Source organism: Parasphingorhabdus sp. (assembly GCF_036964565.1).
Taxonomy (GTDB): domain Bacteria; phylum Pseudomonadota; class Alphaproteobacteria; order Sphingomonadales; family Sphingomonadaceae; genus Parasphingorhabdus.
The window spans coordinates 115344-170066 of the sequence record NZ_JBALTN010000008.1 but is presented as its reverse complement, the minus strand read 5'-3'; the positions used below and the strand labels follow the sequence as shown (position 1 = coordinate 170066).

The 54723-nt window shown below is 59.0% G+C and carries 67 protein-coding genes and 1 pseudogene (2 of these 68 running past the window's edge); 51 read left to right on the top strand and 17 right to left on the bottom strand.

The annotated features are described in order from the left end of the window. Both V7650_RS12995 and V7650_RS12990 read left to right on the top strand, forming a co-directional pair. A protein-coding gene (locus tag V7650_RS12995) for a hypothetical protein (RefSeq protein WP_335656664.1) crosses the window boundary here: on the top strand, window positions 1-348 show its 3' portion. The gene continues 840 nt to the left of window position 1, outside the view; the window shows 348 of its 1188 coding nt (coding positions 841-1188); its start codon lies beyond the left edge, outside the window; it ends in the stop codon at window positions 346-348. A gap of 302 nt (window positions 349-650) precedes the next feature. Continuing rightward, on the top strand, window positions 651-1031 hold the full coding sequence (locus V7650_RS12990) for a DUF4168 domain-containing protein (protein ID WP_335656663.1): 381 nt from the start codon (window positions 651-653) through the stop codon (window positions 1029-1031). 122 nt (window positions 1032-1153) lie between these two features. Here the strand turns inward: V7650_RS12990 and V7650_RS12985 are convergent, their stop codons facing one another. Both V7650_RS12985 and V7650_RS12980 read right to left on the bottom strand, forming a co-directional pair. After that, window positions 1154-1783 (bottom strand): peroxiredoxin, encoded by a 630-nt coding sequence (locus V7650_RS12985; RefSeq protein ID WP_335656662.1) that lies wholly within the window; start codon window positions 1781-1783, stop codon window positions 1154-1156. A 556-nt stretch (window positions 1784-2339) separates the two neighbouring features. After that, window positions 2340-3779, bottom strand: a complete 1440-nt coding sequence (locus tag V7650_RS12980; protein WP_335656661.1) for an amidohydrolase — start codon at window positions 3777-3779, stop codon at window positions 2340-2342. A gap of 199 nt (window positions 3780-3978) precedes the next feature. Here V7650_RS12980 and V7650_RS12975 point away from each other — a divergent pair, with 199 nt between their 5' ends. Continuing rightward, window positions 3979-4245 (top strand): hypothetical protein, encoded by a 267-nt coding sequence (locus V7650_RS12975; RefSeq protein WP_335656660.1) that lies wholly within the window; start codon window positions 3979-3981, stop codon window positions 4243-4245. A gap of 59 nt (window positions 4246-4304) precedes the next feature. Here V7650_RS12975 and mobA read toward each other — a convergent pair whose 3' ends face one another. The 3 genes from mobA to recF form a co-directional block, all read right to left on the bottom strand. Further along, window positions 4305-4889 (bottom strand): molybdenum cofactor guanylyltransferase, encoded by a 585-nt coding sequence (gene mobA / locus V7650_RS12970; RefSeq protein WP_335656659.1) that lies wholly within the window; start codon window positions 4887-4889, stop codon window positions 4305-4307. Window positions 4890-4927: 38 nt separating this feature from the next. Then, window positions 4928-5608: a CHAP domain-containing protein gene (locus V7650_RS12965; protein WP_335656658.1), complete on the bottom strand. Its 681-nt coding sequence runs from the start codon at window positions 5606-5608 to the stop codon at window positions 4928-4930. Between the two features lie 81 nt (window positions 5609-5689). Beyond that, window positions 5690-6763, bottom strand: coding sequence for a DNA replication/repair protein RecF (gene recF / locus V7650_RS12960; RefSeq protein ID WP_335656657.1), 1074 nt, complete (start codon window positions 6761-6763; stop codon window positions 5690-5692). 615 nt (window positions 6764-7378) lie between these two features. Between recF and V7650_RS12955 the strand changes: the two genes are divergently transcribed. From V7650_RS12955 to V7650_RS12930, 6 genes are all read left to right on the top strand, one after another. Next, complete coding sequence (locus V7650_RS12955; protein ID WP_089132939.1) at window positions 7379-7558, top strand: PspC domain-containing protein; 180 nt, start codon at window positions 7379-7381, stop codon at window positions 7556-7558. A gap of 125 nt (window positions 7559-7683) precedes the next feature. Further along, window positions 7684-8637, top strand: a complete 954-nt coding sequence (locus V7650_RS12950) for a cation diffusion facilitator family transporter (protein ID WP_335656656.1) — start codon at window positions 7684-7686, stop codon at window positions 8635-8637. 220 nt (window positions 8638-8857) lie between these two features. Beyond that, window positions 8858-9175 (top strand): pilus assembly protein PilZ, encoded by a 318-nt coding sequence (locus V7650_RS12945; protein ID WP_335656655.1) that lies wholly within the window; start codon window positions 8858-8860, stop codon window positions 9173-9175. 98 nt (window positions 9176-9273) lie between these two features. Next, the gene (locus V7650_RS12940) at window positions 9274-9924 is read left to right on the top strand and encodes a lysophospholipid acyltransferase family protein (RefSeq protein ID WP_335656694.1); all 651 of its coding nucleotides are present in this window, start codon (window positions 9274-9276) and stop codon (window positions 9922-9924) included. A 47-nt stretch (window positions 9925-9971) separates the two neighbouring features. After that, complete coding sequence (locus tag V7650_RS12935) at window positions 9972-10730, top strand: DUF1295 domain-containing protein (protein ID WP_335656654.1); 759 nt, start codon at window positions 9972-9974, stop codon at window positions 10728-10730. Next, a complete protein-coding gene (locus V7650_RS12930; protein WP_335656653.1) occupies window positions 10727-11152 on the top strand; it encodes a VOC family protein in 426 nt (141 codons plus the stop codon). The genes V7650_RS12935 and V7650_RS12930 overlap by 4 nt, the downstream gene beginning before the upstream one ends. 3 nt (window positions 11153-11155) lie before the next feature. On the opposite strand, the gene V7650_RS12925 is transcribed toward V7650_RS12930, so the two are convergent. The 3 genes from V7650_RS12925 to V7650_RS12915 all read right to left on the bottom strand — a co-directional run bounded on the left by V7650_RS12925 (window position 11156) and on the right by V7650_RS12915 (window position 12904). Next, on the bottom strand, window positions 11156-11815 hold the full coding sequence (locus V7650_RS12925) for a DsbA family oxidoreductase (RefSeq protein WP_335656652.1): 660 nt from the start codon (window positions 11813-11815) through the stop codon (window positions 11156-11158). Between the two features lie 20 nt (window positions 11816-11835). Beyond that, entirely contained in the window at window positions 11836-12171 is a 336-nt protein-coding gene (gene clpS / locus V7650_RS12920) for an ATP-dependent Clp protease adapter ClpS (RefSeq protein ID WP_335656651.1), read from the bottom strand. Between the two features lie 220 nt (window positions 12172-12391). Then, window positions 12392-12904 carry a phasin family protein gene (locus tag V7650_RS12915; RefSeq protein WP_335656650.1) on the bottom strand — a complete coding sequence of 171 codons (513 nt, stop codon included), beginning with the start codon at window positions 12902-12904 and terminating at the stop codon, window positions 12392-12394. Between V7650_RS12915 and V7650_RS12910 the strand changes: the two genes are divergently transcribed. The 3 genes from V7650_RS12910 to V7650_RS12900 all read left to right on the top strand — a co-directional run bounded on the left by V7650_RS12910 (window position 12897) and on the right by V7650_RS12900 (window position 15042). Then, window positions 12897-13178: a hypothetical protein gene (locus V7650_RS12910; RefSeq protein WP_335656649.1), complete on the top strand. Its 282-nt coding sequence runs from the start codon at window positions 12897-12899 to the stop codon at window positions 13176-13178. The genes V7650_RS12915 and V7650_RS12910 overlap by 8 nt on opposite strands. A 287-nt stretch (window positions 13179-13465) precedes the next feature. Beyond that, window positions 13466-14515 carry a type III polyketide synthase gene (locus V7650_RS12905; protein ID WP_335656648.1) on the top strand — a complete coding sequence of 350 codons (1050 nt, stop codon included), beginning with the start codon at window positions 13466-13468 and terminating at the stop codon, window positions 14513-14515. After that, window positions 14512-15042 carry an isoprenylcysteine carboxyl methyltransferase family protein gene (locus tag V7650_RS12900; RefSeq protein WP_335656647.1) on the top strand — a complete coding sequence of 177 codons (531 nt, stop codon included), beginning with the start codon at window positions 14512-14514 and terminating at the stop codon, window positions 15040-15042. The genes V7650_RS12905 and V7650_RS12900 overlap by 4 nt, the downstream gene beginning before the upstream one ends. A gap of 98 nt (window positions 15043-15140) precedes the next feature. Here the strand turns inward: V7650_RS12900 and V7650_RS12895 are convergent, their stop codons facing one another. Continuing rightward, complete coding sequence (locus tag V7650_RS12895; RefSeq protein ID WP_335656646.1) at window positions 15141-16319, bottom strand: diguanylate cyclase domain-containing protein; 1179 nt, start codon at window positions 16317-16319, stop codon at window positions 15141-15143. Window positions 16320-16469: 150 nt separating this feature from the next. Beyond that, window positions 16470-18809, bottom strand: a complete 2340-nt coding sequence (locus V7650_RS12890; RefSeq protein ID WP_335656645.1) for a TonB-dependent receptor — start codon at window positions 18807-18809, stop codon at window positions 16470-16472. Between the two features lie 353 nt (window positions 18810-19162). On the opposite strand from V7650_RS12890, the gene V7650_RS12885 reads away from it, so the two are divergent. The 32 genes and pseudogenes from V7650_RS12885 to rimK all read left to right on the top strand — a co-directional run bounded on the left by V7650_RS12885 (window position 19163) and on the right by rimK (window position 40364). After that, window positions 19163-19555, top strand: coding sequence for a host attachment family protein (locus V7650_RS12885; RefSeq protein WP_335656644.1), 393 nt, complete (start codon window positions 19163-19165; stop codon window positions 19553-19555). Window positions 19556-19788: 233 nt separating this feature from the next. Further along, the gene (rpsL, locus tag V7650_RS12880) at window positions 19789-20160 is read left to right on the top strand and encodes a 30S ribosomal protein S12 (protein ID WP_067198316.1); all 372 of its coding nucleotides are present in this window, start codon (window positions 19789-19791) and stop codon (window positions 20158-20160) included. A gap of 22 nt (window positions 20161-20182) precedes the next feature. Beyond that, entirely contained in the window at window positions 20183-20653 is a 471-nt protein-coding gene (gene rpsG, locus V7650_RS12875) for a 30S ribosomal protein S7 (RefSeq protein ID WP_100092391.1), read from the top strand. 185 nt (window positions 20654-20838) lie between these two features. Next, window positions 20839-22932 (top strand): elongation factor G, encoded by a 2094-nt coding sequence (gene fusA / locus V7650_RS12870; RefSeq protein ID WP_335656643.1) that lies wholly within the window; start codon window positions 20839-20841, stop codon window positions 22930-22932. A 152-nt stretch (window positions 22933-23084) separates the two neighbouring features. Next, a complete protein-coding gene (gene tuf / locus V7650_RS12865) occupies window positions 23085-24275 on the top strand; it encodes an elongation factor Tu (RefSeq protein WP_335656642.1) in 1191 nt (396 codons plus the stop codon). A gap of 121 nt (window positions 24276-24396) precedes the next feature. Next, on the top strand, window positions 24397-24708 hold the full coding sequence (gene rpsJ / locus V7650_RS12860; RefSeq protein ID WP_066744965.1) for a 30S ribosomal protein S10: 312 nt from the start codon (window positions 24397-24399) through the stop codon (window positions 24706-24708). A gap of 194 nt (window positions 24709-24902) precedes the next feature. Further along, window positions 24903-25754 (top strand): 50S ribosomal protein L3, encoded by an 852-nt coding sequence (rplC, locus tag V7650_RS12855; RefSeq protein WP_335656641.1) that lies wholly within the window; start codon window positions 24903-24905, stop codon window positions 25752-25754. Between the two features lie 3 nt (window positions 25755-25757). Further along, window positions 25758-26384, top strand: coding sequence for a 50S ribosomal protein L4 (gene rplD, locus V7650_RS12850; RefSeq protein WP_335656640.1), 627 nt, complete (start codon window positions 25758-25760; stop codon window positions 26382-26384). Further along, complete coding sequence (locus V7650_RS12845) at window positions 26377-26685, top strand: 50S ribosomal protein L23 (protein ID WP_067198324.1); 309 nt, start codon at window positions 26377-26379, stop codon at window positions 26683-26685. Before rplD ends, V7650_RS12845 begins: the two co-directional genes overlap by 8 nt. Before the next feature lie 6 nt (window positions 26686-26691). After that, a complete protein-coding gene (gene rplB / locus V7650_RS12840; protein WP_335656639.1) occupies window positions 26692-27528 on the top strand; it encodes a 50S ribosomal protein L2 in 837 nt (278 codons plus the stop codon). A 2-nt stretch (window positions 27529-27530) separates the two neighbouring features. Beyond that, window positions 27531-27806 carry a 30S ribosomal protein S19 gene (rpsS, locus tag V7650_RS12835; RefSeq protein ID WP_335656638.1) on the top strand — a complete coding sequence of 92 codons (276 nt, stop codon included), beginning with the start codon at window positions 27531-27533 and terminating at the stop codon, window positions 27804-27806. After that, window positions 27806-28189 carry a 50S ribosomal protein L22 gene (gene rplV, locus V7650_RS12830; protein WP_100092384.1) on the top strand — a complete coding sequence of 128 codons (384 nt, stop codon included), beginning with the start codon at window positions 27806-27808 and terminating at the stop codon, window positions 28187-28189. Before rpsS ends, rplV begins: the two co-directional genes overlap by 1 nt. Window positions 28190-28191: 2 nt before the next feature. Further along, a complete protein-coding gene (rpsC, locus tag V7650_RS12825; RefSeq protein WP_335656637.1) occupies window positions 28192-28893 on the top strand; it encodes a 30S ribosomal protein S3 in 702 nt (233 codons plus the stop codon). A 24-nt stretch (window positions 28894-28917) separates the two neighbouring features. After that, on the top strand, window positions 28918-29349 hold the full coding sequence (rplP, locus tag V7650_RS12820; RefSeq protein WP_176280101.1) for a 50S ribosomal protein L16: 432 nt from the start codon (window positions 28918-28920) through the stop codon (window positions 29347-29349). Between the two features lie 5 nt (window positions 29350-29354). After that, window positions 29355-29570 (top strand): 50S ribosomal protein L29, encoded by a 216-nt coding sequence (gene rpmC, locus V7650_RS12815; protein WP_335656636.1) that lies wholly within the window; start codon window positions 29355-29357, stop codon window positions 29568-29570. Window positions 29571-29579: 9 nt separating this feature from the next. Continuing rightward, a pseudogene (gene rpsQ / locus V7650_RS12810) lies at window positions 29580-29831 on the top strand (30S ribosomal protein S17); the annotation flags it as partial. 179 nt (window positions 29832-30010) lie between these two features. Then, the gene (gene rplN / locus V7650_RS12805; RefSeq protein ID WP_335656635.1) at window positions 30011-30379 is read left to right on the top strand and encodes a 50S ribosomal protein L14; all 369 of its coding nucleotides are present in this window, start codon (window positions 30011-30013) and stop codon (window positions 30377-30379) included. Window positions 30380-30381: 2 nt separating this feature from the next. Further along, the gene (gene rplX, locus V7650_RS12800; protein ID WP_335656634.1) at window positions 30382-30705 is read left to right on the top strand and encodes a 50S ribosomal protein L24; all 324 of its coding nucleotides are present in this window, start codon (window positions 30382-30384) and stop codon (window positions 30703-30705) included. Beyond that, complete coding sequence (rplE, locus tag V7650_RS12795) at window positions 30698-31285, top strand: 50S ribosomal protein L5 (protein ID WP_335656633.1); 588 nt, start codon at window positions 30698-30700, stop codon at window positions 31283-31285. Before rplX ends, rplE begins: the two co-directional genes overlap by 8 nt. Before the next feature lie 37 nt (window positions 31286-31322). Further along, a complete protein-coding gene (rpsN, locus tag V7650_RS12790) occupies window positions 31323-31628 on the top strand; it encodes a 30S ribosomal protein S14 (RefSeq protein ID WP_067198343.1) in 306 nt (101 codons plus the stop codon). A 12-nt stretch (window positions 31629-31640) separates the two neighbouring features. Then, complete coding sequence (rpsH, locus tag V7650_RS12785; RefSeq protein WP_323801234.1) at window positions 31641-32036, top strand: 30S ribosomal protein S8; 396 nt, start codon at window positions 31641-31643, stop codon at window positions 32034-32036. Window positions 32037-32038: 2 nt separating this feature from the next. Next, the gene (gene rplF / locus V7650_RS12780) at window positions 32039-32572 is read left to right on the top strand and encodes a 50S ribosomal protein L6 (RefSeq protein ID WP_335656632.1); all 534 of its coding nucleotides are present in this window, start codon (window positions 32039-32041) and stop codon (window positions 32570-32572) included. A 3-nt stretch (window positions 32573-32575) separates the two neighbouring features. Next, window positions 32576-32929, top strand: coding sequence for a 50S ribosomal protein L18 (gene rplR, locus V7650_RS12775; protein WP_335656631.1), 354 nt, complete (start codon window positions 32576-32578; stop codon window positions 32927-32929). Window position 32930: 1 nt separating this feature from the next. Then, window positions 32931-33716 carry a 30S ribosomal protein S5 gene (gene rpsE, locus V7650_RS12770; RefSeq protein ID WP_335656630.1) on the top strand — a complete coding sequence of 262 codons (786 nt, stop codon included), beginning with the start codon at window positions 32931-32933 and terminating at the stop codon, window positions 33714-33716. Between the two features lie 5 nt (window positions 33717-33721). Continuing rightward, the gene (gene rpmD, locus V7650_RS12765) at window positions 33722-33901 is read left to right on the top strand and encodes a 50S ribosomal protein L30 (protein ID WP_335656629.1); all 180 of its coding nucleotides are present in this window, start codon (window positions 33722-33724) and stop codon (window positions 33899-33901) included. 45 nt (window positions 33902-33946) lie between these two features. Then, entirely contained in the window at window positions 33947-34501 is a 555-nt protein-coding gene (gene rplO / locus V7650_RS12760) for a 50S ribosomal protein L15 (protein WP_335656628.1), read from the top strand. A 199-nt stretch (window positions 34502-34700) separates the two neighbouring features. Then, a complete protein-coding gene (secY, locus tag V7650_RS12755) occupies window positions 34701-36074 on the top strand; it encodes a preprotein translocase subunit SecY (protein ID WP_335656627.1) in 1374 nt (457 codons plus the stop codon). Window positions 36075-36129: 55 nt separating this feature from the next. Continuing rightward, window positions 36130-36777: an adenylate kinase gene (locus V7650_RS12750; protein WP_335656626.1), complete on the top strand. Its 648-nt coding sequence runs from the start codon at window positions 36130-36132 to the stop codon at window positions 36775-36777. 23 nt (window positions 36778-36800) lie between these two features. Beyond that, entirely contained in the window at window positions 36801-37445 is a 645-nt protein-coding gene (locus V7650_RS12745; protein WP_335656625.1) for a hypothetical protein, read from the top strand. 125 nt (window positions 37446-37570) lie between these two features. After that, the gene (gdhA, locus tag V7650_RS12740) at window positions 37571-38926 is read left to right on the top strand and encodes an NADP-specific glutamate dehydrogenase (protein WP_335656624.1); all 1356 of its coding nucleotides are present in this window, start codon (window positions 37571-37573) and stop codon (window positions 38924-38926) included. Window positions 38927-38975: 49 nt separating this feature from the next. Next, window positions 38976-39455 carry an ATP-dependent zinc protease family protein gene (locus V7650_RS12735; protein WP_335656623.1) on the top strand — a complete coding sequence of 160 codons (480 nt, stop codon included), beginning with the start codon at window positions 38976-38978 and terminating at the stop codon, window positions 39453-39455. Window positions 39456-39458: 3 nt separating this feature from the next. Beyond that, window positions 39459-40364, top strand: a complete 906-nt coding sequence (gene rimK, locus V7650_RS12730) for a 30S ribosomal protein S6--L-glutamate ligase (protein WP_335656622.1) — start codon at window positions 39459-39461, stop codon at window positions 40362-40364. Between the two features lie 30 nt (window positions 40365-40394). Here rimK and V7650_RS12725 read toward each other — a convergent pair whose 3' ends face one another. Together V7650_RS12725 and V7650_RS12720 are read right to left on the bottom strand one after the other, a co-directional pair. Beyond that, window positions 40395-41447, bottom strand: a complete 1053-nt coding sequence (locus tag V7650_RS12725) for a succinylglutamate desuccinylase/aspartoacylase family protein (protein WP_335656621.1) — start codon at window positions 41445-41447, stop codon at window positions 40395-40397. Between the two features lie 143 nt (window positions 41448-41590). After that, a complete protein-coding gene (locus V7650_RS12720) occupies window positions 41591-43222 on the bottom strand; it encodes an FAD-dependent oxidoreductase (protein WP_335656620.1) in 1632 nt (543 codons plus the stop codon). Between the two features lie 356 nt (window positions 43223-43578). On the opposite strand from V7650_RS12720, the gene rpsM reads away from it, so the two are divergent. The 7 genes from rpsM to V7650_RS12685 all read left to right on the top strand — a co-directional run bounded on the left by rpsM (window position 43579) and on the right by V7650_RS12685 (window position 49778). Next, window positions 43579-43947 carry a 30S ribosomal protein S13 gene (gene rpsM / locus V7650_RS12715; protein WP_335656619.1) on the top strand — a complete coding sequence of 123 codons (369 nt, stop codon included), beginning with the start codon at window positions 43579-43581 and terminating at the stop codon, window positions 43945-43947. A 50-nt stretch (window positions 43948-43997) separates the two neighbouring features. Further along, window positions 43998-44387 carry a 30S ribosomal protein S11 gene (rpsK, locus tag V7650_RS12710; protein WP_089132898.1) on the top strand — a complete coding sequence of 130 codons (390 nt, stop codon included), beginning with the start codon at window positions 43998-44000 and terminating at the stop codon, window positions 44385-44387. A 104-nt stretch (window positions 44388-44491) separates the two neighbouring features. After that, window positions 44492-45550: a DNA-directed RNA polymerase subunit alpha gene (locus tag V7650_RS12705; protein ID WP_335656618.1), complete on the top strand. Its 1059-nt coding sequence runs from the start codon at window positions 44492-44494 to the stop codon at window positions 45548-45550. A 121-nt stretch (window positions 45551-45671) separates the two neighbouring features. Then, window positions 45672-46094 carry a 50S ribosomal protein L17 gene (gene rplQ, locus V7650_RS12700; RefSeq protein ID WP_335656617.1) on the top strand — a complete coding sequence of 141 codons (423 nt, stop codon included), beginning with the start codon at window positions 45672-45674 and terminating at the stop codon, window positions 46092-46094. An 85-nt stretch (window positions 46095-46179) separates the two neighbouring features. Then, the gene (locus V7650_RS12695; RefSeq protein ID WP_335656616.1) at window positions 46180-48324 is read left to right on the top strand and encodes a prolyl oligopeptidase family serine peptidase; all 2145 of its coding nucleotides are present in this window, start codon (window positions 46180-46182) and stop codon (window positions 48322-48324) included. Between the two features lie 182 nt (window positions 48325-48506). Continuing rightward, on the top strand, window positions 48507-49031 hold the full coding sequence (locus V7650_RS12690; protein WP_335656615.1) for a hypothetical protein: 525 nt from the start codon (window positions 48507-48509) through the stop codon (window positions 49029-49031). Between the two features lie 120 nt (window positions 49032-49151). Beyond that, on the top strand, window positions 49152-49778 hold the full coding sequence (locus tag V7650_RS12685; protein ID WP_335656614.1) for a hypothetical protein: 627 nt from the start codon (window positions 49152-49154) through the stop codon (window positions 49776-49778). 9 nt (window positions 49779-49787) lie between these two features. Here V7650_RS12685 and V7650_RS12680 read toward each other — a convergent pair whose 3' ends face one another. The 5 genes from V7650_RS12680 to V7650_RS12660 form a co-directional block, all read right to left on the bottom strand. Then, on the bottom strand, window positions 49788-50579 hold the full coding sequence (locus tag V7650_RS12680; RefSeq protein WP_335656613.1) for an SDR family NAD(P)-dependent oxidoreductase: 792 nt from the start codon (window positions 50577-50579) through the stop codon (window positions 49788-49790). Between the two features lies 1 nt (window position 50580). Then, entirely contained in the window at window positions 50581-51642 is a 1062-nt protein-coding gene (locus tag V7650_RS12675) for a phosphotransferase family protein (protein ID WP_335656612.1), read from the bottom strand. A gap of 16 nt (window positions 51643-51658) precedes the next feature. After that, window positions 51659-52744 carry a Zn-dependent alcohol dehydrogenase gene (locus V7650_RS12670; RefSeq protein WP_335656611.1) on the bottom strand — a complete coding sequence of 362 codons (1086 nt, stop codon included), beginning with the start codon at window positions 52742-52744 and terminating at the stop codon, window positions 51659-51661. Between the two features lie 9 nt (window positions 52745-52753). Then, window positions 52754-54055 carry an acyl-CoA dehydrogenase family protein gene (locus tag V7650_RS12665; RefSeq protein WP_335656610.1) on the bottom strand — a complete coding sequence of 434 codons (1302 nt, stop codon included), beginning with the start codon at window positions 54053-54055 and terminating at the stop codon, window positions 52754-52756. Window positions 54056-54170: 115 nt separating this feature from the next. Further along, on the bottom strand, window positions 54171-54723 hold the final stretch of the coding sequence (locus V7650_RS12660) for an MFS transporter (protein WP_335656609.1). 878 nt of this gene lie beyond the right edge of the window; the window shows 553 of its 1431 coding nt (coding positions 879-1431); the start codon falls outside the window, past its right edge; its stop codon occupies window positions 54171-54173.

The window sequence follows — 54723 nt, the reverse complement described above, 5'->3', positions numbered from 1 at the left end:
GCCGAGGCAAAGGCACATCTTACCGACTTTGTTGCAGGGCTGCCGGAGCATGATGCAGCGCGCAGCCGCGCCGACCGCAGCGTGACCATCGGTCAGCGCCGCGTGGCCGCCGCACCGCGACCTTATCTGGCTGAGGCCGATCTCGATCGGCGCAACGGCTATTTCACGGAACATGTGAACGCCATCCCGACGCCGCAAAATCCGTTCCTTACCCGGCAGAAGCGCATCAAGCGCGCTCGCTATCTCGACGGTCAGCTGGCCGAGATGAAGGCACGCCGCGCCCTCAATCCAGCGCGGGTCAGCGTGAAGATGCACGATACCCGGCCTCTGGAACCCGCCTACAGCTGAGGCGCGAAATAAATCTGCGATAACAGGGCGGCCCCGCGCTTCGGGGCCGCCCTTTCTTTTGACAGGTTTACTGCGATAATTCGAACTAAAAGATGCTGCATTATTCAGCAGTACGGATTTTGGTACTGAAGTAACGACATCGTCTTGCTAAAAATATTCTGCATTTGCAGCTTACTTGTAAAAATATGAGCTATTGTACTAGTCCGTCATCAGCAACAGGCTGTCGAATTTTAGCTGAAGTCAACGCGATTTCATGATTGAACCGCTAGGAACCGTTCATATAACATCAGGAGAAGCGAACGATGAAAAGCAGGCATATCTTCATGATCGGCGCAGTGGCGCTGTTTGGCGTGAGCGCCGCGTCGGCCCAGTCCGCACCTAAGGCACCTCCGGCCGCCGAAGCCCCATCTGCGGCACCCGCAGCACCGGATGAGCAAAAAGTGACGATCACCCCTCAGGATATCGACAATTTTGCCAAGGCGGTGATCGCGGTCAACGAGATCCAGAAGGATTCCTCCCTGAACAAGGAGCAGAAAGAGACCGCAATGACGGCGGCGGTCGAGAGCAGGGATCTTGATACGTTCAAGTTCAACACCATTGTCCAGGCGTCCCAAACCAACGCCGAGCTCAAGAAGCGGGTGCAGCTGGCGATCAACCAGAACCAGCAGCAACGGCAGCAATAGCGACCTGTCAGGGCGAACGCCCCGCCATCAAGCAAAAGAAAAGGGTGGCCCCGTTCTAGGGGGCCACCCTTTTTTTGCGGAAACTGACGTTTCAGTTGAACGTTCCGTCAAGGCAATGCGCCTCAACCGACGCTGGTGGTCCGCAGATAGGGACGATGTTCCGTCCATCCTTGCGGGAACAGGCCCTTTGCCTCTTCGTTGCTGATCGATGGCGGAATGATCACGTCCTTGCCGACCTGCCAGTCAGCCGGCGTGGCGATGCGCTTGCGGTCGCTCAGTTGCAGGGCGTCAATCACCCTCAGGATCTCGTCGAAATTCCGGCCGACGCTCATCGGATAGGTCATGGTCAGGCGGATTTTCTTGTTCGGATCGATGATGAACACCGACCGGACAGCCGCAGTCTCGCTTTGGTCCGGATGGATCATGTCGTACATTTTTGCAATTGCCAGATCCGCATCGGCAACGATCGGAAATGTCAGGTTGGTGTTTTGCGTGTCATTGACATCGGCAATCCATTTGCGATGCTCCTCCGCTGTATCGGTAGACAGGCCGAGCGGCTTGGTATTGCGTTCGGCGAACGCGTCGGCCAGCTGTGCGGTGCGACCCATTTCGGTCGTGCAGACGGGCGTGAAATCCGCGGGGTGACTGAAAAAGAATATCCAGCTGTCGCCGGCCCATTCGTGCAGGCTGATTTCCCCGTTCTGGGTATCGACGGTAAAGTCGGGGGCGGTATCTCCGATATGCAGGCTCATGATTGTTCCTTTCTGATTGTCCGGTTGCCCTAGCATATCGATTTGCCTCTGCCCAATTCAATTACGTAATTACACTAAGTGTTAAATTGAATGAGCGCATGGCTCTGTGTTGGGGGCTCGCAGGCGTGACGAATTGCCCTTTCCTACACTCACCCGAATCGCTTATCCTGTTGAACCCCTGCGGCAGCGGGCAGGGCCGGCTCTTTGACATTCGGGATATGGCGGCAACCACCACCGGGCCTTGCCACCCGGCCTCGTCCGAAAGGTCACACTCGGTGCCACTCCGGAGTCCAACAAAGCCCGAAAATCTGCAGGTTTGCGGCTAAAGTCACGGAAATTAAAACCGCGCGTTGCTGTAAAGCACGGCCCGCGCTGCGGTGCCGGTCCGCGCCGCGCCGATATTTTGCCGAGCCGCTTCGTGCCTTCACGTTTCGCGCGGGCACGAAAACTGCGCCGCTCCCGGACAGGCATGATCCTGCGCTCCCGCGCGACAACAGGCTTTCCTACAGCCGGCACCCTGGCATAGACTGCCGCTATGCCAGCGAGTCTTGCCCGTCTATTTGCGGTAATCCAGCGGCGGATCGCGGTCGCCGAGCAGCGACTTATATTTGTAGTCCGGACCCCGCGCCTTGTCGAACTCCGCCTTGGCCTCGGCCCGCAGCTCCGGATTGGTGTACAGCTCGATCGCCGCCAGGGTCAGCGTCTTGGCTGCGACCTGGACGCCCTTGAAGCCGATCGACATGCCGCTGGCCGCCGACGACTGCCAGCTGTGCGCCGATGTGCCGGGTACCCAGGTCGCCGTGCGCAGGCCGACCGTCGGCGTGGCGTAGGACACATCGCCGACGTCGGTCGAGCCATAGCCCAGCGTCACGTCATAGGGCTGCACCTCTTCCTGGCTGCCCAGCTTGTTGGCGGGCTTGTCGAAGCTGGCATAAATGCCCTCGGCAAATTTCTGCTCCTCGGGCGTATAGCTGATGCCGCCGACCTGCCGCAGCTTGGCGTCCATCATCTTCGCCAGCGGCTCGTTGACCAGCAGCGGGTTGTTGCCGTGGATCACTTCCCAGTCGACCTTGGTGCCGGTGCCCAGCGCCGCGCCGCGCGCCGCATCCTCCAGCCGGGCCCAGATCGCGTCGACCTCGGCCGGGTCCGGGTGGCGGACATAATAGAAGACCTCGGCAAAGTCGGGCACGACATTGGGCGCGGTCCCGCCCTCGGTGATCACATAGTGGATCCGCGACTGCTGCGGCACATGCTCGCGCATCATGTTGATCATCATGTTGAACGATTCGACGCCGTCGAGCGCGGAGCGGGCCTTTTCCGGGGCGCCGGCGGCGTGGGCGGAAACACCGCGGAAGCGGAACTTGGCCGAACGGTTGGCCAGCGTGGTGCGGGCGGCGGCGGAATTCTCGTCGTCGGCGTGCCAGTGCAGGGCGATGTCGACATCATCGAACAGCCCGGTGCGGACCATGTAGACCTTGCCGCTGCCGCCTTCTTCCGCCGGCGTGCCATAGAGACGCACCCGTCCGGGAGTACCGGTCTGCTTGAGCCACTTGCTGACCGCAATCGCCGCCTCGACCGAACCGGCACCGAACAGGTTGTGGCCACAGGCATGGGCGGCGGTCTTACCGGCGACCGGCGAGCGGGTCGGCATCGCATCCTGGTTGATCCCGGGCAGCGCATCATATTCCGCAAGGATCGCGATCACCGGGCCACCCTTGCCATATTCGGCCATGAAGGCGGTCGGGATTTCGGCTACTCCCGGCGTTATCGTAAAACCGTTGGCCTTGAGTTCGCTTTGCAGCAGGCCGCTCGATTTTTGCTCCTGGTAGCCGACTTCCGCCCATTCCCACATCTGGCGGGCATTTTTGGCTGCCTTGTCCGACCGGGCGTCGATCAGCGCCGATATTTCGGCCATCGTGCCTTCTTGCTGATTCTGCTGGGCATGGGCGGATGCAGGGAGGGCCGCGAGGGCCAGGGCAAGGGAAAAACGGATCATGGACACCTCTTTGGACTAGCACATTCGCTATATCGTCGCACAGCCGGTGCGCGAGGGCAACCGCCTTGTGCCCCCGCTTTTTGCGCCACATTTCCGGTCAATTGCAAAAAAGCAACTCGCAGGTGCAGCATTTCATATTGCAACCTAATCTCGGCGGCGCATATTCGGGACACAATTCCCCAACCGAATGGAACATATCATGCGAAAACTTTCCTCCCTGATCCTCGCAGCCACCGCGCTGTCCCTCACCGCTCCGGCTGCCAACGCTGCCGACGCCGAACGCAACGAACGGCTCTACGACGCCACCGGTTCGAGCATCGCAAAAGTGAACCGCGTTACCGAAGCTGGCGATGTGCTTGTCATCTACAAGGGCAAGGTCCGGCGGATCGAAGCATCGACCCTGACCGAAAGCGAAGGCAAGCTGATGACCAGCCTGACCAAGTCGGAAATCCGTCGCCTCGACTAGGCCTCAGGCCGCATAACAAGGCAGCGACCAGTCGCTGCGACCAGAACCGGTGCCTGCTGTCAGGCGCCGGTTTTTTTGTGGCTGGCGGCCCGCTCCAGGTCTTCCGGCTGGTTGATGTTGAGGAACAGCGCCGGGTCCTGCCAGCGCACCACCTCCGCTCCGCAGCGCTCGGCCAGCCAGTGCAGCGACGGCGCTCGCTCTCCGGGCTGGTGCGCTTCGCGAATGCCATTGACGGTGTCGCAGAGCCAGTGGCCGAACGTGGGGTGGATGCGCTGCTGGTCTCCGGCGACGGCGCATTGGCCGGTTTCCGTCAGCCGCGCAATCAGTTCGACGGGGGCATGGGGCGCGTCGACCGGCACGGTGACGAAGCCGGTGATGCCGATCTCCTGCAACCGCGCCGCGACCGAGAATATGCCGCCCACCGGCCCGCCCGGCGCCAGCGGGTCATCGGGGATGATCTCCAGCCCGGTATCATAGTCGTCGCGGGCGGAGAGCATGATCTGCTCCGCCGCGCTGGCAAACCGCCCGATCACGATGTCGATCAGTCTCTGCCCGTCGAGCCGGATAGCCGCCTTGTCCGTCCCCATGCGGACCGACTGGCCGCCCGCCAGGATGACCAGGCAGATAGGGGATGAAGTGATCATGCGATGGCTATCCTTTGCAGCATGGCTGCAATCTGGACTCAGCTGCCCACTCTGTCCAGCAATTCCCCGATCAGGTCGGTCGGACCCGCGTCTGCCGGGCGTTCCTCTGAGGCATATTGTGCCAGTTCCGCTTGCAGCCGCCGGTCAAAAAGCGAGCGATTGGGCGGCTTGCGCTCGGGCAGCGGCTTTGCCGATGCCCATTGCCGGCCATCGTTCCGGCCGGAGGGCGCTGGATAGATGAAGCCGTTGACCGGAAAGGCCGTGGTGCCAAGCTCGCCGATCGGGGCGTACCAGATGCGGACGCGGCTCCAGTCATTGCGCTCCGAGACGTCCCGTGCTTCGACCCGGCGCTCGATCTGGCCGCGGCGGCCATTGATCGGCGACCAGTTTGCATGGCTGATCAGGATCGTCCGGCTGTCGATAATATCGCTAACCACGGCAACATGGCCAAGCTGCATCGCACCATGGCTGGGCAGAGACAGCACCGCCCCCTCGACCGGGGTTGAACCGCGTTGATAGACCCCCGCTGCCTGGTCCCACCAGCTGTGGGCATCGCCATAAATGCGGACGCCGCTCAGTTCGCGGGCAAAGGGCACGCACTGCAGATAGTCTTCCGCTTTGACCGGTGCCGGCATGAGGATCGCCTGCAGCACCAGCAGCAGCGGCACGATCGCGTTGCGCAGGGATGTTGCAAGACTGGGAAGCGTGGCTGGATGCATGCCATGGCCGTAGCCTTAGGACCGAAAGGCAAAGCTAATGCACAGGGTTAACGGGCCGGTAACCACGATTCGTGCGGCGCGCTATCGGGCGGTTACCGTGCCTTCGGCAACATGGAAATGCAGCGCATCATTCGGTGTGTCCCGGAACAGCTCCGGTTCGGTGCCGGTCAGCCAGACCTGTCCACCGCGTTCCGCCAGCTTGCCGAACAGCGCGGTCCGTCGCTGCGGATCGAGATGCGCGGCCACTTCGTCGAGCAGCAATATCGGGCGTCGGTCGTGTCGCTCCGCGATCAGGTCCGCATGCGCCAGGATGATCGAGAATAGCAGCGCCTTTTGCTCACCGGTCGAGCATTTGTCGGCGGCCTGCTGCTTGGCGAAATGGAAAACCCTGAGATCGGCGCGATGCGGTCCGCGTGTCGTCCGCCCCGCTGCCCGGTCTCTGGCCCTGGATTGCTGGAGCAGCGCGAATAGCTGCTCTTCCGACTGCACGCGATCGTCGGCCAGCTGCACCACCGGCCGCGCGAAAATCTCGCCGTCGGACTGCTCCAGTCTCTGGTTCAGCGCGGAAATCATTCGGTCCCGGGCACCCGCAACCAGTGCGCCAAAACGCGCCAGTTGCTTGTCGAGCCCGTCCAGCCAGTCCCGTTCTGGAGGTTGCTCCTGGGCGAGCAGGCGGTTGCGTTCACGGCGGACGGCTTCGTATCGCGCGCAGTTTCTGGCATGTGCGGGTTCCAGCGCAGTCACCAGCCGGTCCAGGAAATTGCGCCTGCCTGCGGCGCTTTCCGTGAACAGGCGGTCCATCGCCGGCGTCAGCCACAATATGGATAGCCACTCGGCCAGTTCATTGGTTGGCACCGTGGTTCCGTTAATGCGTGTCTTGCGACGATCGGGCACGTCCACGCTCGTGCCGCTTCCCAGTTGAACCTCCTGCAACTGCGCCGCAACCGCGAAATCCCCGGGGCCGTGCTGGTAGGCGATATCGCCCAGCGGCGCGCGGCGGAGCCCGCGGCCTGGTGCCAGCAGGGATACCGCTTCCAGAATATTCGTCTTGCCCGCACCATTGGCGCCGCTGAATACCATGAAGCCGGGCGCGGCATCGAGGCGCAGCGCGGGATAATTGCGGAAATTGTGCAAGGTGAGTTGGGACAGCGTCATGATCTCGCCGATCCCTAGCTTTCACCATCTGTGAAGAGAAGCGAATTCGCAGTCATCACCCGTTCGACGGCCGCATCACGGAATTCAAAGCCAAGGATTGGTAAATTTCACTACTTTGTAGCTCGCAGGAGGATCGTGAAAATCGGTGATGCTGATTAAGTGTCTGAAAAGAATAGAAATATAAATTTGGCACGGGCTGTGCAATGTAGTGTTCATCTTCGCAATAAAGCGAAAAAATGCTCTCTATCGAAAGGAAATCATCATGTTCTCGAATGTTTCTCACAATCTCTCCGCCATCGCAGCCGCAATTTTCTCCGCCGCGATCTTCGTCGGTGCCAGTGTTGGACCGGCAATCAACGGCGCCGCTTCGGCAGTAGCCTGAACACCCCCAGCCAGTCAGAAAGGAAAAACCATGTCCCGCGCATTTCACCATTCATTCTCCGCCGCTTTTGCAGCGGTTGTTTCTGCCGCCCTGTTTGTCGGCGCCAGCGTCATGCCCGCGATCAGCAACGCATCCTCGATGGTGATCTGATGGCAAACAAGACCAAAACCACTGAATCCGTTTCGGGCAACTGGCCGGAACCACTCTCATCCAACAAAGGAAGCATCCGACCGATGAAAAACAAGCTGAAACTCGACAAAGCGAACGGCAAGCTGATGGGCGTCTGCTCGGGGCTGGCAAACTGGAGCGGTATGGATGCCAATCTGTTGCGGATAATATTCGTTCTCGCGACCATATTCGGCTTCGGTTCCGCGATCATCATTTATCTGGCGATTGGCTTGATCGTCGACTGATCCTGCCATCCCGTGAGTCATTGATGATATAACATACGGAAAATATTACACAAATATATGGACCGCCTGGGCCAATGCGTGTAATTGCTGCACCGAGCAGTCGCATTATAATCGTCGGAGCGCAGATGTCCGCAGGTCATCATCACAGCCACGGTCATTCTGGCCACGGAGGCCATGGCCACCACCACGCGCACAGCCATACGCCCCAAAATTTCAGCCGGGCCTTCGCGATCGGTATTGCACTCAATATCATATATATCATCGTCGAGGTCATTTACGGTCTGCTCGCCGGATCGATGGCGCTGCTGGCCGATGCCGGGCATAATCTGTCCGATGTTCTGGGACTGGCCGTCGCCTGGGTCGGTGCCGAGCTGGCCAAGCGCCCGCCCAGCAAGCGGTTCACATACGGACTGGGAGGCTCCTCGATCCTTGCCGCGCTGCTGAACGGCCTGTTTCTTCTGGTCGCCTGCGGCGCCATTGCATGGGAAGCGATCGGACGTTTCCAGGAGGCGAGCCCCATTGCCACAACCACCGTCATCATCGTCGCCTCGATAGGGATCGTCATCAATTTCGCAACGGCGATGCTTTTTGCGAAAGGCCAGAAGGACGACATCAACATCCGTGGAGCGTTTCTGCACATGATGGCCGATGCCGGTGTTTCGGCGGGCGTCGTCCTGGGTGGAATAGCGATCTATTTCACCGGGTTGAACTGGATTGACCCGCTTCTCAGCCTGATAATCGTGGCCCTGATTTTCTGGAGTACATGGGGATTGCTATCCGAGGCTGTGCGCATGTCGATGGCCGGCGTGCCTCGCAATATCAGCGTCGAAGATGTGGAAGCCTATCTTGTCTCATTGCCTGGTGTGGAGGCGGTCCACGATCTTCATATATGGCCGATGAGCACCAGTGAAACCGCGATGACCGCCCATCTGTTCTTGCCGGATGGCAATCAGGAGGAGGGTTTTCTTGGTGCCATTCAAAAGGAGATGGGCAAGCGCTTCAGCATCAATCATGTCACCGTGCAGATCGAAGTCGCCGGCGATGAGGTCGTCTCGTGCAAAACCAATTGCCGCCCGTAAAATTCCGTTTCAGGCCAAGCGTTTGGCAAGCTTCTGCAACCCTCCAATTATTCCAATCCTGTTAACGTTTGCACAATCATCTTTGGTTAATCTTCGGGAATAGGCGGAGAGTGCACCTGACCTCGTGTGGAGACATCGGACAGGACTGAAGCGCGAATGTCATGCAGACAGGTGATCGAGATTTTTTGAACAACAACCGGATTCTTGTACAATGAACAAAATGTTCAAGTCGGGCGATCCACGTTTATCGTCCCGCGCCGATGTAGAAATTGCTGCCATTGTCCGGGAACCCGGATTGGGCAGCGTGGGAATCATGATCTGTGACCTGTCGATCACCGGTTTCAGAATGCGAAGCCTGACACGGCTGACCGGTGAAAAGCCAATTTTCCTCAAACTCCCTTCATTTGCTGCGTTGGAAAGCAAGATTTGCTGGCAGGAAGGCGACTATTTCGGGTGCGAGTTTCTGAAATCGCTGCACCCCGCCGTATACAGTCATATCATCGCCAAATATCCCAGCCTTGAGAAAATTGATCGCTAGCGAATAGGGCCCTTGGGTTTCTTGCTGACGACATCTCTCGTTGCAAGGTCCGAAAATTGACTTATGCTAAGCAGTTAACGCGGTACCCGACCCCGCGAGTGGGAGGACGCGTGCACGACGAGATTAGACCGAACTGGTTGTCGGAAATTGTCCGTCGATTTTCCTTGTTCATATTCCGGGTCAACGGGTGGACAGCGGTTCAGGAAAACCCGCCGCCGAGCAAGGCAGTGATCATCGCTGCCCCCCACACCAGCAACTGGGATTTCCTGTATTTTTTCGGCCTGACCAACAAACTCAAGATCAATTCCTACTGGATTGGCAAGAACACCCTGTTCAAATGGCCGTGGGGAGACATGATGCGCCGCTTGGGGGGTATCCCCGTCGATCGTTCCAAGTCGCAAAATATGGTGGATGCGATGGTCAGGGAGTTTGGCCGGCGAAGTGAATTTCTTCTGACCATCCCGCCCGAAGGAACCCGGGGTAGCGTGAAGGAGTGGCGCACAGGTTTCTACCATATTGCGCTTCAAGCCAAGGTTCCGCTGATCATCGGACTGATGGACTATTCGAAGCGTACGGGAGGATTGGGGCCTTCTTTCATGCCGTCGGGGGACTATAAGGCTGACATGCAAAAGCTCAGCGCCTTCTATCACAGCGTCACTCCGAAATATCCGGAAAAGGCGATGCGGGATATTGTCTCGACGGAGCCCCGAACGAGCAACACAAGACGAGAAGAAGGAGACTCAGTTTGAACCTGCTGGGAGCGCTCGGGCTGAACTTCGGAATATTGGTCGCGATCATGATCATCCTCTGGTTGCTTTCCATACGGATCAAGGATGTCTCGTTCATCGATGCCTTCTGGGCGTACGGGATGGCGATCATGGCAAGCGTATCTTTGCTTCAGAACGAAGACCCCGGCCCGCTGGCCTATACCATCTGGGGGCTCACCGCGCTGTGGGGGATCCGGCTGGGCACGCATCTGTTACTGCGCTGGCGCAAGGATGGCATGGATCCTCGGTACAAAAAGATTCTCGGCCACGCGATCGAGACGCAGGGGATGAGCTTCGCCCGCGCTGCGCTCGTCAGGGCATGGGCGCTGCAGATTCCGTTGTTGTTCATGGTTTGCCTGCCCGCCCAGCTTGGCATATTGCTCGCGGATACGGGGCCATTGCCGGCAATTTCCTTGGTCGGGCTGGTGATCGCCCTCATCGGCATCGGGTTTGAAACCATTGGCGACATGCAGCTCAAGTCTTTCAAGGAAAATCCCGCAAACAAGGGCAAGGTGCTGGACAGCGGCTTGTGGAAATATACACGGCATCCGAACTATTTTGGCGATTTCTGCACGTGGTGGGGAATCTGGCTGGCGGCAACACCAGCCGGCTGGCCGGTTTGGGCGGCCGCCATCGGACCTCTTTTCTTGAGCTTCACCCTGATGAAATGGAGCGGTGCTCCGTTGCTGGAGAAAAGCCTCAAGAAAAATCGACCGGACTATGTGGACTATATCCAGCGGACCTCCGGTTTTTTCCCGATGCCGCCAAAAAGAAGCAGCAATACATGATCAAGGGCGTCCATCACGTTGCGATAGGTGTGCCTGATATCGAAGCGGGCTTGGCTTTTTATCGTGACGTCCTGGGATTTGCGGAGGACTGGCGGACCGAAGTGTCTGCCGACAATGCAAAGGCGGGTGAAGCGGTCGGAGTTCCCGGTTTCGAAGCGAAGATGGCGATGCTGAAGGGCACCAATATCTGCATCGAACTTTGGCAATATGTCAAACCGCTACCAAGGGACCGTCGCAGCGATCCGGCCGACCTGGGCTATCCGCACATCGCGCTGGCGGTCGAAGATATTGAGGCAGAATATGATCGTCTTTCGTTGGCGGGAATGACATTTGTCGGTCCACCCGTCGATTTCGGAACACAAAAGGCGATCTACGGCCGGGATCCTTTCGGCAATATCATTGAATTGCTGGAAGAAGCATAATCGCTAGGCGGCTTTCTTGAGCAGCTTGTTTTCGATTATATTGGCAAAAACTTCGGTTTCCTGAGCGCCGGGAACCATGAACTTCTTGTTGAAAATGAAGGCAGGCACACCGGTGATGAACCGATCCTGCCATTCGGCTTCCTCGGCCCGGACCTCGGCGGCGTACATGTCGCCGGCCAAGAGGTCGCGTGCGCGTTTTTCATCCAAACCCACAGACACCGCAATATCTGTCAGAACCTGATGGTCACTGACATTCCTGCCATCGGTGAAATGGGCCTTGAACAAGGCCAGCTTCAGCGCGGTCTGGTTCCCTGTTTCCCCGGCCCAATGCAAAAGACGGTGGGCATCGAACGTGTTCACCATGCGCATGCCCTCGTGATAGCCGAACTCGAAATCCAGGTCCTTGCCGGCATTGCGGAGACGCTCGCGGTTCACCCGGCTCTGCTCCGGCGTCGCCCCGTATTTTTGAGCCATATGGTCATCGATCGACTGACCCTCCGGGGGCATGGAGGGGTTTAGTTCGAAGGCATGCCAGGCCAGTTCAAACCGTGCCTGGCCGTCAAACCGGGCCATCGCTTTTTCCAGCTTCTTATATCCGATGATACACCACGGGCAGACCACGTCCGAGACGATGTCTACGGTAATCACGGGCATCTCGGACATATCAAATCCCTTGATTTGGATCAGGCCTTTTCAAGCGTGCATTGGAGGGGATGTTCGTTCTTTCGGGCAAAATCCATCACCTGAGTGACCTTCGTCTCCGCGACTTCGTAGCTGAATGTCCCGCAGACGCCGACGCCTTTCTGATGCACATGCAGCATCACGCGCGTGGCCTCGTCAATGTCCATGTTGAAAAATCGTTTCAGCACCAGAACGACAAATTCCATCGGCGTATAATCGTCGTTGAGAATCAGCACTTTATAAGGACTGGGTTTCTTCGTCTTGGCGCGGGTTTTGGTCGCGATACCCAGATTGCTATTGTCATCGTCGTCCGATCCCTTGTCGGCATCATTGTCCATGACCGGCCTCTGCCCGACGGGAATCAGCCGGTTCAGGGAGGGTATGCGGGGAAGAATCTGCTGGATCATCATCAGGCACAAGATATGGTATTTATACCCCGAAGGGCAAGGGTCGGTTTTGCTCTTTCCTCAGCTTTTGGTTTGGCCGGGGGAATTCGGGCACAAACAAAAAGGGCCGCTCCAACGGAACGGCCCTTTTTCAATTCCCTTAAAAAGCGGCTTAAGCGGCTTTTTTGAGTTCCTTGCGGATTTCGCTGACGCGATCAGCAATCGGCTGATAGGCTTTGCCTGCCAGCTTGACGACGGCGTCGGCATTGTTCGAAGTCTGGTCCATAACCCGGTCCAGTCCGCTGCGTACGTAATCAGCCTGCTTTTCGAACATGTCCTTCGGCGTGGCAACGCTGAACAGACCCTGCAGAGCGCGGCTGGCTTCGACGAGATTTTCGCGGGTATATTTCAGGTTGGTCTGGCCAATTTCCTGAGCGCCCTTGGCCGTGATCTTGCCGCTTTCAATCAGGGTTTCGACATTTTCGCGGTTAAATTCAACGGCGCTCTTCGACATCGCGACAGCACGATCCGCAGCAGCCTTCGCACGGGCTTGCGCATCGGCGGTCAGCTTTTCGAAACGCGAACCGAGCTTGTCAGCGGTTTTCTTGGCGGTATTGGCTGCCTTGGTGTTGGCGGCTTTGGTGTTTTTCACAACACGCTTGGTGGTGGTCTTTGCGGTGGTCATTTTGGTCGTTCCTTTTGTGTTTTTCTTCAATGCGGTTTTGGCAACGGGTTTCGCAGCGACTTTGCGTTTTGCTGCGGCCTTCTTGGTTGCCGGCTTGGATGCTGCGGATTTCTTGACAGCTGGCTTTGCCGCTGTTGCCGGTTTAGCAGCTGGAGCCACCGGCTTTGGGGTTTCGGTCTTTGCCGCCGCAGGTGCAGCTTCGGCTTTCTCGACAGCCGTGGCTGGAACAGCCGGCTTGTCGGAAACACTAATCGCGGAAGATGCTGCAGAATAAGCGGCTTCTGCGGAAAGCGAGCCGGTTTCTTTTGCTGCTGGAGCGGCAGGAGTTTCGTTTTTCGTGTCAGCCATCGGTTGTCTCACTTTTATGTTGCAGTGCACAAATAGGGGCTGGAGACACGCTTGTCAAGAAAAATGGTGCAGTGCACAATAATCCATCAGCTGTTGTCCATCAATCAGCAGCAGCCAAGCCGGAGATACAGCATTTCGGGCAATGCTACAAATTCCAGTGGTTCGATCGGACTTCTGCTGTAACAGTGTCCTTTCCATTCTCGAAAGTGATCCATGCCCGCCCTGCTGTCCGTTGCCACTGCCATTCCCGATCACCGGATCACGCAAGCGGAGGTTCTGTCAGTGATGGCGCAAGCGCGCGGCGCGGCGCTCCCCGGTCGGCTCGAGCAGATCCTGGGCAATAGCGGAATCGATCAGCGTTATCTGGCCTGCGAGGCGGGCTATTATCTGGAACCGCGCAGCTGGACGAGCAGGGCCGCGATGTACGAGCAGGTCGGCACCAGGCTTGCGCAGCGGGCGGCAACCGAGGCACTGGACAAGGCTGCGCTGGCTGCGGCCGATATTGCCGCAATTGTCATGATCTCGACAACCGGAACAATGACGCCGTCGATCCCCAGTCGGATGATCGAGGCGATGGGTTTTGATCAAGCGACCCAGACAATACCGGTCTTCGGCCATGGTTGCGCCGGTGGCGTGCTCGGCCTGCGCCTGGCCAATGATCTCGCGGCGGCCAATGGCGGCCAGAATGTCCTGATGATTGCCCTCGAGCTGTGCAGCCTGTCTTATGACTTCAGCCAGTTCGACAAGAAGAACATGATCGCTACCGCCCTGTTTGCCGACGGCTGCGCTGCAACGGTCGTCAGCGGTGCGGCGGGGCAGGCGGCGGCGCCCCGTTTTCGGGCCTTTGAGCAAAAGACCTGGCCGGGCACCCGCGACATGATGGGCTGGGAAATAGGCGCGACCGGCTTTGATCTTGTGCTGGCGCGCGACATCCCCACTTTTGTCACGCAGGACTTTGCGCCGTTTTGCGACGCGTTTCTGGCGAAGCAGGGGCTGGCAATGGCAAATCTGTCGGAACCCGCCTGCCATCCGGGCGGCGGCCGGGTGGTGGAAGCATTGGAAGCCCATTTCGCACCCGCCATTGCCGGCATTCCGGCAACCCGCGAGATATTGAGGCAGCATGGCAACATGTCCTCGCCGACCGTATTGTTCGTGCTGGAGCGCCTGCTTCGGGAAAAGCCGGATAAACCCATCTTGCTGACGGCGCTTGGCCCAGGTTTCACCGCGGCGCTGGCTATTCTTGATCCGCGGGGCGCGGCATGACGGATCCGCTCGGCAGCCTGTTCACCGCCAGCCCGACGCTGGTGACCTGGATCATGGTCTATATCGTGGTGCAGCGGCTGGCGGAGCTGGTGCATGCCAACCGCAACACCAAAAGGCTGTTGCGCGAGGGCGGCAAGGAACATGGCGCGGACCATTATCATTATTTCATCTTCCTCCACAGCGCCTGGATCGCGGTGATCGCGCTGCTGGTCGATCCGCAGCATTCCGTCCAACCGCTCTTGCTGGCGCTGTTCGTCTCGACCCAGATGTTGCGCCTCTGGACGCTGGCGAGCATTGGCCGGTGGTGGACCACCCGGATCATTTCCGCGCCGCATTTTGACCGGGTCCGGCGTGGCCCCTACCGGTTTTTCAGCCACCCCAATTATCTGGTCGTCGTGCTCGAGATCGCGATCGTGCCGCTGATGCTGGGTCTGCCGTGGGTGGCGCTGCTGTTCTCGGTTCTCAACGCGATCCTGCTGCGCCACCGGATTGCGGTGGAAAACCGCGTGCTGGGCGAACGCGGCTAGCCTGCAATCCGCCGGGGTCCAGGCGGGTCCGGCGGTGATCGGACTGCTGCTGATTGGCTTGTCGGCCAGGGCGCGCCCGGCATAAGGCCTGTCTGCCCTCAGGCGATCTGGCGCAGCGTCGGTATATCCGGTTTCCGGCCCGCCTTGCCGGCGCGCTTCATCGCATAGAGGGCCCGGTCGGCGGCCTTGAGCAGTTGCTCGGTGCCATGGCCATCGATCGTCTGGACGGCAACGCCGAGGCTGGCCGAGGGTGTCAGGACATGGCCCTTGATCTGCGCCGGTCTGGCGAAGGCAGCCAGATAGGCGGTCGCCCGCGCCATCGCCTGTTCAGGGCCGGCAACTCCTGGCATGAAGATCAGGAATTCATCGCCCCCGAGACGTCCGACAATCTCGTCGGTGCCGCTGCTCTGGCTCAGCCGACGGGCGACTTCGGCCAGCAGCAGATCGCCGATGTCATGGCCAAGACTGTCATTCACCTGCTTGAAGACGTTCAGGTCGACTAGGGCGACGGCGAACATGCGGCCGTCACGGGCGAAAGCCTGTTCGGCCAGATGCAGGTGGTTCATCATCGCCCGGCGGTTGGCGAGCCCTGTCAGCGGATCACTGTGGGCCTGTTTCCAGATCATCTGGCGCAGGATCAGGCCGGAGATGATCTGGTTGTAGCTGTCGATGATGAAGCGGATCATCAGCAGGGCAATCGTGAGCATGCTCCATCCCATGATCATGTCGTCAAAATCGCCCAGCACGATCATCGCGATGGCGGAGGGCACGACCCCGACGAGCAACACGGTCACGGCGGTTTTTTTCAGGCAGGCCAGGCAGTGGGCGATGCAGGTCGATCCGAACACCAGCGACATCGGAATGAATATCTGGTTGGCGAACATGTCGGTGGCAATGACCAGGACCGACCAGATGCTGAGAAAGCTGATAATGCCGATCGCCAGCACGGAGAGGTTGCGGAATGTCTTGGCCGAGGGAAGATGCGACCGGGCGGCCTTGCCTCTCCGAATCCACATCATCATCCGCACGCAGCAGGCGACCGCGAATACGCCCATCCAGGCATAATATACGGGTTCAACGCCCTCGTGCGCAGACAGGACCATCACTGCCACCAGATTGAAGATCGCGACCAGGTAGATCATCGGCACATGGGTGAGCACCCGGCGCAGCTGCATGTCCTCTACCGACGGCCGGATGTCCTCGGAAATTTCGGGAGACCGCCAGGGGTTCTGCCAGAATGCGCCCCGGTTCTGGGCTGATGGCGGCGTTGAATCCATGATGTTCGGCGACCCCATTGTGGCTGAGCGGAAGTTCCGCCTTCCGGACTAGGCTCGCCTTGTAAAAATAGGGTTAACAAAATATTTTTGAGGGGCCCCCGCCTCGGCTCCACCGGGTGGAACGAGGCGAGGGGTGATGAACGATAGCGCCTAGAATTTGGCGCTGGCCTGGATGCCGTAGAAGCGCGGTTCGGCCGGAATGAAGGTTGGATAGCCGAAGCCGCCACCGGTGTTGCCGGCGTCGAGCAGATAGTCCTTGTTGGTCAGGTTGCGGGCAAACACCGCCAGCTCGAACTGGTCTTCGGCGAAGCTGACACCGCCCTTGGCATTGACCAGGGTCACCGGACCCTGCGCGATATTAGGACGGTTGGTGGTTTCGAAGAAGATTCGGCTGCGATAGGTGACGCTCGGTGTCAGGAACAGACGCATGCCGTTGCCCAGCGGGGCATCGATCGTGAAGCCGGCCGCGGCCTGCCATTCGGGCTGCAGGCGGAAGCGGTTGCCGGCAAAGACGCCGTTTTCCGGCTTGTCGTCAATGCCGCCGTCGATCCAGCCGACGTTGCCGAACAAAGTCAACCAGTCGGTCGGGCGCATCTGCAGCTCGGCCTCGACACCGAGGTTGCTCGCCGAACCGGCGCTTTCGGTCAGGGTCGATCCGACCGGCAGGCCGGAGGGATCATTGGGGTCGGAAATCACGCGGGAGACCTGGAAGTCGTTATATTTCTGATAATAGACGCCGAGCGAGCCGGAGAAGATGCCGGCCGAGCCCTTGATGCCGCCTTCATAGTTCCAGACGATTTCTTCCGGAATCAGGCTGGTCGAGGTCGCCGTCTGGTTGACGGTGGGCGAGCGCCGGCCCTTGGAAACGGTGGCATAGACGTTGACCTCGTCGGACAGGCGATAGAGCGCATTGAAGCGCGGCAGAACCGCGGAAAAGCTGTCTTCGGACCACAAGGTGCCGTTGGTCGTCCTCTGGCCGGGGATCAGCGATCCGCCCGTGAGCACGCTTCCCGGCGCGATCGAATTATAGCCCGACTTGCGCTTCTCGATCAGCCCGCGAACGCCGACGGTCAGCTCGAGCCTTGGCGTCACCGTCCAGCGCACGTCACCGAACACCGAATAGCTGTCGTTGACACCGAGGTTGGTGAACTCGGAGCTGTAGGGGAGCACGGTGGCGAGACCGCCGGTCAGCAGCCCGGTTGCCTGGGCCGCAGTGACGGTTCCGTCGGCTGCGATGCACGGAATGCCGAGCTGGGCACGGAGGGCTGCCGACGAGCAGGCGAGGAACGTCCCTTCCTCGCTCGAGAAAGGCACGCGCTGGAAATTGTCCTCGTGGAAATAGTTCCAGCCGAACGAGGCGCGGACATTGTCGTCCTGATAGGCGAAGCGCGATTCATGGCTGACCTGCCAGCCCTGCGAATCCTCGGTGAATTCCAGATACCAGGCGGCCGAACCGTCGGCGTCGAACACTTCCTGGCTGTCGAACTTGCGATAGCCGTTGACCGTGGTGAAGTTCCAGCCGTCGGCAAAGTCATAGCTGGCGGTCAGATTGCCATCATAGACCTCGCGGCGCAGACCGAGCTCGTCGCTGCCGAGGACCGCTGCGGAAATGCCGGCCGGAGCGCCGGAAAGATTGGCCGGTCCAAATCGGTTGGCCGGGCCCGCCGAGGTGGGGAAATTGCCGGAGATGAACGGCGTGCCGCTGTTGCGCTGCTGGTCATAAGTGCCGATCAGGTCGATGGTCAGCGCGTCGCTGGGCGTGAAGCGCAAAGAACCGCGCAACCCTAGCTGGTCCTGCGCATAGAGATCGCCCTGACGGTCCGACAGATTTTCGATATAGCCGTCGCGCTTCTTCCACTCGCCCGCCACGCGCGCCGCGATCACGTCGTTGCCGACGTTGATATGGCCGCCGACGATGCGCGAATCATAATTGCCGATACCCGCGGTCAGTTTGCCGGAGAAACCGGGCTCCGGCTTGGCGGATATGATGCTGATCGCGCCGACGGCGGAGGCGGTGCCGAACAGGGTGGCCTGCGGTCCCTTGACCACTTCGATCCGGTCGACGTCGTAGATCGCCTGGTAGGAACCCCGCGAACGGGAGATGTCGATGCCGTTATAATAGAGCGTCACCCGCGCCGCCTGCTGCGACGAGCCGCTGTCGGAGGTGATGCCGCGGATGACGATGCCGGGATTGTTGGCGCTCTGTTCCTGGATATTCAGGCCCGGAACATAGTTGGACAGTTCGTCGAGATCGGACACGCCGAGCCGCTCCATCTGCTGGTTCGAGATAGCCGAAATGGTGATCGGCACATCGGTCGATTTCTGCTCGAATTTCTGCGCGGTGACGATGATGACATTGTCATCGCTCTCTTCGGCTGCATTGTCGGTACCCGTCTGGGCAGCGGCCGGGGCGGTCGCGGCACCGAACAGGGCGCAGGCGAGGGCGATGCATGAAGTGCGGGAAAGCGCGTGGGGAGCATATTTTGTCATGGTAGGGTTTGAACCTTTTATCTGCGACACTGGAAAGACATGGTGCAGTGCAGCAAAGCTGTGACAGGCTGACGGGGATTGGGTGACATTTTGCATAATGTTACATGTCATTCCTGTGACGGCGGCGGCAAGGGGAGGGCGAGGGGAGGGGGGACTTTGACTCTATCGCCATCCTGAACTTGTTTCAGGACCTCATCCCTCAGTTCGAACTCTCAACGGATGCTGAAACAAGCCACCTTGCGGTGGCCTTCGGCTCAGGATGACGAAAACCGGATTGGCCTCTTGACCCCCGCAACAGGCAACCTTTCGCACCGCCGGGCGTTGCCCGATTGAACCGATTACAGGAGATATACATGGGTACGCTGAACTTTCCGGAAGAAACATTTGTTGTTGTCGCAACGGGCCGGGAGGCGAAGACCTTTTATATCCGGAGCGGCTCGCTGGAGCATGACGGCGACTGGACGCCCGGCGACCTCGCCGATCAGGGCCCTGCCGGCAAGTCGCCGTCCGAACAGTCGCCGCGCGAAAGCATGGAGGCGACCTTCTCGAAGATCATCGCCGAGAAGCTTTATGATCTTGCGCACAAGGGCAAGTATGAACGGCTGATCCTAGTCGCCGACCCCGACACGCTCGGCGAAATGCGGCCATTGCTGCACCAGGAAGTGACCGACAAGATCGTGCTGGAGCAGGCGAAGACGCTGACCAACAGCCCGGTCGAGGATATCGAGAAGTCGCTGGCGGCTTAACCACCGCCTGTCATGCCGAGCCGAGAGAGCCGGAAGCCAATATCTGAGATGGGGAGCTCTCGCCCCAACTCTTGACCTGCCGGCGAATCCCCGCTAAGGGCCGCGCTTCCGCTCCATCGGGCTCCGCTCGACGCCGCAGAAAACTTACATAGGCAAAACACTTGCCGCCATATTGGGCGGTGAGAGTAACCCCTGCATTTTGCAGGACTAATCTACTATAAGGTGAAGACTTTATGCCAACGATCAACCAGCTCGTCCGTAAAGGGCGGGTGCCCCAGAAGACGAAGTCCAAGGTGCCAGCCATGGAAGCCAACCCGCAGAAGCGCGGCGTGTGCACCCGTGTCTATACAACGACTCCAAAGAAACCAAACTCCGCACTGCGCAAGGTTGCCAAGGTTCGCCTGACCAACCAGCGCGAGGTCATCAGCTATATTCCCGGTGAAGGCCACAACCTTCAGGAGCATAGCGTTGTGCTGATCCGCGGCGGCCGTGTGCGCGACCTTCCCGGTGTGCGCTACCACGTCCTGCGCGGCGTTCTCGATACCCAGGGTGTCAAGGACCGCAAGCAGAGCCGCTCGAAATATGGCGCCAAGCGTCCTAAATAATTCAGTTTCGGAGTTATAAGATATGTCACGTCGTCGTCGTCCCGAAAAGCGGGTCATCCTGCCCGATCCGAAATTCAAGGATCTGGTGCTTTCGAAATTCATGAACAACCTGATGATGGATGGTAAGAAGTCCACCGCAGAGCGCATCGTCTACGGTGCCTTTGACAGCGTTGAAGCCAAGGCGAAGAAGGATCCGTTGCAGCTGTTCCATGATGCGCTCAACAATATCAAGCCGGGCATCGAAGTGCGCAGCCGCCGTGTCGGTGGTGCGACCTATCAGGTTCCTGTCGAGGTGCGTCCCGAACGCGCGCAGGCCCTGGCGATCCGCTGGATGATCTCTGCCGCTCGCGGCCGCAGCGAAACCACGATGGCAGCGCGGCTGTCGGGTGAAATTCTCGACGCTTCCAACAATCGCGGCAATGCGGTGAAGAAGCGGGAAGATGCGCACAAGATGGCGGAAGCCAACCGCGCGTTCGCCCACTACCGCTGGTAGTTACAGTATAGACCGTTCGTCCCGAGCCTGTCGAAGGACAATCCGCCCCCAGCCAGGCGCTTCGACAGACTCGGTCCGAGCGGACTTTTTGATCAAGATTTCGATCCAATCGGGGCTGGCATTGTTCAGCCCATTTCACTATAGGGCAGCCAGAATTTGGTTCCCCACATATCGGAGTACAGACTATGGCACGCAGCCATCCGCTCAAATATTATCGCAATATCGGCATCATGGCCCATATTGATGCCGGTAAGACCACGACCACGGAACGTATCCTCTATTACACCGGCAAGTCCTACAAGATCGGCGAAGTGCATGACGGCGCGGCGACGATGGACTGGATGGAGCAGGAGCAAGAGCGCGGGATCACGATCACCTCGGCGGCGACGACCTGTTTCTGGAATGCCGACGACCGCCAGGGTCCCGAGCACCGGATCAACATCATCGACACCCCGGGCCACGTTGACTTCACCATCGAAGTCGAACGTTCGCTGCGCGTACTCGATGGCGCGGTTGCCTGTTTCGATGGCGTTGCCGGCGTAGAGCCGCAGTCCGAAACCGTGTGGCGCCAGGCTGACAAGTATAAAGTGCCGCGGATGTGCTTCATCAACAAGCTCGACCGCACCGGCGCGGATTTCAAATTTTGCGTGCAGTCGATCATCGAGCGTCTGGGCGCTACGCCTGCCGTTCTGTATCTGCCGATCGGTATCGAAGCGAGCCTGTCGGGCCTAGTCGATCTGGTCAACCAGCGTTCGATCACCTGGAAGAACGAAGACCTGGGTGCCGAATATACCTATGGCGAGATTCCTGCGGACATGGTCGACGAAGCGGCCGAGTATCGCGAGAAGCTGATCGAGCTTGCCGTCGAGCAGGACGATGACGTCATGGAACAATATCTGGAAGGCAACGAGCCGGATGCCGCGACGCTGAAGGCGCTGATCCGCAAGGGCACGCTGAACCAGAGCTTCGTTCCCGTGCTGTGCGGTTCCGCGTTCAAGAACAAGGGCGTCCAGCCTCTGCTCGACGCGGTTGTCGACTATATGCCGAGCCCGCTCGACGTTCCTGCCATCAAGGGCGTCAAGCTCGACGGCGAAACCGAAGACAGCCGGCCATCGTCCGATGACGAGCCATTCTCGGCGCTCGCCTTCAAGGTCATGAACGATCCGTTCGTGGGCACCTTGACCTTCTGCCGGATCTATTCCGGCAAGCTGGAAAAGGGCACCTTGCTGAACTCGGTCAAGGACAAGAAGGAAAAAGTCGGCCGTATCCTGGAAATGCACTCCAATGACCGTAAGGACATTGACGAGGCATTCGCTGGCGACATCGTCGCGCTGGCGGGCATGAAGACCACCACCACCGGTGACACGCTTTGCGATCCCGACAAGCCGATCATCCTCGAGCGGATGGAATTCCCCGAGCCGGTTATCGAGCTGAGCGTGGAACCGAAGACCAAGGCCGACCAGGAAAAGATGGGCGTTGCCCTGCATCGCCTGGCCGCCGAAGATCCTTCGTTCCGGGTTTCGACCGACCACGAATCGGGCCAGACGATCATCAAGGGCATGGGCGAGCTTCACCTCGACATTCTCGTTGACCGCATGAAGCGCGAATTCAAGGTGGAAGCCAATGTCGGTGCGCCGCAGGTGGCCTATCGTGAATCGCTCGGCAAGGCCGTCGATATCGATTACACGCATAAGAAGCAGTCCGGCGGTTCCGGTCAGTTTGCGCGGATCAAGTTTGAAGTCACCCCGGGCGAGCGTGGCGCGGGCATCACCTTTGAAGACGAAGTCAAGGGCGGCAATATTCCGAAGGAATATATCCCGTCGGTGGAAAAGGGCATGCGCGAAACCGCAGAGACCGGTTCGCTGATCGGCTTCCCGATCATCGACTTCAACATCCGTGTCTATGACGGCGCCTATCATGACGTCGACTCGTCGGCGCTGGCCTTTGAAATCGCCGGTCGTGCCGCAATGCGCGAAGCGGCCCAGAAATCCGGCATCAAGCTGCTTGAACCAATCATGAAAGTTGAAGTGGTGACACCGGAAGACTATCTTGGGGATGTGATCGGCGATCTTAACTCTCGCCGTGGTCAAATCCAGGGTACCGATACACGTGGCAACGCCCAGGCGGTCAACGCAATGGTGCCGCTGGCCAACATGTTCGGTTACGTGAACGAACTGCGTTCCTTCAGTCAGGGACGTGCACAATATTCGATGCAATTTTCGCATTATGAAGAAGTGCCAAGCAACGTGGCCGAAGAGATCAAGGAGAAAATGGCCTAACCGCCACTCCTTTCCGAGGTAATGCGCTTTCCTTTTGCGCGGGTCTGGTGGGAAATCCCCCAGACCGGCAAAAGGGTGTTGACAGAATTAGAGAGTCTCGCCAAAGCGCGGCGCAGACTATCAATTTGATAGAAAATCAGAGGTAAAATAAAATGGCTAAAGAGAAGTTTGAGCGCAATAAGCCGCACTGCAACATCGGAACCATCGGTCATGTTGACCACGGCAAAACGACGTTGACTGCGGCGATCACCAAAGTGCTTGCTGAAACCACTGGCGGCAAGGCCGTGGACTTTGCAAATATCGACAAGGCGCCTGAAGAGCGCGAGCGCGGCATCACCATTTCGACGGCCCACGTTGAATATGAAACCGAAGCACGCCACTATGCGCACGTCGATTGCCCAGGCCATGCTGACTATGTGAAGAACATGATCACTGGTGCTGCTCAGATGGATGGTGCCATTCTCGTGGTTAACGCTGCTGACGGCCCAATGCCACAGACCCGCGAGCACATCCTGCTTGCCCGTCAGGTTGGTGTTCCTGCTCTGGTTGTCTTCATGAACAAGGTTGACCAGGTCGACGACGAAGAACTGCTTGAGCTGGTTGAAATGGAAATCCGCGAGCTGCTGTCTTCCTATGATTTTGACGGCGACAATATTCCAATCGTATCCGGTTCTGCCCTGGCTGCGCTCGAAGGCCGCGACGACAACATCGGCAAGGAAAAGATCCTTGAACTGATGAAAGCTGTCGACGAAGCCATTCCTCAGCCAGAACGCCCAGTCGATCTGCCATTCCTGATGCCAATCGAAGACGTGTTCTCGATTTCGGGTCGCGGTACGGTTGTTACCGGTCGTGTTGAAAGCGGCATCGTCAATGTTGGCGACGAGTGCGAAATCGTCGGTATCAAGGATACCACGAAGACCACCGTTACCGGCGTCGAAATGTTCCGCAAGCTACTCGACTCCGGTCAGGCTGGCGACAACATCGGCGCGCTGATCCGCGGCGTTGACCGGGATTCGGTTGAACGTGGCCAGGTTCTCTGCAAGCCAGGTTCGATCACCCCGCACACCGAGTTCTCGGCTGAAGTTTACGTGCTGTCGAAAGACGAAGGTGGCCGTCATACGCCTTTCTTCGCCAACTATCGTCCGCAGTTCTACTTCCGCACAACCGACGTGACCGGCGAAGTGATCCTTCCAGAAGGCACGGAAATGGTTATGCCAGGTGACAACGTTACGATCGGCGTCAAGCTGATTGCGCCAATCGCCATGGATCCGGGTCTCCGCTTCGCTATTCGCGAAGGTGGACGTACCGTTGGATCAGGGGTTGTCAGCAACGTAACAAAGTAATATAGGAACGCCTCGCTGCCCGGATCGGTGATTCGGGCAGCCAGTTTTTTCGCCGCTCCGGCCTTTTCGACAGAAAATCGGGGCGGTTTATTTTTGGCTCTTTGACATTGGTAACAGGTACATGGAAACGCAGAATATTCGCATCCGCTTGAAGGCATTCGACCATCGGGTTCTGGATCAGGCAACCGGCGATATCGCTGACACTGCACGCCGCACTGGCGCGCTCATCCGTGGACCGATACCTTTGCCAACGCACATAGAAAAATTCACCGTGAACCGTGGACCGCACGTGGACAAGAAGTCCCGCGAGCAGTTCGAGGTCCGGACCTACAAAAGGCTGCTCGATATCGTGCAGCCAACGCCGCAGACGGTCGATGCTTTGATGAAGCTTGACCTTGCTGCCGGTGTGAATGTCGAGATCAAGCTGGCCTGAGCCGATTGATCCACGATGCCCGCCCAGGCGGGGATTAGACAAGCGACAGGATACCGCCGGTTTTAACCGGGCAGCGTCCTCCGTCTCGTTCCGTAATTTTCGGAACAATACAGCCCGGACGGGGTGATGCATGACAATTTGGGTTGGCAAGCCGGACGAAATGGTTCGTTCGGCCTCTGTGAAGGAGATTGATCGTGCGTACAGGCGTGATCGCGAAGAAAATGGGGATGACCCGCTTGTTTCAGGAAGACGGACGGCATGTGCCGGTTACCGTTCTTTCCCTGGAAGAATGTCAGGTTGTCGGCGCGCGTAACCAAGAGCGTGATGGCTATTTTGCCGTCCAGCTCGGCGCTGGTCCCCGCAAAGCGAAAAATGTAAACAAGCCGCAGCGCGAAGCTTTTGCCAAGGCAGAAGTCGAGCCGAAGGCGCGGGTTGCCGAATTCCGGGTTGATAGCGAAGATGCTTTGCTCCCCATCGGTGCCACCGTTACTGCTGATCATTTCATTGCCGGCCAGATGGTCGATATCCAGGGCGTAACCCAGGGTAAGGGCTTTGCCGGTGCGATGAAGCGCTGGGGTTTCGGCGGCATGCGCGCAACCCATGGTGTATCCATCTCTCACCGTGCACACGGCTCGACTGGTCAGAACCAGGATCCGGGCAAGGTGTTCAAGGGCAAGAAGATGGCCGGACACATGGGCGCGAAAAACCGCACCCAGCAGAATCTGGAAATCGTCCGTACCGACGCCGCTCGTGGCCTGATCTTCGTGCGCGGCAGCGTTCCGGGATCGAAGGGTGGCTGGCTTCTGGTAAAGGATGCCGTAAAGGTTGCGCTTCCCGAAGGCGTTCCATTCCCGGGCGCTCTGCGCCGCAATGCGGATGAAACGGCAAGCGAAGATGCACCGGCTGGCATGATCGAAGCGGATGCAGTGATCGAAGCGCCCGTCGGTCCGACCGATGCAGAAATAGCGGCGGCAGCCGAGGCTCCTGCAGCAGCGCCGGCAGAAGAGAAATCCGATGCGGCAGATGATGCAGGGAAGGAGGGCTAAGCCATGAAATTGAAAGTGATAACCCTCGACGCAAAAGCCAAGGGCGACATCGAATTGAACGATGACGTTTTCGGAATCGAAGCGCGTGCAGATATTCTTCACCGTGTCGTCAACTGGCAGCGTGAAAAAGCCCGCGGAACGGCCCGCCCGACCCGCGAGCGTGCAGACGTCGCCCGTACCGGCAAGAAGTTCGGCAACCAGAAGGGCGGCGGTACCGCTCGTCATGGCGATCGCCGCGCTCCTATCTTCATCGGTGGTGGTAAGGCTCATGGTGCTCGCAAGCGCGACTTCAATCCTTCGCTGAACAAGAAGGTCCGCGCTCTCGGTCTGAAAATGGCGCTGAGCGACAAGGTCAAGAACGACAAGCTGATCGTGCTTGAAAATATCGATATCAAGGAAGCCAAGACACAGGCTCTCCTGGCACAGATCGGAAAGCTCGGCTTCGGCAGAACGGCCCTGATCATGGACGGCGATGTTATCAACGATGCTTTCTCGAAGGCGTCGAACAACATTCCGCTCGTAAACGTGATGCCAGCTGCTGGTGCCAATGTTTACGACATTCTGAACCATGAAACCCTGGTGCTGACGCGCGCAGCGGTTGAAAAGCTGGAGGCGCGCTTCAATGGCTAAAAAAGAAGCTGTCGATATCCGTCATTATGACGTGATTGTCGGTCCGCACATCACCGAAAAGTCGACCTTGCTCAGCGAGCATAATGCTGTCGTGTTCAAAGTAGCGAACACTGCAACCAAGCCGCAGATCAAGGCCGCCATCGAGGCGTTGTTTGATGTCAAAGTCAAGAACGTCAACACGCTGGTGCAAAAGGGCAAGACCAAGAAGTGGAAGGGTCGCCCCTACACCCGCAATGACATCAAGAAGGCTGTTGTCACTTTGGCCGAAGGCCAGACCATTGACATCACCACGGGAGTTTAAGGGCACATGGCATTAAAATCCTATAAACCGACAAGCCCCGCCCGGCGTGGTCTTATCCTGGTCGACAAGAGCGGCCTGTGGAAAGGCAAGCCCGTCAAGAAGCTTGTCGAAGGCAAGAACAAGACCGGTGGACGGAACAACAAGGGTCATGTGACTTCGCGCGGCATCGCCGGCGGTCACAAGCAGAAATATCGTCTCGTCGATTTCAAGCGGCGCAAATGGGACATGACTGCGACGGTTGAGCGGCTCGAATATGACCCGAACCGCACCGCCTTTATCGCCCTGATCAAATATGAAGACGGCGAACTGGCCTATATCATTGCGCCGCAGCGTCTCGACGTTGGCGACAGCGTGGTTGCCGGTCACAAGACCGACGTGAAGCCTGGCAACGCGATGCTCCTGTCGCAGATGCCGGTCGGCACGATTGTTCACAATGTCGAAATGAAGCCAGGCAAGGGCGGCCAGATCGCTCGCTCCGCCGGTGCCTATGTCCAGATCGTTGGTCGTGACCGCGGCATGGTGATTGTTCGCCTGAAGAGCGGCGAGCAGCGTTACCTGCGTTCCGACTGCATGGCGACCGTTGGCGCGGTTTCCAACCCGGACAATTCGAACCAGAATTTCGGCAAGGCTGGCCGTACCCGCTGGAAGGGACGTCGTCCTCTCACCCGCGGTGTTGCAAAGAACCCGGTCGATCACCCGCATGGTGGTGGTGAAGGCCGGACCTCCGGTGGTCGTCATCCTGTGACGCCATGGGGCAAGCCAACCAAGGGTGCCCGTACCCGTAGCAACAAATCGACTGACAAGATGATCATCCGGTCGCGTCACGCGAAGAAGAAGAGGTAAGCATGGCTCGTTCCATCAAAAAAGGTCCTTTTGTTGACCTCCACCTGCTGAAAAAAGCGCAGACCGCGCAGGAAAACAGTGCGCGTGCACCGATCAAGACCTGGTCGCGGCGTTCTACCGTATTGCCTGATTTCGTCGGCTTGACCTTCAGCGTATATAACGGTCAGAAATTCATTCCGGTTTCCGTGAATGAGGACATGGTCGGTCACAAGCTTGGCGAGTTCGCGCCCACGCGCAACTATTATGGCCACGGCGCTGACAAAAAAGGCAAGAAATAATGGGTAAGGCATCATCACCCCGCCGTGTGGGCGACAATGAAGCTTTGGCTGTCGGCAACTCCATTCGTGGATCTGCCCAGAAGCTGAACCTGGTTGCGCAGCTCATTCGCGGCAAGAAGGCGGAAGACGCGCTGAACATCCTGTCGTTTTCGAAGAAATCGATGGCAAAGGATGTCAGCAAGGTGCTTGCTTCGGCAATCGCCAATGCGGAAAATAATCACAATCTGGATGTCGACGCGCTGATCGTTCACGAAGCGAGCGTCGGCAAGTCGATCACGATGAAGCGCTGGAAGGCGCGTGCTCGTGGCCGTTCAGCCAAGATTATCAAGCCATTTAGCCGCGTTCGCATCGTTGTGCGCGAGCATGAAGAGGAAGAGGCGTAACCATGGGTCAAAAGAGCAATCCTATCGGGCTTCGCCTGCAGATCAACCGGACCTGGGACTCTCGCTGGTATGCGGAAGGTTCCAACTACGGCGACCTCTTGATGGAAGACATCAAGATGCGCAAGTTCATCATCAAGACGCTGCCTCAGGCCGCGATCTCGAAGGTTGTGATCGAGCGTCCGGCCAAGACCTGCCGCGTGTCCATCTATGCTGCACGCCCCGGCGTCATCATCGGCAAGAAGGGCGCGGACATTGAAAAGCTGCGCCGCCAGCTGAGCGACATGTCCTCCGGTGACGTTTCGCTGAACATCGTCGAAATCCGCAAGCCGGAAGTCGATGCACAGCTCGTGGCACAGGGCATTGGCGACCAGCTGATCCGCCGCGTTGCCTTCCGTCGTGCCATGAAGCGCGCCGTGCAGTCGGCACTGCGGCTTGGCGCCGAGGGCATCAAGATTGTCTGCGGTGGCCGTTTGGGTGGCGCGGAAATCGCGCGCGTTGAATGGTATCGCGAAGGCCGCGTGCCGCTTCATACGCTGCGCGCCAATATCGACTATGCCGAATATGAAGCGCTGACCGCTTACGGCATCATCGGTATCAAGGTCTGGATTTTCAAAGGCGAGATATTGGGTCACGACCCGATGGCTCAGGATCGGTTGATGGTGGAAGCACAGACTTCCGGCGTCCGTCCGCAGCATCAACGTTGATTTTTGAGGAATAGGTAGAGCATCATGCTGCAACCCAAGAAACATAAATTCCGCAAGGCTTTCAAAGGCCGGATCAAGGGCAAGGCCCCTGGTGGCGCCACGCTGAACTTCGGCAGCTACGGCCTGAAAGCCATGGAACCGGACCGGATTACCGCGCGTCAGATCGAGGCGGCTCGCCGTGCGATCACGCGTCACATCAAGCGTCAGGGCCGGTTGTGGATCCGGATTTTCCCGGATGTGCCTGTGTCCAAGAAGCCTGCCGAAGTGCGTCAGGGTAAGGGCAAGGGCTCGGTTGAATATTGGGCTGCCCGGGTAAAGCCAGGCCGGATCCTGTTCGAACTGGACGGCGTTCCCGGACCGATTGCAGCGGTTGCGTTCGAGCGGGCAGCGATGAAGCTCCCGATCAAGACAAAGGTTGTGGCCCGCCTCGGCGATACGTCACATCTGGAAGGTTAAGCGAGATGAGCATCAAGACAGAAGATATGCGGACCAAGACCGACGATCAGCTCGACACGGAACTGGGCGAACTGAAGCGCGAGGCATTTAACCTGCGCTTCCAGTCTGCGACCAACCAGCTCGAAAAGCCAAGTCGGATACGCGAAGTGCGCCGTACGATAGCAAAAATCAAAACCCTGCAGAACGAGCGTGCGAAAGCCGCCGTTGCAGAAAAGGCGTAAGGAACCGATATGCCAAAACGTATTCTCACCGGCACGGTCGTGTCAGACAAGGGCGACAAGACCGTTGTCGTCAATGTCGAACGCAAGGTGAAGCATCCGCTTTACGGAAAGATCATCCGGCGCTCGAAAAAATATCATGCGCATGACGAAAACAACGAGATCAGTCTCGGCGAAACCGTCCGCATCGAAGAAACCCGTCCGATTTCCAAGTTGAAGACCTGGAAGGTTCTGGAGCGGGTTGGCGCAGCAGCCGGTGTTGCGACACCGACCGTCAGCGAGATTACGGCAGGCGATCCGAAGGACGAAAAGGTCAAGGCGCCCGAGAAGCCGGCAGCCGAAGCGGCGCCAGCAGGCGAATAAGATTGGACTGCCCCGGTTTTTCGGGGTGACGAGATAGGAAACGCCCGGTTCGCCGGGTTTATGAAGAAGGAATTGGATCCATGATCCAGATGCAATCGAACCTGGATGTCGCTGACAATAGCGGCGCCAAACGCGTGCAGTGCATCAAGGTGCTGGGCGGCTCGAAGCGTCGCTTTGCCGGCGTCGGCGACATCATTGTCGTGTCGATCAAGGAAGCAGCACCGCGCGGCAAGGTCAAGAAGGGCGACGTTCACCGGGCGGTGATCGTGCGCACCAAGAAGGACATCCGCCGCAAGGACGGATCGGTCATCCGGTTCGACAGCAACGCTGCGGTTCTGGTCAACAACAACCAGGAGCCTATTGGCACCCGTATCTTTGGCCCCGTCGTTCGCGAACTGCGTGCCAAGAAGCATATGAAAATCATCAGCCTTGCGCCGGAGGTAATCTAATCATGGCCAACGCAAAGATCAAAAAAGGCGACACCGTCGTGATCCTGTCCGGCAAGGACAAGGGCAAGTCGGGCGAAGTCAGCAAAGTGATGCCGAAAGAAGGCAAGTGCATCGTTTCCGGTGTCAATATTGCCATTCGCCATCGCAAGCCGACCCAGGCAAACCCGCAGGGTGGCCTGGAACGTCGGGAAGCGGCGCTGCACATCAGCAAGGTGGCTCTGGCAGATCCGAAAGACGGCAAGCCTACGCGCGTCCGTTTCGAAAAGACAGAAGACGGAAAGATGCAGCGTATCGCTGTAAAATCCGGGGAGAAAGTCGATGGCTGACAAAAAATATATCCCGCGCATGCGCACCAAGTATGACGAGGAAATCGTCAAGGCGATGCAGGAGAAGTTCAACTATTCCAACCATATGGAAGTGCCACGTATTACGATGGTCACGATCAACATGGGTGTGGGCGAAGGCAGCCAGGACAAGAAGAAGGTCACGACTGCCGCGGCTGAAATGGAATTGATTGCCGGTCAGAAGCCAGTCATCACCAAGGCGAAGAACTCGATCGCGACGTTCAAGCTGCGGGAAGGCATGCCGATTGGCTGCAAGGTGAACCTGCGCCGCGAACGGATGTACGAATTCATCGATCGTCTGGTGACGGTCGCGATGCCCCGTATCCGGGATTTCAGGGGTCTGAACCCGAAAAGCTTTGACGGCCGTGGCAATTTCGCCATGGGCTTGAAAGAGCAGATCATTTTCCCCGAAATCGCGTATGACAACATCGACGTGGTACGCGGCATGGACGTGATCGTGACGACAACAGCAAAAACAGACGAAGAAGCCCGCGCGCTTCTGGCCCTGTTCGGTTTCCCGTTCCCCAAAGAGGAACAATCGGAAGAAAAAGAAGCCGCGTAAGCGCGCTTCATTATACGGAAGGACGAGAACTTAAGTCATGGCGAAACTGAGTTCCATTAACAGAAACGAAAAACGCAAGCGGATGGTGAAGAAATACGCCGGCCGCTATGCGAAACTGAAGGCAATGGCATCGGATCAGTCTCTCGACGAGACCGAACGTCTGATGGCGCGCCTGAAGATGGCGGAAATTCCGCGCAACGCAAATCCAACCCGCGTGCGCAACCGCTGTGAAACCACAGGACGTCCGCGCGGCTATTACCGCAAGTTCCGCCTGTGCCGCATCGAGCTGAGAGACATGGCCAACAAAGGCCTGATTCCCGGCGTCACGAAATCAAGCTGGTAAGGGAGAGATAATATGGCTTTTACCGATCCCTTGGGTGACATGCTCACCCGTATCCGCAACGGACAACAGGCACGCAAAGACAGCGTCGTAACGCCTGCGTCCAAACTGCGTGGTGCCGTCCTCGAAGTGTTGCAGCGCGAAGGTTATATTCGCGGCTTTTCCGAAGAAGAGGTCAACAAGCACCCCGGTCTGCGGATTGAACTGAAATATTTTGAAGGTCAGCCGGCAATTCGCCACGTGGCCCGTGTTTCGAAGCCTGGTCGCCGTGTCTACAGCGGATCGGAAGATCTGCCGCGGGTGCGCAATGGCCTGGGCATTACAATCGTATCTACGCCACAAGGTGTTCTGTCTGACGCGGAAGCGCGTCAGGCGAAGGTCGGCGGCGAAGTACTGGCTGAGGTATTCTAATCATGTCCCGTATTGGTAAAAAATCAGTGGCTATTCCGGACGGCGTCACCGCCGTGATGGAAGATGGCCTGGTCAAGGTCAAAGGCCCGAAGGGCGAGCTTTCGACCCCGATGGTCGATGATCTGACCTACGAGTTGAACGACGGCGGATTGCTGGTAAAGCCGGCAAACAAGTCGAAGACCGCGCGCGCGTTCTGGGGTATGCAGCGGACTCTGGTACAGAACCTGGTTGACGGTGTAACTACCGGCTTTACCAAGGTACTGGAGATCAACGGCGTTGGTTATCGTGCGGCAGCGCAGGGCAAGAACCTCAACCTGCAACTCGGTTACAGCCACGACGTGAACTTTGCGGTTCCGGACGGCATCGAAATCAAGACCCCCGACCAGACAACGATCGAAATCACCGGCATGGACAAACAGCAGGTGGGTCAGGTCGCTGCCGAAATCCGGCGCTGGCGCAAGCCCGAACCGTACAAGGGCAAGGGTATCAAATATCGCGGCGAATATATTTTCCGCAAAGAAGGGAAGAAGAAATAAGCCATGGCGAATATTTCTCAGTTCAAACGGCGCCAGCAACGCGTACGCAGCAAATTGCGCAAGCGCGGGCTCTCAAAGCCTCGTTTGTCCGTGCATCGCACGAGCCGGCATATCTATGCCCAGGTTATCGACGATGCCGAGGGCAAAACGCTGGCTTCCGCTTCGACCATCGACAAGGCGTCCACCGTCAAGACCGGTGCTGACAGCAAGGCTGCTGCCGACGTCGGCAAGCGCGTTGCCGAAGCGGCCAAGAAGGCTGGCGTTAAGGAAGTAATTTTTGACCGTGGCGGGTTCCTGTTTCACGGACGTGTGAAGGCCCTGGCCGACGCTGCACGTGAAGGCGGATTGGAGTTTTAATATGGCTGATGAGAACACAACACCAGAAGGCGCGGCGCAGCCGGGTACCACTGGCGAAGGCAATCAGCCGGAAGCAGCGGTAGCACCCGAAGCGAAAACCGGCGGTCCAGAGCGTCAGTCGCGCGGTGGAAACCGTGGCGGTGCCGGTGGTCGTGACAACCGCGGTGGCGGCGGTGGCGGTCGTGACAATCGTGGCGGAGGCCGTGATAATCGCGGTGGCGGTCGTGGCGGTCGTGGCAACAATGACGGCGGCGAAGAGCTGATCGAGAAACTGGTTCACATCAATCGCGTTTCCAAGACCGTCAAGGGCGGCAAGCGCTTCGGTTTTGCTGCACTGGTTGTGGTAGGCGACGGCAAGGGCCGCGCCGGTTTCGGCAAGGGCAAGGCCCGCGAAGTTCCGGAAGCCATTACCAAGGCAACTGCGGCTGCTAAGAAATCAATGGTTCGCGTGCCTCTGCGCGATGGCCGGACCCTGCACCATGATGGCACTGGCCAGTTTGGCGCCGGCAACGTGACCGTCCGTTCGGCACCGGCCGGTACCGGCATCATCGCCGGCGGCCCGATGCGCGCCGTGTTTGAAAGCCTTGGCGTTTCCGACGTTGTGACCAAATCCAACGGCACCGCCAATCCTTACAACATGATCCGCGCAACCTTTGCCGCACTGGCAGATCAGTCGAGCCCGAAAGCTGTTTCGCAGCGGCGCGGCAAGAAAGTGACCGACCTGCTTGCGCGTGCTGGCGGTTCGGCTGCTGAAGTGGCAGCAGACGCCGCAGCAGTTACGGAGTAATTTTGATGGCCAAAGTGAAAATCAAGCAGATCGGTTCGCCGATCCGGCGTCCGGAAGTTCAGCGCAAGACGCTGATCGGTCTCGGTCTCAACAAGATGCACCGTGTTTCCGAACTGGAAGACACTGCAGAAGTCCGCGGCATGATCCGTAAAGTCCATCATCTGGTGGAGGTTGTCGAAGGGTAACACCCGACACCTCCGTGCGAATAAAAGCGAAAGCGAGTACACGACATGAAACTCAACGAACTTAGAGACAATGAAGGCGCGCGCAAGTCGCGCATGCGCGTTGGCCGGGGCATTGGCTCGGGCAAGGGCAAGACCGGCGGACGTGGCCAGAAGGGCCAGAAATCCCGTTCCGGTGTCTCGATCAACGGTTTTGAAGGCGGCCAGATGCCGCTCCACATGCGTCTCCCGAAGCGCGGGTTCAACAACCCGTTCGGCACCGACTATGCAGAAGTGAACCTGGGCATGATCCAGAAGTTCATCGACAGCAAGAGCCTCGACGCCAAGGGCACGATCGACCATGCCACGCTGAAAGCCGCTGGCCTGGCCCGTGGCGGCAAGGATGGCGTACGGTTGCTCGCCAAAGGCGAACTGACCGCGAAAATCACGATCGCCGTTGCCGGAGCGTCCAAGGCTGCCGTTGCTGCGGTCGAGAAAGCTGGCGGCAAGGTCGAAATCCTTCCTGCGGGTGGCGAACGCCGTCCCAAGGGTGAGAAAAAGGCAGTGCCTTCCAAGCCCGCGCGCGAGAAAAAAGCCGCTAACAAGGCGAAAAACAAAGATTGATCTTCAAGGGGCGCTAGTTTTAGCGCCTCTTTTTCTGGCCCCTTGTTTTTGATGCGCTAACATCCGATATGGGGCGGGTTGCATACCCGCAAACGCGGGTATTCATCTCCGGAGATTGCAACAGATAGCAATAGTTGGAGATGGGCCTCTGCCTCCGCAGGGGCGCGTTGCAAACTAACAGTGGGCAGGAAAGTCAACCATGGCATCAAGAGCCGATCAGGTCGCAGCGAATCTAAGCCTGGCAAAATTTGGCGAAGCGACCGAACTGCGCAAGCGGATCTGGTTTACGTTGGGCGCCCTAATCATTTTCCGCATGCTCAGCTTTGTGCCGCTGCCCGGAGTCGATCCGGTCGTGCTGGCAGATCTCTATGACCAGACCCGCGGCGGCGTCCTCGATATTTTCAATACATTCTCCGGCGGTTCGCTCGAGCGGATGAGCCTGATCGCACTGGGCGTGATGCCCTATATTACGGCATCGATCGTCGTCCAGTTGGCCGCGGCGCTGTCTCCAACCCTGGCCGCCGTCAAGAAAGAGGGCGAAGCCGGGCGCAAGAAGCTCAATCAATATACCCGCTACGGCACGGTCGGCCTGACCGCCGTCCAAGGCTATTTCATCGCCGTCGGTCTCGAAAGCTTTGCTTCGCAATCGGGTCTGCAGGCGGTCGTTGAACCCGGCTATATGTTCCGCGTTGGCGCGGTTATCAGCCTGGTTGGCGGCACCCTGTTCCTGATGTGGCTGGGCGAGCAGATCACCAGCCGCGGCATCGGCAATGGTATTTCGCTGATCATCATGGCCGGCATTGTCGCCCAGATGCCGACCTTTGTCGGCAACCTGATGGAAGGCAGCCGCACCGGTTCGATCAACGCGCTGACGATTGTCGGTCTGATTGCCATGGTTGCAGGCCTGATCCTGTTCATCAGCTTCATGGAACGCGCCCAGCGACGGGTGCTGATCCAGTATCCCAAGCGCGCCACGCAGCACGGCGTGATGCAGGCCGACCGCAGCCATCTGCCGCTCAAGGTCAATACCGCAGGCGTTATCCCGCCGATTTTTGCCTCTTCGCTGCTGCTGATGCCGCTGACGGTCAGCCAGTTTGCCGGCAACGCGACCGCGGGCGAAACCGCTTTTGGTGATTTTGTCATCACCCTCAACCAGTATCTTGCCCACGGCCAGCCGCTCTATATGGCTTTGTACGCCGCGGGCATCATCTTCTTCTGTTTCTTCTACACGGCCGTTGTCTTCAATCCGGAGGAAACTGCCGAGAATCTGAAGAAGAACGGTGGCTTCGTCCCGGGCATCCGCCCCGGCAAGAACACCGCCGACTATCTTGACTATGTGCTGACCCGGATCACCGTGGTTGGCGCGGCCTATCTCGCCTTTGTCTGCGTTCTTCCGGAATATGTCATGGCCCAGACAAGTCTGCCGATCTTCTTCCTGGGTGGCACCAGCCTGCTGATTGTCGTCAACGTGACGGTCGACACGGTGACCCAGATCCAGAGCCACCTGCTCGCCCTGCAATATGGGGACCTGCTGAAGAAGGCGAAGCTCAAGGGCGGACGGCGCAAGCGCTGAGTGCCGGCACCGCGCAATTAACTCACTGTCTTTCCATCATCACGGGGGTAATCGTATGGACATCATCTTGTTGGGACCACCGGGTGCCGGGAAGGGAACCCAGGCGAGCCGTCTGGAAGATGAGCATGGCATGGTCCAGCTGTCGACCGGCGACATGCTCCGCGCCGCGGTCAAGGCCGGGACGGAAGTCGGCCTGAAGGCGAAGGCCCTGATGGACGCGGGCGAACTGGTCCCGGATGAGGTGGTGTCCGGGATTATTGGCGACAGGCTTGACGAACTCGGACCGGAGCAGGGCGTGATCTTCGACGGCTATCCCCGCACTTCGGCGCAAGCCGAGTCGCTCGACGCCATTCTCGCCGACCGCGGTCGCAGCCTTGACCATGTGATCGAACTGGTCGTGGACGAAGATGCCCTGGTGGAACGGATTGTCGGTCGCTTCACCTGCGGCAATTGCGGAGCCGGCTATCACGACACGTTCAAGCAGCCCGCCGTCGAAGGTGTCTGCGACGTCTGCGGCTCGACCGAGTTCAAGCGCCGGCCCGACGACAACGAGGAAACCGTGCGGACCCGGATGCAGGAATATCGCGCCAAGACAGCTCCGATCTTGCCAATCTACGAAGCGCGCGGCATTGTGCGGAAGGTTGACGGCATGGGCAGCATGGCGGAAGTCAACGCGGCGATAGAGGAAGTTCTGTCGCTCTGAACCCATTGGGCAGGAGACGGGGCATGGGCAAACTGATATTGCGGGCAGCATGCGCAGCCGCCGTGCTTTGCCCCATCACCGCCGCCAGGGCAGAAGTCACCAACAGCACCGACAATGGCTTTACCGTCCAGCACCAGCTGGTGGTTGCGGCGGATGCAGAATCCGTCTGGAAAGCCATGATTGCCCCTTCGCGCTACTGGAATGGCGACCACAGCTGGTCGGGCGACGCGCAGAATTTCTATCTCGTGCCCCAGGCCGGCGGCTGTTTCTGCGAGCTCATTCGATCCGGGTCCGACGACAATATAAAGACATCCGAAGGCAGCGTGCAGCATATGCGCGTGATCTATGCCCACACCAACAAGATGCTCCGCATGTCGGGCGCCCTGGGCCCGTTGCAGGGCGAGGCGGTGACGGGAACTCTGAGCATGCAGTTGCAGCCGCAGGGCGACAGCACCGCGGTGCGCTTTACCTATAAGGTCGGCGGCTACATGGAATTTCCGGTCGACCAGATCGCCCCTGCGGTCGATGCTGTCATCGGCGAGCAGCTGGCCCGTCTGGGGGCCCTGTTTGGCGAAACGCAGCAGCCGGATGACGATGCCGTGGACTCGGAATCCGGGGCGAATGGCAGCGACGACAATGCGTCTGCCGGCGACGGTGATCCCGGTTGATCGGCACCCGATGGCAGCGCTTTACCAAGACCGCAGAAAAGTTCTATGAAGGAAGATACCCGCTGCCGACTCGAGGAGGTCGACAGCGATAATCGGGTCGCGCTGATATACAATGGGGGTATAGGATGGCCGTTTCCGATCACGTGGATTTTCCGACATTCATGGAAGGCGTCAAGAAGCGCAATCCGGGGCAGCCTGAATTCGTTCAGGCGGTCCAGGAAGTCGCAATGGATATTTTCGATTTCATCCAGGACAAGGAAGCCTATCACAGCGCGCAGATCCTGCGGCGCATCGCCGAGCCGGACCGGGTGATTTCCTTCCGGGTGTGCTGGGAAGACGACAACCACAATGTCCGCGTCCAGCGCGGCTATCGCATCCAGAACAACAACGCGATCGGCCCGTACAAGGGCGGCATTCGCTTCCACCCCAGCGTCACCGAAAGCGTGCTGAAATTCCTGGCGTTCGAACAGACGTTCAAAAATGCCCTGACCGGCCTGCCGATGGGCGGCGGCAAGGGCGGTGCGAATTTCAATCCCAAGGGCAAGTCCGATGCCGAAGTCATGCGCTTCTGCCAGTCGTTCATGACCGAACTCTATCGCCATATCGGCCCGGACACCGATGTTCCCGCGGGTGACATTGGCGTCGGCGGCCGCGAAATCGGCTATATGTTCGGCCAGTACAAGCGCATTACCAACCGCTGGGAAGGCGTGCTGACCGGCAAGGGACTGGAATATGGCGGCTCCCAGATGCGGCCAGAGGCAACCGGCTATGGCGCCGTCTATTTCATGCAAAACATGCTCAAGCACCGCGGCGACACGATCGACGGCAAGACGGCGGTGATTTCCGGATCCGGCAATGTCGCCACCCATGCGGCAGAGCAGATCGTCAAGCAGGGCGGCAAGGTGCTGACGCTGTCCGACAGCGGCGGCTTCATCCATGATCCCGACGGCATCGATCAGGAGAAAATCAACTGGGTCAAGCATCACAAGACGCACACAAGGGGACGGATCAGCGACTATACCGATCAATACACCAACGCCTCCTATCATGACGGCAAGCGGCCATGGGGCGTGCCTTGCGATCTGGCCTTGCCCTGCGCCACGCAGAACGAACTCAACGAGGAAGAGGCGAGGGAACTGGTCGCCAACGGGGTAATCGCGGTTTCGGAGGGCGCCAACATGCCGACCACGCTCGAAGGCGTCCATGTCTTCCACGATGCGAAGATCATGTACGGGCCGGGCAAGGCGGCCAACGCCGGCGGGGTTGCGGTTTCCGGCCTGGAAATGAGCCAGAATTCGGAGCGGATCAGTTGGAACCACGAGCGGCTCGGCGAGATGCTGACCGACCTGATGCAGGGCATCCACGGCAAGTGCGTCGAATATGGGGACCAGGGCGACGGCTATGTCGACTATGTGAAAGGGGCCAATATTGCCGGCTTCAAGAAGGTCGCCGATGCCATGCTCGCCTACGGCGTCGTGTAGCTTATAATTATCTTGCGCAAGAATGCGCCATCGGCCAGATAACCGGCCGATGGCGCAAGCAGATATCTCGAAGGCGAAAGAGGACCGGCAGAAGCTCCGGGAGCCCTGCGAAATAGGCTGGTGCGAACTGATTGACCTGCCGGAATTCGGCGTGAAGAACCTGCACGCCAAGGTCGACACCGGCGCCGCCACGTCATCCCTGCACGCAACCCGGATCAAACCGTTCGAAAAGGACGGAGAGACTTATGTCCAGTTCACGATTCCGATGGGCAGCGGGGTGGCTGATCATCATTGCGAAGCGCGGGTCTATGGCCAGCGGCGGATCAAAAGTAGCAATGGTGTCATGCAAAATCGATATGTGATAGAAACGGCGATGAAACTCGGGCCGCTTGAATGGGTAGGTCACATGACGCTGGCCAACAGGCAGTCCATGATATTTCCGGTCCTGATAGGTCGCCGGGCGCTGAAACGGGGCTTTCTCGTCAACAGCGCCAGACGATGGATGCTTGGTCGGCACCAAGAAAGATAATGTATGAAAATCGCCATGCTTGCCCGGAATCCGAATCTCTATTCGCACAAGCGCCTGGTCGAGGCGGCGGAGGCGCGCGGGCATGTGCTCGACATATTGAACACGACCCGCTGTACGGTGAATATCGCCAGCCACCGGCCGACGATCACCTATAATGGTGACCGGCTGGAAGGCTATGAAGCGGTCATCCCGCGCATTGGCGCATCGATCACCAATTACGGCACCGCGGTGCTGCGACAGTTTGAAATGGCGGGCGTCTGGCCGCTCAACGAGAGCGTGGCCATTGGCCGCAGCCGGGACAAGCTGCGGTCGATGCAGATATTCGCCAAATATGGTCTGGGCCTGCCGCTTACCGCCTATGCCAATGACCCGAAGCAGGCGGAAGAGATCATCCGGGCGGTCAATGGTCCGCCGGTGGTCATCAAGCTGCTCGAGGGCACCCAGGGCATCGGCGTGGTTCTCGCCGAGACCATGTCCAGCGCCAAGTCGGTGATCGAGGCGTTCCGCGGCGCCAACGTCAACATTCTGGTGCAGGAATTCATCAAGGAAGCCGGCGGCACGGATATCCGCGCGCTGGTCGTCGGCGGCAAGGTGATCGCCGCGATGAAGCGCACCGGCGCGGCGGACGACTTCCGCTCCAACCTGCATCGCGGCGGCAGCGCCCAGATCGTCAAGATCACGCCCGAGGAGCGGCTCACCGCCCTGCGCGCGGCCAAGCATATGGGGCTGAACGTGTGCGGCGTCGACATGCTGCGGTCCAACCACGGCCCGGTGATCATGGAAGTGAACAGCTCGCCCGGTCTCGAAGGCATCGAAAATGCCACGGGCAAGGACGTCGCGGGCCAGATCATCGAATTTATCGAGAAAAATGCCAAGCCCGGAAAGACGAAGACGCGCGGCAAGGGGTGACGCTTCGGCGCAGAACTCCGCGCCCGGTCGTCAAATAACCTCGTCCTCGTCGAGCAGCTGGTTGCTGGTGATCGCCGTTTCAATCAGCCCCAGCCGTTCGCTCACCGTATCGAAAATCCGCACTTCGGCGATATGCAGCAGCGCATCGCCCTGGTTGACCACGGGCAGGTTGCTGTGGCCGATGACGATGCCGTCGACCGGAGAGAGGATCGCTTCCTCGCCGTCGCCGAATATGTCGCTGATGCAGGCGACGGTATCGCCCTTGTGCACCTTGGTTCCGGAAGGCGCGACCAGCCGGCAAATGCCGCCCTTGGTCGAGCGCAGCCAGACCGTGCGCGTTGCCTGGGCCGGCGGTGCGCCGCGCTTGCTCAGCCGCTTGGTGTCGATCATGCCCAGCTTCTTGAGCACCCTGAGGATCCCGTTGACGCCGGTGAGCACGGAAAATTCGTCGAAGCGGAGCGCTTCCCCCGCTTCCATCAGCAGCATGTCGACACCGGCTTCTCGCGCCAGCGCGCGCAGCGACCCTGGGCGCAATTCCGCTTCGATGATGACCGGTGGCCCGAAATCGATCGCCAGCTCCTTGAGCTCGGGATTGCCGGAAGCGATGCGGATCTGCGGCAGATTGTAGCGATGCTGGGCGGCGCTGTGGATATCGATGCCGAGCGAACAATGGTCGATGATCTCGGTGGAGAAGATATGGGCCAGTTGCGACGCCAGCGAGCCCTTCTCCGTGCCCGGAAAGGAGCGATTGAGGTCGCGGCGGTCGGGCAGGTAGCGGCTGTGCGTGATGAAGCCGAACATGTTGACCACCGGGACGAAAATGACCGTACCGGCCATGCGGGCAGGGTGGAGCTTCTTCATCAGCCGGCGGATGATCTCGGTGCCGATGATCTCGTCGCCATGGATCGCGGCGCTGACAAAGATGGTCGGTCCGGTCCGCTTTCCGTGAAACACGCGGACCACCATGTTGGCCTGCATGCCCGCGGAAAGGTCGCTGATTGGAATGGCAATATCACCGATGTTGCCCGGAGCCACGATTTGCCCGCCAATTTCGAACAGATCATGCTTGTTTCTGTTGGTCATGTTTCCCCCCGAACGCCGGGGTATATGGCGCAGGAGTTTTGCAAATCGCAAGTCAAATCATGCGGAGCCTGCAATGCTGCCTGTCTTCATGCACAAATATGATGTCTGCCCAACGAACCTAGATGCCCCATGAACTCCTGTCTTCACTCCTCGAAAAACGGCGATCCAGCAGCATGCTGTCCAGCCAGAAAGCCAAACACCATGCCGGGAGCGATAGTCCCGCCCGGTCCACCGTAGGTCATGCCCATGGCCGACGCCATTACATTGCCGGCGGCATAGAGACCGTGAATGACATCGCCATCGACATTGAGAACCTGAGCATTGCGATTGGTTTGCGGCCCGCCCTTGGTGCCCAGCGAGCCGCTCTTGATCTCAACCGCGAAAAACGGTCCCTGGCTGATCGGTCCAAGCGTCGCCCGTGGACTGTTTCGGTGGGCGGGATCACCCCACCAGATGTCATGGGCCGCTTCGCCTCGGGCAAAGTCCGCGTCACGACCCTTTTCGACCATCGCGTTCCAGTCGCTGACCGTTTTTTCCAGCGCTCCATCGGGAAGTCCCAAATTCTTCGCCAGTCCTGCCAGGCTGCCCGCACGCATCACCCACTGCGGCGGCATTTCCCCAGCGCTTCCGCCCTTCATGCCGAAGCCGTAAGCATCGACATAGCCTTTGTCGAAAATCAGCCAGCAAGGCAGGTTGGCATAGTCGAAGCTTGACACATCCTGCTCGTGGAACGCCGCGCCAAAGGCATTATAATTGGCGGCCTCGTTGACGAAACGCTTGCCCTTGTCGTTGACCATGATCGACCGTGGAAGCGAACGCTGTCCGGCTACCAGTGTGACCCCTGTAGAGACAACTTCGCGGGGCACTTCATGGACCGGCATCCACCAGGCTTCGCGCATATTGCCAAGTTTGGCGCCAATACGCATGGCCATTTTGAGGCCGTCGCCGGTGTTGGTCTCGATCGACACCGGATGGGTCATCGGGCCGCGCAGAAAGGCGCGTTTCAGCTGCTCGTCCCACTCGAATCCGCCGGTTGCCAGGATGACGGCGTCGGCCAGTTCATCCTGCTTCTTGCCATCCTTCTCCACCCGCACGCCGGTCACCCGCCCGTCGCGGTGGATGAGTTCGACCGCCCGGGCTCCCGTGACGGGCTCAATCCCGCGTTCCAGGCAGGCCTTCAGCAGACGTCCGATCAGGGCTTGGCCGCTGCCGCGTTCGTCGCAACTGGCTCGCCGCTCCAGTTCTTCGTCGCTTAGGGGTTGGGGCTTTGCCTGACCGAGCGGAGAATCAATGATCGAATAGCGCGGATCGGGATAATAAGGTGACCGGGTGACCCGCTCGGCCCATTCCCCCAGTTTATCAAACGCATAAGGCGGGCAGTCGAGCGATCGACCGCCATTGATCATGCCGCCCGGATGCTCCGCATGATAGTCGGGAAATTCCGGTATCGACCGGAAAGCTACCGGACCGTTTTCCTCCAGATGCCTGATCATTGCCGGCCCCGCATCCAGAAACGCTTCGGCGAGATCTGCCGGGATCATGTCGTGCGACAGGGACATCAGATATTTCAGCGCATTATCGCGGCTGTCAACAACGTCCAGTTCATCTTCATGGTGATTGTTCGGAATCCACACCATGCCTCCCGACCAGGCGGTCGTACCGCCGATCTGGTCATGTTTTTCGAACACCCAAACGTCGGCTCCCGCATCATGTGCGGCGATCGCAGCGGTCAATCCGGAGCCGCCGCTTCCCAATATTATTACCTGAGCCGTCATTTTTCCCTTTTCCCAATCTTGCTATGCTAGGCTCTGTTCGACGTCGCAATCCTCACGAACCACTATCATTTGTAAGAAATCGCCGGGCTTTTGGCTCGTCCGGGATGAGCAACATGCTATTTGGGTTCGGCATATCGCCGGCCCACGGAAAGACGGGCCCGGCCTGCAAAATGGCGCTCTTCCGCCCTTGACAATGTCTCATGTGCGGCCTAATTAACAGCCATTCGAAACCGTTTTGAACCGGCAGTACCTTTTTGGGTGCGCGCTGGTTTTGTGCGTTTTGAGTAATGTTTTTAACGACTTGGCTATGAGATAGGCGCCGGCGAATCGGTCCCTGTGGAGCATGGAGAAAAATATTGGCACGTATTGCTGGGGTAAACATCCCAACTAACAAGCGCGTAATCATTGCGCTTACCTATATTCACGGTATCGGACGCACCAGAGCGGCTGAAATTGTCGAAAAATTGAAGATTGATCCGGCCCGCCGGGTTCAGGACCTGTCGGATCAGGAAATTTTGCACATTCGCGAAACGATCGATGCCGAGCACACGGTTGAAGGTGATCTGCGGCGTGAAGTTGCAATGAACATCAAGCGTCTGATGGATCTGGCCTGCTATCGCGGCCTGCGTCACCGTAAGGGCCTGCCGGTTCGCGGACAGCGCACGCATACCAATGCGCGCACCCGCAAAGGCAAGCCCAAGGCGATTGCTGGCAAAAAGAAATAAGACTTGTCTCTGGACAGGTATCTTCAAGATATTAGGTAGGAATTGATCACATGGCACGCGAACCGCAGCGCTTAAAGAAAAGTGCGCGCAAGAATATTTCGGCAGGCGTAGCGCACGTCAACGCCACTTTCAACAACACGATGGTCACCATCACCGATGCTCAGGGCAATGCGATAAGCTGGTCCTCGGCAGGCATGATGGGCTTCAAGGGCTCGCGCAAATCGACGCCTTATGCAGCCCAGGTTGCAGCGGAAGACGCAGGCAAGAAAGCCGCCGATCACGGCGTGCGGACGCTTGAGGTCGAAGTGAAGGGTCCCGGTTCCGGCCGTGAATCCGCTCTTCGTGCACTTCAGGCCGTGGGCTTCACGATCACCTCGATCCGTGACGTCACCCCAATCCCGCACAATGGTGTTCGGCCGTCCAAGCGGCGCCGCGTCTAAAACCGCTCGAGTTTCTGGGACGGTCGGCTGGCCGGTTCCAAATTTTTACAATTCAGAGCGGTCCCGACGTCCACACCCGCTCTTTGAACCACTAGGGGAAGTCCATGACTGTCAATATGAAGAACTGGCAAGAACTGAAGAAGCCCAACGTCCTCGACATCAAGCCTGGCGGTGATCCGAAGCGCAAGGCGACCTTTATCGCTGAACCTCTCGAGCGCGGTTTTGGCCTGACCATGGGCAACGCGCTGCGTCGCGTACTCCTGTCCTCGCTCCAGGGCGCTGCGGTCACCTCGATCAAGATTGAAAATGCGCTCCACGAATTTTCGTCGCTTCCCGGCGTTCGTGAAGACGTGACAGACATCGTCCTGAACATCAAGCAGATCGCGCTGAAAATGGAAAGCGAAGACGCCAAGCGTCTGCAGCTCTCCGCAACCGGTCCTGCTGAAGTCAAGGCGGGCGACATCGCGGTTTCCGGCGATATCGAAATCATGAACCCTGATCTGGTGATCTGCCATCTCGACGAAGGCGCGTCGCTGAACATGGAGCTGACCGTCAATGTCGGCAAGGGCTACGTACCGGCTGTTGCCAACCGTCCGGCCGACGCGCCGATCGGCCTGATCCCGGTTGACTCGCTTTATTCGCCGGTTCGCCAGGTTTCCTACAAGGTGGACAATGCCCGCGTTGGCCAGGAACTGGACTTTGACAAGCTCAACCTGACCATCGAAACCGACGGTACCGTCACCCCGGAAGATGCAATTGCCTATGCCGCGCGCATCCTGCAGGACCAGCTGCAGCTGTTCGTCCATTTCGAAGAAGCACTGGAACAGGTATCCTCGCCGATCGGCATGGCCGCTCAGCAGAGCCAGGCGGAAAGCGATGCCAACCAGCTCAACCGCTATCTGCTCAAGAAGGTCGACGAACTGGAACTCAGCGTCCGCTCGGCCAACTGCCTCAAGAACGACAATATCATCTATATTGGCGATCTCGTGCAGAAGACCGAAGCCGAAATGCTGCGCACCCCGAACTTTGGCCGCAAGTCCTTGAACGAAATCAAGGAAGTGCTGTCGAGCATGGGTCTGCGTCTCGGCATGGACATTCCCGGCTGGCCGCCTGAAAATATCGAGGAAATGGCCAAGAAGCTCGAGCAAGAGCTGCTGGGGTAAGCGATCTACCGTCCGTTCCGGGATAGCCCGGACGGGCATCAGGGGTTCACTGGTGATGCCCCGTTAAAATCACCTGCTGCGGGGTACCTCATACGGCCCCTTAACGAACAAAGGAAATACCATGCGTCATAGAATGAAGGGCCGCCGGATGCAGCGGACCGGTGCTCACCGTCAGGCTCTGCTGAAGAACCTCGCCGCGGCACTGATCAAGCACGAACAGATCATGACCACTGTGCCAAAGGCGAAAGAATTGCGCCCGGTTGTCGAAAAGCTGATCACGCTCGGCAAGCGCGGTGGCCTGTCCAATCGCCGGATCGCGCATTCGCGCCTGATGGACGAGACCCAGGAAAAGAAGCTGTTCGAAGTGCTGGCTGACCGTTATGCGGAACGCAGCGGCGGCTATACCCGCATCATCCGCGCCGGCTTCCGTGCTTCGGATGCGGCTCCGATGGCGATCATCGAACTGGTCGACCGGGATGTGGACGCCAAGGGCCAGGACAGCGGACCGGACCAGAATGCTCAGGACGAGTACGAAGACGCCTGAACCGCTTTCCAAACGTCATAGTTTCAATTGATAATGGAGGTCGCGAGCGATAAGCTTGCGGCCTCTTTTCTTTGCCGAGGTGTATATGCGTAACTTGACCCTCCTGACCTTTGCCGCCGGACTGGCACTCGGTTCACCGGTGCTTGCAGCCGATCATGACAATAAGGATATCCTGCTGACCTATCCCGAAACACGAACCGTCGATGTCGTCGAGGAACAGTTTGGCGAATATATTTCCGATCCCTATCGCTGGCTCGAAAAGGACGTCCGGGAAGATGCCGACGTGGCACAATGGGTCAAGGCGCAGAATGCCGTGACCGATGCCTATCTCGATGCGCTGCCCGGGCGCGAGGCGCTGGCTAAATCGATGACGCAGCTGTTCGATTATGATGATCTGGGCATGCCCGAAGAGGCAGGGGGCAAATATTTTTACGAGCGCAAGAGCGGTGGCCAGAATCAGGCCGTGCTCTACGTGCGCGACGGCGCCGATGGCGAAGAGCGGGTGCTGCTCGACCCGGCGACCTGGTCGAAGGACGGGGCGACGGCACTGTCGGGCTGGAAGGCCTCGGGCGATGGCAGCTTGCTGGTCTATGCGATTCAGGACGGCGGATCGGACTGGCGCACGCTCAAGCTTCTCGACGTGCAGAGCGGCGAGGTCAGATCCGACAATATCGATTGGGCCAAGTTCACCGATCTGGCCTGGATGCCGAACAATGTCGGCTTTCTCTATTCGCGCTTTCCCAAGCCGGAAGAGGGCGCTGCGTTCCAGTCGCTCAACGCCGACCATGCCGTGTATCTGCACCTGATCGGCAATGATCAGGCCAAGGACCTCAAAGTCTACGCAACGCCGGATCGGCCGGAACTCAATCATTCTGCGGAATTGACTTCGGACAAGGAATGGGTGGTGATCACCTCCTCATCCGGGACCGACGACCGCTATGAAATCACCCTGGTCAAGGTCGATGCGCCAAAGCTGCAAACGCGCAAGCTGGTCAGTGGCTTCGACCATTCTTGGCAATTGATCGATGGCGTCGGCGACACGCTCTACTTCCTCACCAACAAGGACGCGCCGCGTTTGCGCGTGGTGAAGACCGACCTGAGCGCCGAACAGCCCGAATTTACCGAGCTGGTCGCTCAAAGCGAGGCCGTGATCGACGGCGCGATGATTGTCGGCGACCGTCTGGTGATCAGCTATCTGGTCGATGCCAAGAGCCAGCTTTCGACTTTCGATCTCGACGGCGAGGCGCTTGGTACGCTCGACCTTCCCGGCGTCGGGCAGGTCGGCGGCCTCAGCGGCTCGATGAAGAGCGATGAAGGCTTCTTCACCTTCCAGAGCTTCAACCGGCCGACCACGGTGTTCCGCTATGAACCTGCGACCGAGCCAACAATCTGGGCGGCGCCTTCGCTGCCGTTCGATCCCGATACGGTCGCGGTGACCCAGCGCTTTTACGAAAGCAAGGATGGCACCAGGATCCCGATGTTCCTGGTCCACAGAAAGGACCAGGATCTCTCGCAAGGCGCGCCGACCATGCTGTACGGCTATGGCGGGTTCAATATCTCGGTGCTGCCGCAATATAAGCCGGCATGGATGGCGTGGATCAAGGCAGGCGGCGTGTTCGCCTCGGCCAATCTGCGCGGCGGCGGGGAATATGGCAAGGAATGGCACAACGCCGGCCGGCTGCAGAACAAGCAGAATGTCTTCGACGACTTCATCGCCGCTGGCGAATATCTGGTCGGCGAAGGCATCACGCCGAAAGACGGTCTGGCGATCGAGGGTCGGTCCAACGGCGGCCTGCTGATCGGTGCGGTGATGAACCAGCGGCCCGATCTGTTCACCGCCGGCCATGCCGCGGTCGGGGTGATGGACATGCTGCGTTTCGACCGCTTTACCGCGGGACGCTACTGGGTCGATGATTATGGCTATCCGGACAAGGCGCAGGATTTTGAAACCTTGCTCGCCTATTCGCCCTATCATAATCTCGAGGGCGGCGTGGACTATCCGGCGCTGATGGTATCGACCGCCGATACCGACGACCGGGTGGTGCCCGGCCATAGCTTCAAATATATCGCCCGGCTGCAGGCGCTTGATACCGGGGATGCGCCGCACCTGATCCGCATCGAGACCCGGGCCGGCCATGGCAGCGGCAAGCCAACCGACAAGATGATCGAGGAATATTCCGACATCTACGCGTTTCTCGCGCACGCAACGGGGCTCGATCTGACCGAATGATCGGTCTGCCGGGGACGGGCGTGGCTTTGCTGTCGCGTCCGCCCCGGACAGACGTTCATAAAAAGTGCTGATTACATGAACGAGCGCTGTCGACTCAGTTCAGTCTCCACTCAACCCGAATCATCTACAAGGGCTTTGCAAGCTCGGGAAAAGGTTTCGGGCAGTGTGAAAGGAAAGTGGACATGAACAAGTTGAACAAAGCTCTTGTCGGAACCGCTGCTGCTGCTGCAATGGCTGTTTCCGCTACCCCAGCTATGGCCCGGGACAATCACAATGGCGGACCGAGCGCCGGCGAAGTGATCGCCGGTGTCGCCATCATCGGTGCGATCGCCGCCATCGCCAGCTCGGGCAACAAGGATCGCGACTATCGCGGCGGCAATTATCGCGGCGACCGCTACGGCAATGACCGCTACGGGGAAACCCGCTTCGGCAACGGCTATCGCCAGATCGGCCAGCGCCAGGCCGTCAACCGCTGCGTGCGCGCTGCGGAACGAGGCGCAACCAACTATGGCCGGGCCAATGTCACGGATATCCGCGATATCGACCGGACGCGCTATGGATATCGGGTCAAGGGTCGGCTTCTCGTCGAACAGGGTCGCGACCGCTATCGCCGGGGTGGCTCGGACAAGGGCAACTTCACCTGCTATATCGAAGGCAACCGGGTAAGCGATGTCCAGTATAGCGGCCTCAACTACAGCCGCCGCTAGAGGCAGAGCTCCAACGGAATGAAAGAAAATGGTTCAGCCTGGTGACAGGCTGGACCAATTATGTTTGAAAACACGGCGCTTCCGGGCTTCGGAATCCGCATGACACAGGGGTGTTTCCATATGACCAAATTGACCAGATTTTCTGCTCTTGCAGCCTCCATAGCCTTGCTCTGCACCGGGCTTTCGCCGGCCATGGCCGCGCCGATTCACGCCAGCGCCCCGATGGCCACCCCGATTGAAGCGGGGACGCTGGGCTGGTCGGCGGACAGGGAAACCGCCCAGGGCTGGCGCGACTATCGTGGCTACCGGGGATATCGCGGTTATCGTCGCCATCGCGACGGCATCAGCGGCGGCGATGTTCTGGCCGGTATTCTCGTGATCGGCGGCATTGCTGCGATTGCCAGCGCCGCTTCCAAGAATGACCGCAACCGGCGCTACGAGGATCGTGACGCTCGTCCGGATGACCGGCGCTATGATGATCGTTATAATGACCGCCGGGACAGCAATTATGATCGCGGCACCGGCGACATGGAATCGGCGATCCGCGTCTGTTCCGATGCTGCCGAACGGCAGGCCGGAGGCAATGCTCGGGTATCGGAAGTCGATTCCGTGATCCGCGATGGCGCCGGCTGGCGGGTCGAAGGCGCGCTTGAAAACAGCGAACAGCGCACTTTCCTCTGTGGTGCCAGCGATGGCCGCGTCGATTTCGTGCAACTGGAAAACGGCGAACTCGCCTTCGCCAATTAGCGCCCGGCGCTAGACCGCGGTCCGGCCGAACTCTTGGCGGGTCACCGGGTGTGACCCGCTCAGCCCGCCATCGACGGCAATCGCCTGGCCGTTGACATAGGAGGAGCGGTCGGACGCAAGGAACAGCGCCACTTCCGCCATTTCCATCGGTGAGGCACCGCGGCGCAACGGGTTGAGATAGCCGAGCCGGTCTTCCTTGCCCTTTTCCCGCGCCTTGTCGTAGATGAACTGGGTCATGCCGGTTTCGGTGATCCCGGGGCAAATCGCATTGCAGCGGACATTGGATGTGGCAAATTGCTGCGATGCCACCTTGACCAGATTGATCACCCCGGCTTTCGACGCCGAATAGGCGGGGCCGCCCGCGCCGGACCTGATCCCGGCAACGCTGGCGGTGCAGATGATCGAACCGCCATGCTTGCTTTCGGCGATCACCTTGCCGGCATATTTGCAGGCGAGGAATGGCCCGATCAGGTTGACCCGCAGCACTTCCTGCCATTCGGCTACGCTGCTGTCGAAAATTCCCTCGAAACCGCCACCGATCCCGGCATTGGCAAAGAAGACGTGCAGGTCGCCAAAGCGCTGTTCCGCGGCATCAACCAGCATCTCGACATCACCCTCGGATCCGGCATCGGCGCGGATCGCGATGATATTGCCTTCGGAGCCCTTGGCGGTCTCCTCGACCGCATCGGTCACATCGCTGGCAATGACCTTGGCGCCATGTTCGGCAAAGAGCAGGGCGGCTGCCCGACCGATGCCACTGCCGGCACCGGTGATGATCGCAACCTTGTCCTTTAGATCCATATCAGGCTCCTGCGCGTTGTGCGGCCTCCCATCCGGCTTGTGCCAGCGGCGTGACCCGATCCGACATTTCGGCGGCAGCGGCGCTGTTGGCGGTGCCGTCGGCTACCCGCTTCTGTATGCCTTGCAGGATAGCAGCAATGCGGAACAAATTATAGGCCAGATACCAGTCCATCGGCGGCAGCTCTGCCATGCCGGACTTTTCGCAATAGCGGGCAATGGCTTCTTCGCGTGAAGGAATGCCGAGCGCGGCCAGGTCGACACCCTTCAGGCCGCTGCGGCCCTCCGGTTCCATCTCGTAGGCCATCAGCCAATAGGCAAAATCGGCGATCGGATCTCCCAGCGTCGACAGTTCCCAGTCGAGCACCGCGATCACCTTGGGTTCGTCATGCGCGAAGATCATGTTGTCCAGCCGGTAATCGCCATGGACAATGCCAAAACTCTTCTGCTCCGGGATGGTCTTGGTCAGCCACTCGATCAGCTTGTCCATCTCGGGGATTTCCTGCAGCTCGGACAGCCGATATTGCTGCGTCCAGCGGGATATCTGGCGCTCGCAATAATTGCCGGGCTTGCCGTGATTTTCCAGACCCAGTTCGGCCGGATCATAGCTGTGCAGCAGCGCCAGCGTGTCGATCATCTCGAAATAGATCGCGCGGCGTTCCTCGGGGTTGCTGTCCGGCAGCGTGCCGTCCCAGAATGTCCGTCCGTCGGCCATGCCCATCACGTAGAACATCGTGCCAATCACGCTGTCATCATCGCACAGGCCATAGGGCTTCGCGACCGGAAAGCCGGCCGGATAGAGACCGGCAATCACCCGGAACTCGCGGTCGACCGCATGCGCTGACGGCAGCAGCTTGCCGAACGGCTTCTTGCGCAGCACATAGGAGGTTGTCGGCGTGTCGATCTTGTAGGTCGGGTTCGACTGGCCACCCTTGAACTTGCTCAGCGTCAGCGGCCCGGCAAAGCCCTCGACATGGGCTTCCATCCATGCCTGCAGCGCTGCCTCGTCGAGCTTGTCCTTCTCCGGCACGTCCATGGTGCCGGTCATATCTTCCTGTGGATTCATGGAAGTCCCTCTTCCTCTAATTAAAGACAATCACGGAGCGGGCCGCATCACCTTTTTTCATTTTGTCAAAACCGTCGTTGATCCGTTCAAGCGGAATTGTTTCGGCGACAATACTATCCAAATCGAGCAATCCGCGCATGTAGAAATCGACCAGGCGCGGGATATCGACCGGGAAGCGGTTGGATCCCATCAGCACGCCCTGCAATTTCTTGCCCGACAGCAGGTCCATAGCGCTCAGTCCGACCTTGTGATCAAGCGGCATCATGCCGAGAATGGTGGCGGTGCCGCCGCGCTTCAGCGAGCCGACCGCCAGATCGCCGGAGGCTGGACGTCCGACGGCTTCGATCGCATGGTCGACACCGCCCTTGGTCAGTTCCAGAATCTGGGCAGCCGCATCGTCCGCCGAGGCATCGATGACATCTGTTGCACCAAGCTTGATCGCCAGATCGCGCTTTTCCTGGATCGGGTCGGCGGCAATGATCCGGCCGGCACCGGCAATCTTCGCGGCATTGATCGTCGCCAGACCGACTCCGCCGCAGCCGACAACGACAACGGTTTCGCCCGGCGTCAGCTTGCACGAATTGAAGATCGTGCCTGCACCAGTGGTCACGGCGCAGCCGATCACGGCGGCACGGTCCAGCGGCATTTCGGGATCGATCCGCACGCAGGCATGTTCGTGGATCAGCATTTGCTCGGCAAAGGCTGACAGGTTGAGCATTTGCCCCACCGTCGTCCCGTCGGGCCGGGTGATCCGCGGTGCTTCATCGGGGCCGCGCCTGGTGTCGGCACCGAGGCAAAGCGACATCCGGCCGGACACGCAGAATTCGCAATGCCCGCAATAGGCTGAAAGACAGGATACGACCGCATCGCCGACCGCTACCGTACGCACTTCGCTGCCGATCGCCTCGACAATGCCCGCCGCCTCGTGACCCGGAATGGCGGGCAGGGGATGCGGATAGGCACCGTCGATAAAATGCAGATCCGAATGGCAGAGCCCGCAGGCCGCCGTCCGGATCAGCACTTCATGCGGCCCCGGCTTGGAAATCACCACGTCCTCGATAACGAGCGGTTTGCCCGTTTCGACCAGTACTGCTGCCTTCATGTTCTGCTCCTAGCGGGTAACAGCGAGATCTCCGGACGAGAAGTCTTCGTTCATCTTGCTGCCGTCGGCGGTTTCGGCATATTTGCCATATTCCATCTTGGCGATCGTGCGATTGTGCACTTCATCCGGACCGTCGGCGAGACGCAGGGTCCGCTGGTGCGCATAGGCGCTGGCCAGGCCGAAGTCGTTGCTGACGCCGCCGCCGCCATGGGCCTGGATCGCGTCGTCGATGATCTTCAGCGCCATGTTCGGGGCCTGGACCTTGATCATGGCGATCTCCGCCTTGGCATATTTGTTGCCGACCTTGTCCATCATGTCCGCTGCTTTCAGGCAGAGCAGGCGGCTCATGTCGATGTCGATGCGGGCACGGGCAACGCGCTCGTCCCAGACGCTGTGCTCGGAAATGCGCTTGCCGAACGCGATCCGCGACTGCAGCCGATTGACCATCTTTTCCAGCGCTTCCTCGGCGACGCCGATGGTGCGCATGCAGTGGTGGATACGACCGGGTCCGAGGCGACCCTGGGCGATTTCAAAGCCGCGGCCTTCACCGAGAATGATGTTATCTGCGGGAACGCGCACATCCTTCATTTCGACTTCCATATGGCCGTGCGGCGCGTCGTCATAGCCGAATACCGGCAAGTGACGCAGGACCTTCACGCCGGGCGCGTCGGTCGGCATCAGGATCTGCGACTGCTGGGTGTAGCGGCTGCCCTCGAAGCTGGTCTTGCCCATCACGATCGCGATCTTGCAGCGCGGGTCGCCGAGACCGGAGGACCACCATTTGCGGCCGTTGATCACATATTCGTCGCCGTCGCGGACGATCGCGGTTTCGATATTGGTCGCATCGGACGAGGCAACGGCCGGTTCCGTCATCAGGAAGGCAGAGCGGATCTCGCCGTTCATCAGCGGCCGCAGATATTGTTCCTTCTGCTCCAGCGTGCCGTAGCGGTGGAACACTTCCATATTGCCGGTATCGGGCGCGGAACAGTTGAACACTTCGGAGGAAAAGCCGATGCGGCCCATTTCCTCGGCGCACAGCGCATATTCCAGATTGGTCAGGCCAGGGCCTTCAAATTCGAACGTATCATCGATATGCGGCAGGTTGGGGTTGGACGGAGGCATGAACAGATTCCAGATGCCCGCTTCCTTGGCCTTCTTCTTCTCTTCCTCGACAACCTGCAGGACCTTCCAGCGCTCGCCGGTGGATTCCTCCTTGTGGAAATCCGCGACGCGGGGGCGGAGGTGATTCTCGATATGCTCGCGTACCCGGTTGCGCCAATATTCCTGCTTTTCGGTGAGGTCGAAATCCATTCCCAAGTCCTTTTCTTAGTTCTTGTAATTTAACTATGCGGTTAAGTTATCAGAGGCTGCATCGCTTTGCCACCGCGAAAGCGATAGGCCGGACGAGTTTTTGACGCCGGTTCCTTCATTTGATCTTCGGCAGCGGCGTCGCCAGCTTGGCAATGCGCTCGCCATGATCGCGCTCGGTGAGCGGAAACAGGGTGTAGGCCCAGGTCCCGGCAAATCCGATCACGGTGACGAGCGAAACGAAAATCAGGGCGAGATTGTCGACGATCGCCGGATCGACGCTTCCCGGGATCGCCTGCGACGGCAGCTGGATGAAGGAGATGATCACGCCGGACAGCAATATGCCCATGCCGCCGACCATTTTCTGCATGAACCACATGCCCGACGAGAAAAGGCCTTCTGTACGCTTGCCGACATCAAATTCATAGGCATCCGCGACATCGGCCATCATCGACATGGTCAGGATCATCGCCGATATGCTGGCACCAATGCCGATGACCAGAAAGGAGAAGAGAATCGGGATCAGATAAGACGAGCCGGGTGCCGGGAAAAAGTCGATCATCCGCAGCCAGTATGGGGCGGTGCCGACAATGACCGCGAACAAAGTCAGCATGGCGGCGCCCTTTGGCTTGCCGGTGCGCTTGGAAATCGGCGTCACCAGCAGAAAGGCG

Coding starts and splice junctions, on each gene's coding strand:
- V7650_RS12990 (WP_335656663.1), top strand. CDS start 651: ATGAAAAGCAGGCATATCTTCATGATCGGCGCAGTGGCGCTGTTTGGC.
- V7650_RS12985 (WP_335656662.1), bottom strand. CDS start 1,783: ATGAGCCTGCATATCGGAGATACCGCCCCCGACTTTACCGTCGATACC.
- V7650_RS12980 (WP_335656661.1), bottom strand. CDS start 3,779: ATGATCCGTTTTTCCCTTGCCCTGGCCCTCGCGGCCCTCCCTGCATCC.
- V7650_RS12975 (WP_335656660.1), top strand. CDS start 3,979: ATGCGAAAACTTTCCTCCCTGATCCTCGCAGCCACCGCGCTGTCCCTC.
- mobA (WP_335656659.1), bottom strand. CDS start 4,889: ATGATCACTTCATCCCCTATCTGCCTGGTCATCCTGGCGGGCGGCCAG.
- V7650_RS12965 (WP_335656658.1), bottom strand. CDS start 5,608: ATGCATCCAGCCACGCTTCCCAGTCTTGCAACATCCCTGCGCAACGCG.
- recF (WP_335656657.1), bottom strand. CDS start 6,763: ATGACGCTGTCCCAACTCACCTTGCACAATTTCCGCAATTATCCCGCG.
- V7650_RS12955 (WP_089132939.1), top strand. CDS start 7,379: ATGAAAAACAAGCTGAAACTCGACAAAGCGAACGGCAAGCTGATGGGC.
- V7650_RS12950 (WP_335656656.1), top strand. CDS start 7,684: ATGTCCGCAGGTCATCATCACAGCCACGGTCATTCTGGCCACGGAGGC.
- V7650_RS12945 (WP_335656655.1), top strand. CDS start 8,858: ATGTTCAAGTCGGGCGATCCACGTTTATCGTCCCGCGCCGATGTAGAA.
- V7650_RS12935 (WP_335656654.1), top strand. CDS start 9,972: ATGATCATCCTCTGGTTGCTTTCCATACGGATCAAGGATGTCTCGTTC.
- V7650_RS12930 (WP_335656653.1), top strand. CDS start 10,727: ATGATCAAGGGCGTCCATCACGTTGCGATAGGTGTGCCTGATATCGAA.
- V7650_RS12925 (WP_335656652.1), bottom strand. CDS start 11,815: ATGTCCGAGATGCCCGTGATTACCGTAGACATCGTCTCGGACGTGGTC.
- clpS (WP_335656651.1), bottom strand. CDS start 12,171: ATGGACAATGATGCCGACAAGGGATCGGACGACGATGACAATAGCAAT.
- V7650_RS12915 (WP_335656650.1), bottom strand. CDS start 12,904: ATGACCACCGCAAAGACCACCACCAAGCGTGTTGTGAAAAACACCAAA.
- V7650_RS12905 (WP_335656648.1), top strand. CDS start 13,466: ATGCCCGCCCTGCTGTCCGTTGCCACTGCCATTCCCGATCACCGGATC.
- V7650_RS12900 (WP_335656647.1), top strand. CDS start 14,512: ATGACGGATCCGCTCGGCAGCCTGTTCACCGCCAGCCCGACGCTGGTG.
- V7650_RS12895 (WP_335656646.1), bottom strand. CDS start 16,319: ATGGATTCAACGCCGCCATCAGCCCAGAACCGGGGCGCATTCTGGCAG.
- V7650_RS12890 (WP_335656645.1), bottom strand. CDS start 18,809: ATGACAAAATATGCTCCCCACGCGCTTTCCCGCACTTCATGCATCGCC.
- V7650_RS12885 (WP_335656644.1), top strand. CDS start 19,163: ATGGGTACGCTGAACTTTCCGGAAGAAACATTTGTTGTTGTCGCAACG.
- rpsL (WP_067198316.1), top strand. CDS start 19,789: ATGCCAACGATCAACCAGCTCGTCCGTAAAGGGCGGGTGCCCCAGAAG.
- rpsG (WP_100092391.1), top strand. CDS start 20,183: ATGTCACGTCGTCGTCGTCCCGAAAAGCGGGTCATCCTGCCCGATCCG.
- fusA (WP_335656643.1), top strand. CDS start 20,839: ATGGCACGCAGCCATCCGCTCAAATATTATCGCAATATCGGCATCATG.
- tuf (WP_335656642.1), top strand. CDS start 23,085: ATGGCTAAAGAGAAGTTTGAGCGCAATAAGCCGCACTGCAACATCGGA.
- rpsJ (WP_066744965.1), top strand. CDS start 24,397: ATGGAAACGCAGAATATTCGCATCCGCTTGAAGGCATTCGACCATCGG.
- rplD (WP_335656640.1), top strand. CDS start 25,758: ATGAAATTGAAAGTGATAACCCTCGACGCAAAAGCCAAGGGCGACATC.
- V7650_RS12845 (WP_067198324.1), top strand. CDS start 26,377: ATGGCTAAAAAAGAAGCTGTCGATATCCGTCATTATGACGTGATTGTC.
- rplB (WP_335656639.1), top strand. CDS start 26,692: ATGGCATTAAAATCCTATAAACCGACAAGCCCCGCCCGGCGTGGTCTT.
- rpsS (WP_335656638.1), top strand. CDS start 27,531: ATGGCTCGTTCCATCAAAAAAGGTCCTTTTGTTGACCTCCACCTGCTG.
- rplV (WP_100092384.1), top strand. CDS start 27,806: ATGGGTAAGGCATCATCACCCCGCCGTGTGGGCGACAATGAAGCTTTG.
- rpsC (WP_335656637.1), top strand. CDS start 28,192: ATGGGTCAAAAGAGCAATCCTATCGGGCTTCGCCTGCAGATCAACCGG.
- rplP (WP_176280101.1), top strand. CDS start 28,918: ATGCTGCAACCCAAGAAACATAAATTCCGCAAGGCTTTCAAAGGCCGG.
- rpmC (WP_335656636.1), top strand. CDS start 29,355: ATGAGCATCAAGACAGAAGATATGCGGACCAAGACCGACGATCAGCTC.
- rplN (WP_335656635.1), top strand. CDS start 30,011: ATGATCCAGATGCAATCGAACCTGGATGTCGCTGACAATAGCGGCGCC.
- rplX (WP_335656634.1), top strand. CDS start 30,382: ATGGCCAACGCAAAGATCAAAAAAGGCGACACCGTCGTGATCCTGTCC.
- rplE (WP_335656633.1), top strand. CDS start 30,698: ATGGCTGACAAAAAATATATCCCGCGCATGCGCACCAAGTATGACGAG.
- rpsN (WP_067198343.1), top strand. CDS start 31,323: ATGGCGAAACTGAGTTCCATTAACAGAAACGAAAAACGCAAGCGGATG.
- rpsH (WP_323801234.1), top strand. CDS start 31,641: ATGGCTTTTACCGATCCCTTGGGTGACATGCTCACCCGTATCCGCAAC.
- rplF (WP_335656632.1), top strand. CDS start 32,039: ATGTCCCGTATTGGTAAAAAATCAGTGGCTATTCCGGACGGCGTCACC.
- rplR (WP_335656631.1), top strand. CDS start 32,576: ATGGCGAATATTTCTCAGTTCAAACGGCGCCAGCAACGCGTACGCAGC.
- rpsE (WP_335656630.1), top strand. CDS start 32,931: ATGGCTGATGAGAACACAACACCAGAAGGCGCGGCGCAGCCGGGTACC.
- rpmD (WP_335656629.1), top strand. CDS start 33,722: ATGGCCAAAGTGAAAATCAAGCAGATCGGTTCGCCGATCCGGCGTCCG.
- rplO (WP_335656628.1), top strand. CDS start 33,947: ATGAAACTCAACGAACTTAGAGACAATGAAGGCGCGCGCAAGTCGCGC.
- secY (WP_335656627.1), top strand. CDS start 34,701: ATGGCATCAAGAGCCGATCAGGTCGCAGCGAATCTAAGCCTGGCAAAA.
- V7650_RS12750 (WP_335656626.1), top strand. CDS start 36,130: ATGGACATCATCTTGTTGGGACCACCGGGTGCCGGGAAGGGAACCCAG.
- V7650_RS12745 (WP_335656625.1), top strand. CDS start 36,801: ATGGGCAAACTGATATTGCGGGCAGCATGCGCAGCCGCCGTGCTTTGC.
- gdhA (WP_335656624.1), top strand. CDS start 37,571: ATGGCCGTTTCCGATCACGTGGATTTTCCGACATTCATGGAAGGCGTC.
- V7650_RS12735 (WP_335656623.1), top strand. CDS start 38,976: ATGGCGCAAGCAGATATCTCGAAGGCGAAAGAGGACCGGCAGAAGCTC.
- rimK (WP_335656622.1), top strand. CDS start 39,459: ATGAAAATCGCCATGCTTGCCCGGAATCCGAATCTCTATTCGCACAAG.
- V7650_RS12725 (WP_335656621.1), bottom strand. CDS start 41,447: ATGACCAACAGAAACAAGCATGATCTGTTCGAAATTGGCGGGCAAATC.
- V7650_RS12720 (WP_335656620.1), bottom strand. CDS start 43,222: ATGACGGCTCAGGTAATAATATTGGGAAGCGGCGGCTCCGGATTGACC.
- rpsK (WP_089132898.1), top strand. CDS start 43,998: ATGGCACGCGAACCGCAGCGCTTAAAGAAAAGTGCGCGCAAGAATATT.
- V7650_RS12705 (WP_335656618.1), top strand. CDS start 44,492: ATGACTGTCAATATGAAGAACTGGCAAGAACTGAAGAAGCCCAACGTC.
- rplQ (WP_335656617.1), top strand. CDS start 45,672: ATGCGTCATAGAATGAAGGGCCGCCGGATGCAGCGGACCGGTGCTCAC.
- V7650_RS12695 (WP_335656616.1), top strand. CDS start 46,180: ATGCGTAACTTGACCCTCCTGACCTTTGCCGCCGGACTGGCACTCGGT.
- V7650_RS12690 (WP_335656615.1), top strand. CDS start 48,507: ATGAACAAGTTGAACAAAGCTCTTGTCGGAACCGCTGCTGCTGCTGCA.
- V7650_RS12685 (WP_335656614.1), top strand. CDS start 49,152: ATGACCAAATTGACCAGATTTTCTGCTCTTGCAGCCTCCATAGCCTTG.
- V7650_RS12680 (WP_335656613.1), bottom strand. CDS start 50,579: ATGGATCTAAAGGACAAGGTTGCGATCATCACCGGTGCCGGCAGTGGC.
- V7650_RS12675 (WP_335656612.1), bottom strand. CDS start 51,642: ATGAATCCACAGGAAGATATGACCGGCACCATGGACGTGCCGGAGAAG.
- V7650_RS12670 (WP_335656611.1), bottom strand. CDS start 52,744: ATGAAGGCAGCAGTACTGGTCGAAACGGGCAAACCGCTCGTTATCGAG.
- V7650_RS12665 (WP_335656610.1), bottom strand. CDS start 54,055: ATGGATTTCGACCTCACCGAAAAGCAGGAATATTGGCGCAACCGGGTA.